Genomic DNA, 57671 nt, shown 5'->3' with positions numbered 1-57671 from the left:
ATAGCGGCACCTTAAACTTTAATGAGGCCTTTCCGGCGGGCGGCCCCGGCATTGGCACATCATTCAACGCTAAAGCGGGTAAGCTTGGGGTTTCTGTATTTGCCGGCGGATCGCTGGCTAAAGTACCGGTAACGCTCAATGCGTTACAAAGAAATACAACGGGTACAACCATGACCAGTTTAATTCAAAACGGAGACCGCAGGTCGAATTCAAATACCGGTTATTTTGGTTCAGACATCAGCTATGAATGGAGTGATCTGAGGCTCATTTCCGTACAATTTAATCTCAGCAGAAATAGCAACAGAGAAATCTTTAACCTACAGTCTGATCTTCACGCGCTCAATGCTTCGGTTTTGGAATCCTACCGTTTGAAGAATAAATTTAAAGGGAATGGCGCCGGACTGGATGCTTCACTAAATTATCAGATCGGCTTTAAATCAAGCAAGAGTAAGCTGCTTACGTTCTCTTACCGGTATAGCAGTTATGCAAACGAAAACAATAACCAGCTAGAGATAGGCGAACAGGTAAATTATCCGTTAAGCGGTTACGCTCAGGAAAATGAAGCCGGTTCGGATGAACATACAATGCAGGGCGATTATGTAACGGCATTTAAAAAATGGGTTTTTGAGTCAGGTGCAAAGGTCATCTTAAGGGGCAACAAGAGTGATTATGCCTACCGCATCATGAACGCATCAAGCGGACAGCTTGAAACAGACCCCCTCAACGGGAACAACTTTAGTCTTGCACAGGATGTTCTGGCTGGCTATACCTCTATTGGCTATACCGGTAAGCAGGTAAGTGTTAAAGGCGGAGTCCGTTTGGAAGAGACCCTGGTAAGCGGAGACATTAAACAAGATTATCTGCATGTGGTGCCATCACTATCCGTTGGGTTACAGCTTACAGGAAGCAACAGCCTGAATGCCGGGTTTTCACAGCGGTTAAAAAGACCCGGTATTAACCGCTTAAACCCATTTACCGACCGCAGTAATCCGAGTTTCGAATCCAGTGGGAATCCGGGTCTGCGCCCATCCTTAATCAATAATTTGATGTTGGTCTATAATAAAAATGGAAAATTATCAGTGAACCTGGGCCTCGGTTATTCGATGTTCAATAACCTCGATTTTAGAATATTTATATACGATGCCAACACTCGCATCACATCCAGTACCTACGCAAATGTTGGAAAGGGAACTGCATTAAGCACTGACCTTTACCTCGCATTTAACGCCACAAAGACGGTTTCATTTAACTTTAACGGCAATTTAACACATTTGGATCTGGTCCGGCACGGAACAGAACTTCCGGAAACAAAAGGGTTATATCACAACTTTACCGTCAGCAGCAGCATCCGGCCTGCATCCCTATGGAGATTAAATGCAAACCTGAATGTAATTGGCAAAAGCCCGGTCTCAAAATCCGTCCAGTCGATCAATAAGGCACAGGTCAATACCTCGTTCAGCAGCAGCCACGGACTTATTAAAGACAAGCTGAGCCTAACAGCAACATTAAACAACCCATTTAAAAAATTCAGGGATAATAAGGTGCAGACCACAGGACTGGGTTTTCTGGAAAACAGTACCGGTCAGCAGTATTTCAGGAATTATAAGTTCAGCCTCAACTATAATTTTGGCAGGTTAAAAGATACACCGAAAAAGACCAGGCGCGGGATAAAGAACGATGATGTTTCAAATTAGAGAATGCAGCCGGATCAACTAACGCAATTATTTGATAAAAATTTAAAAATAGTATGAAATCATATAGGACCTTTTAGATTTTCTGTTGTCATGTAAGCAGAAATCGGGAAGTAATCCATGTTAAAAACAATATTTTCAAAGCGTAAAAGAGAGCAGTATGGCTGGTTTGGCGATTATCCGTCCTGGTCTAAGGTAACTTCTGCTGCCGGGGGTTATGACTCGGATATCATTCTGCAAAAAACCAAAGATTCATTATTGAAGGTAAAAGCAGGAGAGGCAGTATACGAGCGGGATTCTGTAATCTTTAATGAGAAAGAATATCCGTATTCGCTACTGGCTTATTTAATGCTTAGCGTCACTATAAAAAAACGCCCATTACACATTCTTGATTTTGGGGGTTCTCTGGGCAGCACCTATTACCAGATCAAAGATTTCCTTACTTCAGATAAATGTGCCAGTTGGAATGTAGTTGAGCAGGAACATTACGTAGCCTGCGGTAAAGCAAATTTTGAAGATGATACATTAAAGTTCTACAACTCAATTGATGAATGCTATGCAGACAAAGACATTGATTTTGTACTGCTGTCAAGCTCGGTTCAGTATTTACCGGAGCCGCATGTGTTTCTTAAAAAACTGGCTACCTATAACTTTGATTTCCTGCTGTTTGACAGAACTGCATTTAGCTATACATCAGATGATCGTTTAACCTTGCAAATTGTTCCGCCAGAAATTTATCCGGCATCCTATCCTGCATGGTTTTTCCATGAGGAGTTTTTTTTAAGTCACTTTTCTGATCAGTATAAAGTTGTAGCAGAGTTTCCGTCCTATGTAAACGGAGAAGCTGTGATGTACATAGACGCAAAACCTGCGGGAGCTAACAAAGGATTTTATTTAATTAATATTTCGCAACATGCTTAAATTCTGTACCCTGTTTAATACGGCCTACCTGTCAAGAGGTTTGGCAATGTACAATTCATTAGAAGAGCAGTGTGCGGATTTTCACCTGTATATCTTCGCTTTTGATCATCATTGTTATGATCTGCTTAGCGGCCTTAATCTTCCGCATGCCACTATTGTAAGCTTAAGGCAATTTGAGAATGACAGGTTGCTGGCCGTAAAAAAAGAAAGAAGTGCCGGCGAATATTGCTGGACTTGCGCTTCGTCTACCATAAAATATTGTATTGATACATTCAATTTAGACCACTGTACCTATGTTGATGCAGACCTGTTGTTTTTCAATGATCCGGCCGTTCTGCTGGCAGAGATGGGAACAAAGTCTGTTATGATTACCGAACACAGGTACACTAAACGCTATGATCAATCCATAACAAGTGGCATCTATTGCGTGCAGTTTATGACATTTAAAAATACGGGAGAAGGCATGGAGGTACTTAACTGGTGGGTTGAAGCCTGTTTAGAATGGTGTTTTAACCGATTTGAAGATGGTAAATTTGGAGATCAAAAGTACCTCGATGATTGGATCAGCAGATTTAGTACAGTTCACGTGTTGCAACATCTGGGGGGTGGCGTTGCCCCCTGGAATGTTCAACAATATACCTTCAAAGAAAAACATGGAAAAATTACAGGCCATGAGGGTATAACCCATAAATCCTTTGATCTCGTATTTTACCACTATCATGATTTCCAGTATACACTTAATGATAGTTACAGCCTTTCAAATGAAGTCTATAATTTATCAAGAAACCCAATAAAACACATTTACAGGCCATATAGTCTGGCCCTTTCAAAAGCAGAATCGTTAATTAGCGATTACAGCCAGGATATTGTATCTCATGAAGTTACCAATGATATTCAATATGTACGTAAGGTTACCGGCAGGTCTATTCTGTTCTTTCTAAGGGGCTATTACAAGAATTTCTACAAAAAAAATGCACTGAACTATGGCTTCCTTAATTAATTTAAAAACGTTTACCGATAGCCGGGGTAATCTTACGGTTATAGAAAAAGTAGTCCCATTTGATATCAAACGGATTTTTTATATCTATGGAGTCGACAATTCTGAGCGCGGCGGCCACAGGCATCATGAAACCATTCAGGCTGCAATCTGTATTCGCGGTCATTGCATCATTTATAATAACAATGGGAAAGATGAATCTTCATTTATATTAGATTCTCCGGATAAATGCCTGCTGATCCAGCCTGAAGACTGGCATTCAATGCACAGCTTTAGTGATGATGCCATACTAATGGTGCTGGCATCCGAGTATTTTGAATCTAACGATTATATCTATACCCCATATCCACAATATGAATACCATCGAGTATGAGAACCTGTTCTTATTGAATGAGCCTTTTATGGAACGCTATCAGGAAAGTTTTACCGATAGTTTAAATAAAGGATGGTTCGTTCTTGGAAACAAGGTAACTACTTTTGAACAGGAGTTTGCAGCCTATTGCGGAAACAGTTATTGTGCAGGACTGGCCTCAGGTTTAGATGCGTTAGTGCTGGCATTAAGATACTTTGAATTTCCAGAAGGATCTGAAGTGATCGTTCCGTCAAATACATATATTGCAACCATCCTTGCAATTTACCACAATGGACTGGTGCCTGTGCTGGTAGAGCCAGACCTGAATACCTATAACATCGATCCGTTAAAGATTGAAGAAAAGATCAGCTCTTTAACCCGGGCAATCATGGTCGTTCACCTTTATGGTAAATCTTGTGATATGGATCCGATCCTGGGTATTGCAGAGAAAAATAACCTTAAGGTGATAGAAGATTGTGCACAATCTCATGGGGCAACCTATAAAGGAAAAAAGACAGGAACCTTTGGCAATTTTGGTGCATTTAGCTTTTATCCAACAAAGAACCTTGGCGCATTGGGCGATGGAGGGGCGCTGTTGTCAGCAGATGCCGAAGCCATAGTTCAAATAAAAGCGCTTCGTAATTATGGCTGTCATGAAAAATATTACAATAAGTATATTGGAATAAACTCCAGGCTGGATGAAATACAAGCAGGCTTCCTGTCTGTTAAACTTACATCTCTTGATGCCATCAACAGCCATAAGAAAAAACTTGCCCAAATTTATCAGGAAGGTTTAAAGTCTGATTTTATACTTCCGGTGCAGCATCCGGATTACGATGATGTGTATCACATCTATTCAATCAGACATCCTGAAAGAGATAAATTAAGAACACACTTATTAAAAAATAACATTAAAACAGAAATACATTACCCGGTTCCTCCCCATCGTCAGGAAGCATTAAAGAACAGGCTAAAAGGGGCCTATCCAATTTCAGAAGCCATTCATCAGACAACATTAAGTCTGCCAGTCTCCTATTTCCACACTGCAGAGCAGGTTAAACAGGTTGTTGCTGTGATGAATGCATTTTAAAAGGTTGCAATATTATATAAGATTTTAGTATTTTGGTCCTTAGTTAAAATACGAGTGATGTGGGATTATACAACTAAGGGATTTATATCAAAAACGATTGCTGTTTTAATGTTTGTTACACTGGCGTCTTGTAAAAAGGAAGAGTCTGCAGAACAGGTACGGATCAAGGCTCCGGTAAGAACATACCAGGTAACAGCAAGGATTGACAAAAAAGGAACAAACAGCAGTTCTACTGGAACAGCGGTGCTTAAAGGCGTATACGATGAGGAGACCAAAATATTCAGCTATGCGCTTGAATATAAGGATATATCTCCGGTGTTAATTACGCTCAGGAGCGGTGCAAAGGGTACTACAGGAACGGTAGTGAAAGAACTATTTAGTACCAGCAAATCCGGAGATGTCCCTTTAGATGGCAAACTTACCCTGAGTCCTTTGCAGGAACGTACCTTGCTAAAAGGACAATGGTTTGTGGTACTATACAATACATTAATGGCTCCTGAAATTTCAGGTTACCTCACGTTAAAGCAACAATAAGGTGATATGAAAGATATTCAGGTGCTTTTTGAAGAAGATAAACAATTATTAGAGGCCATTAAACAGCACGATAAAAAGCAGTTTGAGGTACTCTATAAAAAATATTATAAGCAGTTATTTGCTGTAGCCTACAGGTATGTCGGACAGCAGGAAGTTGCAGAAGAAATTGTTCACGATGTGTTTATTATCATCTGGAGTAAGATAGACAGCCTGGTCATTAAACAATCTGTGAAAAGTTATTTGTTTAGGTCGGTCATTAATTCGGCATTAAACGTCATTAAAAAAGAAAAAATGGATGCACAAAAACAACTGGCATATATGACTATTCAGGATAATGAAGCCTCAGATGAGGTTATACATGAAACTGAAGAAGCATTACTGAGCAGCCTTGAACAGGCTCTTGAGCTATTGCCGGCAAAGTGCAAACAGGTCATGTATCTGAGCCGTTTTGGAAAATTGAAACAGCATGAGATAGCAGCACAGCTGGATATATCTATCAAAACAGTGAAAAATCACCTAACCTATGGTTTTCAAAAGCTTAGGGAACATCTGGAAAAGCATAAACAAGTTGTCGTTTCCTTATTGATACTATTAACAATACTAACGCCTTAAACATCTCCCTCATGAAAGAATTTGAAACTAACCAAGAACCAATGTACGATCTGATCCTTGAAGATCTGGACCTTACCATATCTCCGGAAGATAAGCTGCTCCTGCAAAAATGGAGAGATGAAGATCCGGGAAATGAAAAGATATATCAGGACTTTTTGACCGTTCAGCTAAACGTAGATAAGCTGTATGCAAAACAAGGATATGACCCGCAGCTATCCTGGGAATCCCTTGACCGTAAACTGGAACAGTTTGATGGTACTGAAAAAGCAGTAGTTATGACTCCGCATTTTTCTGGCGTTGTTAACGATACTGACGCCAGGGGTAAGTCTGGTGATAAAACCTTTAAGCCAGCATGGAACTTAAATATGATCTCCAGAATTGCCGCAGTTTTATTGGTTTTTGTTGGGGTTGGCTATTATCTTACATCGGTTTATGGATACGAAGTAATCAGCACCAGCAGTAATGCCGCCATGACACAGGTTGTTCTTCCGGATGGTACCCAGGTTAATTTAAATGCAGCTACCACCATTAAATATGATAAAACCAACTTCCTCACCAATAGAAAGCTGGAACTGATCAGGGGAGAGATATTTGTTCAGGTAGTAAAACACGATGCCCATCAGTTCAGTGTAGTTGCTGCAGAAGTGGAGGCTAAAGATATTGGCACCAGTTTCAATGTAATGAACAACAATGATCTGATCACTGTTATAGTGGAAGAGGGTAAAGTGGCATTAAATCATGCTTCTTCAAATAGCAATGTACTGTTGGTTCCAGGTAAATTAGGAATCTTTGACCGTAAGAGTAAAAAGCTGAGTGCAACAGATAATCTAGACCTGAATTACAAAGCCTGGATGGATAAAAAGTTTATTTTCCAGGAAATGCCTTTAAAAGAAGTTGTGGTGCAGTTAGCGGATGTTTATAAAATGCCGATCGTAATCCAGAGTGAGGCGTTAAAAAGCAGGAAATTTACAGACAGAACGATGCAATATCAAACATTAGATAGTGCACTTGCTGTAATTTCTGCATCTTTGCAATGCAAGATCACAAAAGAAAAGGGTACTTATGTTTTTAAGGATAATTAGGCGGCTCTCGTTTTTAATTGTTCCATTTTTATTTTTAATAACAACTGGTAATCTTATTGCCCAAACCCGCAATTCTTTTAAGTTACCGGTTACCATCAATCTGCCTGCAGATTCCCTCATCAAAAACATCCTCAGACTGGAATTGAAGATCGGAGAAAATTTTGCCTTTGATCCTGACCAGCTTCGGCCTTACCGCACCATTGAACACCGCTTTGTTCAAACTCCGCTTGAAAACATCCTTGAAAAATTACTGGAGGGTACAAATCTTGAATTTAACCGGGTTGGGAACTCCATTGTAATTGCCCCCCGAAAACTAAATACCTATACCATACACGGCCACATCCGTGATAACTCCAATGGAGAAGAAATGATCGGTGCAACCGTGCAGATCCCGTCTTTACAGGTCGGTGTAACTACCAACCAGTATGGTTTTTATTCCATTTCCGTTCCTGAGGGCAATTACCAGCTCTTGGTTTCATACCCGGGTTATCAGCCGTATAAAAAGAATATCCATCTGTATCAAAATGTGCAGGAAGAAATCGAACTGTCCCTTTTGGTTCATCAACTGGAAGAAGTGACGATTAAACAATCCAATGTTACCCCCAATCCAATATTACTGAATGAGCAGAACCTTGCTGTAAAGCAATTAAACAATGCGTCATATTATGCCGGAGAAACGGATGTAATGAAACGGCTGCAAATGCTAAACGGGATAAAGTCGATCACAGAAGGCAGTTCAGGTTTGTTTGTAAGGGGAGGTAATGCCGATCAGAATCTGATCCTGCTGGATGAGGCTGTAGTATATAACCCTTCCCATTTATATGGATTGGTTTCCGTATTTAATCCGGATGCAGTTAACAATATCCAGGTTTACCGGGATTATATGCCTGCCAATTTTGGCGGCAGGCTTTCTTCTGTTATCGTAAACCGGATGGCAGAGGGAAACAGTAAAGAATTTCATATCAATGGCGGTCTGAATTTATTATCCGCGCGGATTGCTGCCGAAGGACCATTGGTTAAAGACAAAGGGTCTTTCATTGTTGCCTATAGAAGAAGCTTGCTGGATGTGTTCCACAATGAGTTTAAGCTGTTTAATCCGAGATCGGTCTATTATGATGTGAATGCGAAGGTGAATTATAAGGTAGATAAGGATAACAGTGTATTTCTTTCCGCCTACCTGGGTAAAGACCATTTGGTATCTGAAGATGGTTATGCCAACGATTGGGGCAACTTAACCGCTACACTCCGCTGGAACCATATTTTTAATTCCAGATTATTCTTAAATGCGTCAGCAATTTATAGCAATTACAGCAATTTGCTCGACCTGAATTCAGATACCCTTTCCGAAAAAAGCCAATGGAGCACCGGAGTAAGGGATCTCACCTTAAAAGCCGATTATACGTATTACCGCAGCCCCACCAACCAGATTAAGTTTGGCATAGCAAGTACTTACCACGTATTTATGCCCGGAGAAATGTACCGGCAGGCGTTTGAATTTAATATCGCAAGGGACAGATCTGTTGAGTCGGCAGTTTATTACGCGCAGCAGATCAACCTGAATAAATCTTTCGAACTCAATTACGGTCTGCGGGTCGGCTTCTTCTACAATTCACAAGAGAAGCCAAATATTTTTGATGAACAGGGAAACCTGGTTAAGGAAAATGAGATCTCTACCTTCTTAAACCCGGAACCCCGCATCAACCTCAGCTATTTGCCGTCGCCCAATAAACGGATCTTCATTACCTATAACCTCAACTATCAATATCTGCAGCTTGTACAAAACAGTATCCTGGCGTTCTCATCCCTGGAACCATGGCTTCCGGCCTCAGCCACAATTAAGCCTCAGCGGGCCAACCAACTCTCTTTAGGTTACCGGTATGCCCCCCGGCACTTTGTGTTTTCTGCAGGTACCTATTACAAGAAACTGGATCATCAGCCAGAACTGATTGGCCATGCGCAAATTATCAGGAATCCGGATGTCAGAAATCAGATCCGTTCCGGAAGGTCTAATGCGTATGGGGTAGAAATGGAAGTCACCAGATCAGAAGGCCGCTTGTCCGGAACTTTATCGTATAGTTATTCCCGGGTATTCCGGAAAATTCCGGACATCAACGATGGTGAAGAATTTATCGCCAATTATGATATTCCTCATGAATTAAAGCTGAATGCCAGGTTTGGCATCACAGAACAGCTTTCCGTACAAACGTTCTTTACCTATTCAACAGGCAGGCCGCTCACGCTTCCCGTTGGTTATTACCAGCACGATGGTCTCAATATACCGATCTTTGAAGGGCGGAATAAATCCAGGTTTCCTGATTTTAGCAGGCTGGATCTTTCCGCAGAATACCAGTTTAAATCGAGATTATCCAGAAACCGCACCTTCTTTAGTACCGTATCTATTGGGGCATATAATTTATATAACCAGAAAAATCCATTATATTACCGTCTAAATTCGTCTGCTATTGAACGGCAGACACCAACAGTGGAGTATGGCTTCGGTTTTTATCCGTGGATTGCCTATAGCTTTAAACTTTAACATGAAAAGGTTTTCAATATATTGTTTCACTCTGGTGTTACTGCTTGCCGGCTGTAGCAAAAACCCGCTTGAAGAAGATCTTTTTGTAAAACCGGTGCGCACTTACGATATGGCTGTTGAGGGTGGATTTAATACCTATTCCCTGTTTCAATACATTCGCCTTACCAAACCTGCCTTATTTCCGGATTCTGCACCAACACCAATCAGAAAGGCTACAGTAACCATCAGCGATGGAAAAACAGCGATCGTTTTAAGAGAAGGCCAGCCTGGTATCTATATTGGAATAAATGGAAGAACAGATCCAAGTTATAACAGTCCTTATACACTGACCATTAAGTACAATGATAAAACCTACACGGCAGTAGATACCTTAAGGCAGGTTGTAAATATTATTGACGATTTTTTGCCTTTATCCACACGGACCGTAAACAATCAGGTGATCGGAACCATTCCAAAGCATACCTTTGGGTACCTCAATGCCAACAAGTGGTATTTTTCCTATTCAAATATCCCAGCCTGGACTCCGGGCAGGTTTGACATTACCGAGAATTACAGCTATACGCATTTGCTCGGCTCACCCAACTCCCTCTATCCGCTCAGCAACCTGAAGCGGACATTTACACTCGCACCGAATGACTTCATTTCTATCTATAAGATCTCGTTGTCAGAAGGATATTCCAGGTACCTGTATTCTGTATTCATGGAGACCGACTGGAGTGGGCTTTTTTCCGGAGTTCCGGTTAATGTTCAGGGGAATTTCTCCGGAGGAAATGTTCAGGGATACTTCTCTGCTGTAGATGTCGATAACCGAACCTACAGCGCAAAAGAGCTTTAGCTAAATGTTGGCCTTGATATTGCATAGGTTTTCCTATAACAATTGAGGGATGGCGGTAACTAAACAAAAAAAATACAAAATATTAAAGTGGGTAGGTGGAATTTTAGGGTTCCTGATCTTAATTGTGGCAGGAGTATCCATTTATTTCAGTGCAAAATGGAAACCCTTGCTAACCGAAAAGATAAAGACCGGGGTCTATGAAGGTTCAAACGGATTATACCGGATTGACTTTAAAGATATACACCTGAACCTGGTTACGGGCAGTGCTTCCCTTAATGAGGTATCGTTGATACCTGATACGGCCGCCTTTAACCGGCTTAAGGCGGTTAAGCTAGCCCCGGCGCATTTATTTGAAATCAAACTGGCCGCCCTAAAATTAAACCGCATCGGCATCCTTACCGCCTATTTTAAAAAGCGGGTAGAGATGAATTCCATCATTCTTGACCATCCGTCTATCCGGATCATTCATCACCAGGTGGCTAAAAGACCAGATACCGTTAAAGATGAACGAACCTTATATCAGCAAATCTCAAAAACCCTTAAGTTAATACATATAAAAGCGATCAAAATTGTTGATGCCGATTTGGATTACATCAATGGGGCAACAATGAAGCCGCTTAATTCGATTAAACACCTAACTGTAAATGTGCAGGATCTGCTGATCGATTCTGTTTCACAGTCAGACACTACACGTTTTTATTATACAAAGGATATCAATTTCCAGTTAACAGGATACCGGTCTACCGGCAAAGATAAAATGTATACCATGAAGGTAGATACCATCAGTGGCTCAACTGCAGGAAAATATATCCGGGTAGTTGGATTTCAGATGATCCCCCTTCATCCCGACCTGGCTTTTACACGGATGTATAAATATGGGAAGGACCGCTATGATCTTAATTTTGATCACATTAGTTTTGCCGGTGTAGATTTTATCCGGTTAAATACAGAAGGCAGCCTGCATGCTACGGCCTTAAAGATCGGGCCCGCAAAAGCAGGGATCTTTGTAAACCGTGAACTGCCACCTCCGCCAAATTTGAATAAAGTACAGAATTTTCCGCATGTAGCGCTTAAAAGGCTGCCTATGCCAACACATATTGATACCATAAAACTGACCAATATTGATGTAGCCTATACCGAGTATAATCCGATCAGCCAGAAAAGGGGCACCGTATATTTTCAGAATTTTGGAGGTAACATTCTTAACGTAACCAATGATTCCAGTCAGCTGGCAAAGAACAATCATGCCATTGCTGATTTTCATGCCATGGTTATGAAAACCAGTCGCATTGACATCCATATCGACTTTAACCTTACCGCAGAAAATGCTGCATTTACCTATAAAGGAGAGGTTGCACCCATGGACATGCTGGTTTTAAACCCGGTTGGAAAGAATATGGGCCTTGTTGAAATTGAAAGCGGAAAAATGCGCAAAACGACATTTGATATTAAAGCCAACCGTTCAGGTTCTTCGGGTACAGTAATGTTTCTTTATAACGACCTTAAAATAAAACTGCTCAAAGAAGGAGAAGATGGAGAACCCGCTAAAAAGAAAGGCTTCCTTTCATTCCTTGCCAACAACCTGCTCATCAAAGACAACAATCCCGATAAGGGAAAAGCACCAAGAATTGCCAATATTACTTTTCAGCGTACACCAGCAGCGTCATTTTTTAACCTGCTTTGGAAAAGTGTTTTTATAGGTATGCGTGAAAATATCGGACTTGGAATTGTTCCGGTAAAAACACCCGAACAAGGCCTGGAAAAAATAAAAGATAAGAAAAAAGAACGCCAGGAAAAAAAGGCTGAAAGAAAACGTAAAAAAGAAGCGAAGGAATAGTGCATCTCAATCAATAATTGTATCTTGTAATATAAACAGGCCTATGTATAAAAAAGCCCGAAAGCGTTACTACATACTAAAATTGACAGCGGCAATCCTATTCTTGCTTTCTATAATCCTGTTCTTTACTTCACGCTATCTGAGCGCAAAGTTTAAACCTTTGATCAAAGTCCAGTTAAAAGAATTGGTATTAAATGCAACGGATAGCCTTTACCGCATTGAGTTTAGTGATGTCAGTACCAATTTCATTACCCGTGGTGCCGCGTTAAGCGATGTGAGGATCATTCCGGATACCATTATTTTTAAAAAGCTGATTGCGTTAAAAAAAGCGCCAAACAATATCTATTACATTACGTTAAAAAGGCTAACTATTAAAGACTTCCATCCACAAAGGCTTTTAAAGCATAAAAAGTTAAACATCGATGTCTTATTGTTTGATCATCCCGATGTAACCATGATTAACCGTCAATTTGAATTTAATGAGGTTAAAAATTCTTTCCCGGAAAAAACACCTTATGATTATATTTCAGATTATCTGAAAGAACTGCGGATCAGAACGGTCGATTTTAAAAATATGCGTTTTAAGTATGTCAATCAAAATCTGCCGGTTCCGAAAATAGATTCTGTAAACAATTTAAACATAACCTTAAAAGACTGGTTGATTGATCCCCATTCCGCGCAAGATCAAAGCCGGATCTACCTGTTAAAGGACATCTCCATCAACTTAAATAATTATACGTTTGCCAGCCCGGATAGTCTGTACCATATTAATTTAAACCAGCTTAACTTTAAAGCATCATCGGGCAAGCTGAATATCAATAGCTTTAGCGTGGTTCCAAGATACGATGAAATGGCTTTTGGACAAGTAAGCGGCTTTTCAAAAAAGAGGCTTAACATCCAGATGAGTGATATCAGCATGAGCGGCATTAACCTGCCGCTTTATATTTTAAAGCAGGAACTGGAAGCAAAGGAGATGAACATTGCCAATGGCTTTGTTTCTATTTTTAATAACAATGCGCTGCCCTTAAAAAAGGAAGACCGGTTCGAACTGTTTCCACACCAGCTCATGCAGACCATGACTTCCAAGTTCTCCGTTAAGCGGCTTAATGTAAAGGATGTTGATATCAGCTATGCAGAGTTTGACCGCGATAGCAGGCAACGGGGAGTGATCACCTTTAACCGTACTTCGGGTACCATATCTAACGTAACCAACAGAGAAAAAGACAAGACAAAGCATCCATATATGCTGGCTGATTTAACCAGCTATATGATGGGCAGGGGCAAGCTGGATGTTAATTTTAGGTTTGATCTTCAGGCAAAGGATGGAGCTTTCACCTATTCAGGGGTTCTTGGGCCAATGGAAGGGCGCGTGCTTAACCGGATTACCAAGCCATTAGGTATGGTAGAAGTACGAAGCGGAGCGGTTAAGAAACTGGAGTTTAAAATTGAAGCCAATAACCATATAGCCAATGGCGATCTTCGTTTTGCTTTCAATGATCTTTCATTGGGCCTGCTAAAAAAGCATGAAGAAGAAAACAGACTGGTTAAGCAAGGATGGATGTCATTTATAGCAAATGCAATGATCATCAATTCTGATAACCCCAATAATGCAGGCATTTTTATCCATGCCCCAATCCATTATGAACGGGAGCCTAAAGGTTCATTGTTTAGTTTCATTTGGAAAACCTTGTTTACAGGTATTAAAGCCAGTGTAGGGGTAACAACAGAAAAGGAAGAAAAGATCCGTGGTCAGATTGCAAAGTTTGAACAGATAAAAATAGACCGCGATAAGCGAAGGGCAGAACGGCAAAGACGCAAAGTGAGGCGTGAAAAAGAAAGAGGGGATTAATTAAATCCCCTCTTTGCATTATATATTATCTTAACAACGTGTTCTATTTTAACAATTCTGCCGGAACAGGTTTGTTTAATAAGTTCTGATAGTAAAAACGGAACCGTTCAGACCTGTCGTGTGCCGTTTTAGCGCCACCCCATCCATGTCTGCCGCCCGGATAAATCATCAGCTCAAAATGTTTGTTTGCATTTTGTAGTTTATCTACCAGCTGAATGGTATTTTGCATATGCACATTATCATCCATATCACCATGCATAATACGCAATAAACCTTTGTATCGGTCTACATAGGTAAGCACAGACGCATTCTTATAGCCTTCAGGGTTTTCCTGCGGGGTATCCATAAAGCGCTCCGCATAATTGGTGTCGTATAATTCCCAGCTGGTAACCGGCGCACCTGCATAGCCAAAGTCAAAATCATCAGCACCCATGGTCAAAGCCAGGCAAGACATGTAGCCGCCATAGCTATGGCCGGTAATCAGTAGTTTCTTATTGTCTACCCAGGTTTGTGCTTTTAGCCAGCGTGCTGCGGTTGTGTAATCTTTCATTTCCCATTTACCCAGATTGCGGTGCATTAAGGCAACGCCTTCTTTACCAAACTGTCCGGATGCACGGTGATCTACAGAGATCTGGATCACGCCTTCGTTTGCCCACCATTGGTTTCCAACACCTTTCCAGGTATCCGTTACATTGCCGGCATTAGGGCCGCCATAGATGCTCATTACAACCGGATATCTTTTGTTTTGATCAAAATCTGTTGGATACGTGATAAAAGCAGGAAGGTTATAACCATCATCAGTAGGAATGGTGATCATTTCCGTTCTTCCAAAATTATAAGAGGCAAAATCTTCCGCTTTACTGTCGCCAAGTTCTTTAATTATTTTTCCTGTGTTGGTTAACAAGGTTCTGCGGGCAGGCGTAGACACATTTGAATACGTGGTAATAAAATGAGTTCCATTGGTCGACATCTGGATCTGGTGGTTGTAATCACCAAAAGAAAGACGTTTTAAGTTTTTCCCATTGTAGCCAATGCGGTAAAAATCTGTACGGGTAGAAACCTCTTTGCGGGCGGTAAAATAAACCACTTTATTTTTCTCATCCACATGTACCAGGTTTGTAACCTGCCATTTGCCGCTGGTAATTGGATTGATCAGTTTTCCATCAAGGGTATACAGGTAAAAATGTGCCCAGCCGGTTTTATCACTTTTAAGGATATAATGTTTTTTGTCTTCGAGGTACTCAATGCGCCCGTCATAATCCAGGTCCACCCACGAAGCTTGTTTCTCGTCATAGATCTCTTTCTTAACGCCGGTTAGCGGATTCACAGAATAGAATTTCAGGTTATCCTGACCACGGTTCTGCCATTGCACCATTAAGTTACTGCCGTCAAAACTCCAGTATGGAGTTCCAAAATATTGGTCGTCCTTTTGGTTAAAGTCGGCCCATACTACGGTTCCGCCAGCGGCAGGAACAAAACCTACCTTTACTTCCGGGTTAGGATCGCCAGCTTTAGGGTAACGTGTTTTCTCTGTATAGCCGTGTTGTCCTGTAGAACCGTTGATTGGGAACATCGGGACTTTAGTGTCGTCAAAACGCATAAAAGCGAGGTTCTTACTATCCGGAGCCCACCAGAAAGCCTTGTAATTGGTTGCCCTGCCTAAAATCTCTTCGTAATATACCCATGAAGACCATCCATTATAGATCACATCAGTAGCGTCTGTAGTATAGCGGATCTCTTTTCCGGTTTCTACTTCAACCGCATAAAGATCGTTGTTGCGGGTAAAGGCAACATACTTTCCGTCTGGAGAGAGGGTAGGGTTCTTTTCTTCGTCGGTATTGGTGGTTAAGCGTTTGGCTTCATCTTTCCCGTATTTAATGTATACATCCTTATCCCTTACAAAAACAGTTACGTTGCTTTTTGGAGGAGGTGTATATTCAGTTCTTGAGCCTGATTTTACATCAACAGCATAAAGCTGGCGTGTTTTTGGATCTGCTTCAATGTAATGGCTGTCATCAGCCCATCCGGTAACCGCATTCATGGGTTTAGTCAATGAAGGCTGTCCGTCAAATATTTGCTGCTGGTTTAATCTTTTAAGTTGTGCCTGTACAGAAACAGCACTGGTTAATGACATAGCGAAGCAGATCAATACGGTTTTTCTCATTATAATTTAGGGGTTGTTTTTTTATAAGATCCAGTTCCAGCCAAATTCATCCGGTGCAAGTCCGTAACGGATATCATTCAATGTTTTAGCAATATCTCTGGAGATGGTGCGGGTTTCAGGATTCGTTAACGTGTACAATTTGCCCAAATAGCTGATTTCGCCAATAGGCGTAACCGTAGCGGCAGTACCAGCAGCAAAAGCATCGGTTAAGCGGCCGTTTTCAATACCTTCAATCACTTCTTTCACGCTTACCCGTCTTTCTTCCACCTCAATACCAGCTTTGGTAGCCAGCTGGATGATGGTGTCACGGGTTATACCGTCCAGTACCGTGCTTCTAACAGAAGGGGTAACCAGTTTTCCGTCAATGACAAAGATCAGGTTGGCAGTTCCGGCTTCTTCAATATATTCATGAGAAACCGCATCCGTCCAGATCAGCTGGTCAAAGCCTTCTTTTTGTGCTTCGGCAAAAGGGTGTAAGGAGCGTGCATAGTTACCGGCAGTTTTGGCAAAGCCAACGCCACCTTCATCAGCACGGGTAAATTCAGTTTCAATTTTAACTTTCAGCGCTTTGCTATAGTATGGGCCGGTTGGCGTAGTTAATAATGCAAAGGTATAGGTGTCAGAAGCACGAACACCCAGGTAAGGGTCTGTAGCGAACATAACCGGGCGGATGTATAATGAATAACCTTCCTGGGCAGGTACCCATTTTTCATCGATCTCGATCAATGCAGCAATACCCTGCATAAAAATCTCTGTGGTAATTGCAGGCATAGACATGCGGGCAGCCGATTTATTAAAGCGTTCCAGGTTTTTTTCAGGTCTGAACACACTGATCTTGCCATCTGCCTGGCGGTAAGCTTTCATGCCTTCAAAAATAGCCTGTCCATAATGTAAGGCCGAAATAGCCGGACTCATCGGGATTGGGCCAAAAGGCAGTATCTGTAAATTAGACCAGGTTTCATTGTCATATTCAGCAATGAACATGTGGTCAGAAAATACCTTTCCAAATGGTAACTGAGAGAAATCGGTTACCGTTAATTTGCTTTGTGCTGCTTTATTTATGGTGATGTCTAATGTATCGTTCATTTTAGTAGTGGTTTTGGAAGGACAAAGTTAAGAAAAATGCCTCTTTTTACGGTGTTTTATTTTGCAATAAACAAGGTTTATTGCTCAGTTTTAAGTGTTTTCAATACACTAAGCACCCATCCCTTACCCCATTCTTCCATTTGTTCTGCAGTCCATAGAAAAGGGTAGAAAATGCGTTTCTGAAAACGCGGGGGCAAATACTTTTGCCAGTTTGTACCTCCGGTAGCGGCAATGTCAACCGGGTCGCGTTCCAGGTATCTTACCGCAGATTTATAGTGCGATAAAGGCCATTCTACATTGACAAAGATGTCCAGTTTACAGAGCTCTTCGCCCAAAGCGGTCACATCCTGTCCTTCCTGCTCCAGTTTGTGGTACAGCGCCGCGAAGTTGGTGTGCTGCCTGTCTTTAACCAGCTGCAGAAACTGATCAGCATATTTATTAATGAATTGTTTTAAGGTTAGCGTTTGCTTTCCACTGGCCAGTTCAGTAGCACCAAACTTCCAGTAAATGTGCTCAAACTGTTCCTCTATAGGCGCGCTTGTCAATTCTTCTCTTTTGCTTTTATCAACCAGGCGGATAAAATTAGTGGCACAGATCTCAATCATGCGGTACTGACCGGATTGAAAGCCGCTGGCCGGCAAAAGGGACATGCGGAATTTCAGGAACTGATCTTTTTCCATTCCATTTACCATGACTTCAAAAGAAGAAACCAGGGCATTAAAATACGCATTGATGCGTTTTACACGATCTGTAAAAAAGACAGCAGTAAGAGACTGGTGTTCGGCAATCTGTTTACACTCATGCAGCGAGAGCTTGAAATAAAGCTCCGTAATCTGATGGTACATGATAAAGATCTCTTCATCAGGGAATGGGGTTTTAGGACTTTGCAGGCTTAGTAAAGTGTCCAGGTGGATGTAATCCCAATACGTTAGAAAATCTGCGTACAGCAGGCCGTCCAGGTATGCAGCCATATCCTGGCCCATTGCTGCATACTTTTCCTGCAGTTTATCCAGCTTTTCCTTGATCTGTGGTGTCAGTTCCATGGTACAAATCTAATACAGAACCCTGAACTTTATGGTATGCTCAATCTTTTTTAATGATTTAAACAATTGCTCGTCGTATTGCGCGTTGATATCGGTAATTACATAGCCGATGTTGGGGTTAGTCATCAGGAACTGACCGTTAATGTTGATGTTGTGTTCTGCAAAAACGGTATTTACCTGTGCCATGATCCCGGGTACATTCTTGTGGATGTGGATCAGGCGGTGCGATTTTTCAATCCTTGGCAGCTGCAGGTTCGGGAAATTCGAACTCATATAGGTGGTTCCGGTATTCATAAAGTCCCGCATCCTTTTGGGGATAAAGTCTAAATTTCTGGGGTTGTGTTTAATGTCGTCAAATACCACAATCCCCTGTTCTGTACAGGCGGCAATGTCTATCTTATTCTTTGCCGTACCGAGGTAGCCCAATGTTTTTAACTTTACAGCCTGTTTTAATTTCACCGGATCAACCTTTTCGCCATCGGCCAAAAGGAGCATGTGCACATCGGCAATGTATTTCTCTTCAAAATCTGCTTTATGGCGAATGGAGAACCCGTCTTTTTTAAGCAATTCAATGCTTTGCTCCGGTACATCACCAATAATGAGGCATAAGATCCTGTTCTTTGGATAAGATATTGCCCTTGGCAAATTGTTCACATAGAGAAATTCGTCAAAACTGGGTGTTACATGGTCGGCCTTCTCTACAATGCTCTCCCTGGATATATTTTCGGTAAAGGCATAGAACTTTTTGATCAGGCCGCTTTCACGAAGCTGAAAATCAGAATAGCCGTCGCCAATACCATAAAGGTCGCCCTCCAGGTTCATTTGCTGCATCAGTTTAACCTTGCCGCCTTCCTCGCTTAAGGGGTTGGCATGGTCATAATCTATAATTTTACCATCACCAGTGGTTACAAAGGTATTGGCATAAATGTTTTCTTTTTTAATGTGGTACTGGCTTACCACGGGGGTTATAAACTCTTTAAATCCACCCGATACGATCAGCACCTCATCGGCATGATTTTTAAAGAATTCGGCATTGCGCGAGAAAGAGGCAGAAACTTTTTTCTTTAACCGGGTAATGAGCTGTTTTAAATGATCTTCATTGGCCTCCAGTAACTTTACGCGTTGGGCGAGGCTTTCGCTAAATGAAAGCTTCCCTTCCATGGCCAGGTTGGTATAGTCTTCAATTTTCTTAAAGATGGCTTCTTTATCCGGATGTTTTTTTAATGAGATCCGGGCCAGTTCATCTAAAGCTTCTACTTGGGTAAAGGTACTGTCAAAGTCAATAATGTAGAAATTCTTCATCTTTAGTTCAATTTTTTAAGGCCATTGCAGGTATCTGCTATACTTTGTTTAAGAGGTTTAAACTCAAACCCAAGCGTATTTTTTATCTTTTCGTTGCTATATAAGCTTTCATTCAGGCTGCTTCTTGCCGCGTCACTGGTTAGGGCAGCGGGTTTGCCGGTAAAGAGCGATGCAATTTTTGCGGCTCTCCATGCCATACCCAGCATCCAGGGTTTGGCTTCTTTTGCGGGTGCTTTAACCCCAAACCCATTTGCAATTTCAGTAAAAAATTGCTTATAATTATAATTTTCAGCAGAAATGGTAAAACGCTCTGCGCTTTCTTTACTATTCATTAAAGCGATCATGCTTTTTGCCACGTCAGTAACATCAACAATACCGGTAGCCCCCCTGGTATAAAAGGACAATCCTTCTTTAACCAGCTTAAAGATAGCGCCGCTGCCTGTAAACCCGGCACCTGCACCAATAATTACAGAAGGGTTCACAATTACCGCATCCAGCCCTTCGGCAATACCGCGCCAAACTTCCATTTCACCCTCGTATTTAGAAATGGCGTAAGCATGTGCTTTAGAATCGTATTCCCAAAAATCCTTTTCCGTGATGAGTGCTCCTTTTTTTGCATTGCCCAATGCTGCAACAGAGCTTACATGGAGTAAGCGGATGTTGTGCTCAGCACAAAGGTTAACGATGTTGCTGGTACCTTCAATGTTTATTTTAAGCAGTTTCTGTTTGTCTTTAGAATCAAAAGAAATAACGGCGGCACAATGGTAAACCCGGGTAATCCCTTCAAAGGCATCTTCTAAAGAAGAGATGTCGTTAATATCGGCAACAACCCATTCAATTCCGGTTTTATCTTTAACCAGGGGGGATATGGCAGAGTTGTTCCTTTTTAAGGCCCTTACCGTTAATCCCTGTTCTGTTAGCTGATGTAATAACTCCGTTCCTAAAAATCCAGTGGCACCGGTAACTAATATCATTTCATTTTTTTTAGGATGATCCATTAATATATGCGCTCAAAAATAGATATTTGATGCCATACATTTATAGCACCCTATGTCATTATCCGATTTTTTTTCACCCTTAAGTCCTGAGAAATTTACACCCAAGACCGGATTTTATACCAGTCAGTTGGGTTTAAAGGTCAATTTCTTTACGGAGAAATTTCCGGACCTGGAAGAAAATGAATATGATATTGCCATTATCGGGGTTCAGGATGACCGTGCATCCGTTAATAATGCAGGTTGTTCTCTTGGGCCAGATTACTTTCGCGAGCAGTTCTATACATTAAATGAGGGTGCTTACACCAGCAGGATCGTTGATCTGGGTAACATCATAGCCGGGGCTTCCATATCAGATACCTATATTGCGGTAAAGATGGTTGTTACCGAGCTGGTTAAATTGAGTATTGTGCCGGTGATCATTGGCGGCGGACAAGACCTTACCTATGCGCAGTACCTGGCTTATGAACCCCTGGAGCAGAAGGTGGATCTTGTTGTGGTAGACAGTAAGTTTGACCTGGACGAAGATGATCAGGAAGGGCTTAGCGCCAAATCAGATACCTATTTAAACAAGATCCTTTTACATCAGCCCAACTACCTGTTTAATTACAGCAACATCGGTTATCAAACTTATTTTGTAAACCAGGATAGTTTAAAGGTGATGAGTAAGCTTTATTTTGATGTACACCGTCTGGGTGAGTTTTCAGATCAAATTGCGTTAACGGAACCGATCATCCGCAATGCAAATATGATCAGTTTTGATATCGGTGCCATCCGTTCATCAGATGCAGGGGCAAATGCCAATGCAAGCCCGAATGGTTTTTACGGAGAGCAGGCTTGCGCTATTTCCCGCTATGCCGGTATGAGCGATAAATTAACGTCTATTGGTTTTTATGAGTTTAATCCGGCCTTTGATCAAAACGGACAAACGGCCATGTTGCTTGCACAAATGGTTTGGTACTTTGTAGATGGTTTTTACAACCGTAAGAAAGATTTTCCGCTTACCCCAAAATCACACTATCTCATTTACCGGGCAAGCCTGAGTGATGGAACAGGCGAGATGCTGTTTGTAAAGAGTAAAAAATCAGACCGCTGGTGGATGCAGGTCCCTTATCCAACCGGAATGTCAAAAAACGAACGGTTTCATCTCGTCCCCTGTCGTTATGAAGACTATACTACCGCTGTAAACGGTGAAATGCCGGATCTTTGGTGGCGTACCTATCAAAAACTGCTATAATATAACGGATTAAGCCTTATAATGCTCAAGTCCGTGTGGGCATGTAAGGTATTGAAACATTTAAATTGGCCTTATTTTGTGTTGTGGATCGTTAGTTTGTAAAATTCCGGTGTTTAATTGATAGTAAAAACATTTTTAATTAAATTTGATCATTACAATCAACAGAAAACCTTAATTCCCAAAAAAAGTTATAATCATGAAAAAATTATTGATCGCTGCAGTTTGCTTATTGCCCGCTGCAACTATGGCCCAGGGCACGTTTACTTTACAAGGTAAAGTAGGCAAGCTTAATGCTCCGGCAAAAGCCTATTTATCGTATTCGGCAAATTCTGCACAAGTAACAGACTCGGCAGTAATTAGCGGTGGTAAATTTACGTTTACAGGTTCAATCACTGGAATTACGTCAGCATATATCCGCGTTAAGCATGCAGATGTAGTTGCTAACGTGAATGCAAAGCCAGGAACTCCTGTTCCTGCAACAGATGTCCTTTCCTTTTACCTGGAGCCTAAAACATTAAACCTGGTTTCGGCTACAGATTCAGTTAAGTATGCAGTTATTAAAGGATCAAAGGTAAATGAAGACAATGTAGCGTATAAAGCGCTGACTAAATCTGCAACAGATAAAAATATCGCATTAAATGCAGAATACCGTTCAAAAACCCCGGAGCAGCGTAAAGATACCACCTATATGAAAACGGTATACGCACGCGATGCCGCCATTTCAAAAGAAATTTCAGAGATCAACAAAAAGTTCTATGCTGAAAACCTAAATTCTTATATCGGTTTAGTAGCCTATAGAAGCACCATGGGTTATTCTATTAATCCGTCTGTTGTAGAGCCTGAGTTTAATAAATTCTCTGCTGAAGTTAAAGCAAGTGAGTTGGGTAAAAGTATTGCCAAATCTATTGAATCGGCTAAGAAAACAGCAGTAGGCGTAATGGCGATGGATTTCACTCAGAACGACGTAAATGATAAGCCAGTTAAGTTGTCAGATTTTAAGGGTAAATATGTATTGCTTGATTTCTGGGCATCATGGTGTGGCCCATGCCGTGCAGAGAACCCGAATGTGGTTGCTGCCTTTAACAAATACAAAGACAAAAACTTTACGGTATTGGGTGTATCCTTAGATCAGCCAGGTAAAAAAGACCTATGGTTACAGGCTATTGAGAAAGACGGATTGACATGGACACATGTTTCTGACTTAAAATACTGGAACAACGAAGTTTCTAAAATGTATGGTATTCAGGCAATCCCTGCAAACTTCCTGATCGATCCAACCGGAAAGATCGTTGCTAAAGACATCAGAGGAGAAGAGCTGCAAAAGAAACTTGCTGAAATATTAGGAGCAGGACAATCTAAATAAGCACAGAATAATCTTAAAAAAAAGGCTGGTGATCATTTGATCACCAGCCTTTTTTTGTTTAATAACTTGTATATAAATGGATCTAGTTCGTTTTGATCTCTACACGTCTGTTTAAAACCCTTCCTTCTTCGGTCGTGTTAGAAGTTACAGGTTCTTTCTCACCGAAACCTTTTACGGTAAAACGGCTCGCATTAAGACCGGCATTTACAAGGTAAGATTTAACGGAGTTGGCGCGGTCTACTGATAAAGACAGGTTGCGTTCAGGAGTTCCTTCAGCAGAAGAGTGCCCGTTAAGTATAAAGCTAGTAGAAACATCTTTTTTCATTTCTGTAACGGCTTTATCCAGGATGGAGAATGAAGAAGTTTTCAATACATCAGAGTTAAATTCAAACTGGATGTTCCTGAAATTAAAATCTGGTTTTTCAACCTCTGCAGGTTTCTCCACTACTTTTTCTACCTGAGCAGGCGGAGCTGGTTGTGTTGGGGCCGGCTCGGGAGCTGTGGTTACTGCTGGAGTTGCAGGCTTGGCTGCCAGTTTTTTTGTTTTACAAGAATACAGTGACGTGCATAAGATGGCAATCAGCGCAATAAGTAAAAGGTTCTTTGTTTGTTTCATTTGTTAAAGTGTTTAATGTTTAATTGTTTGTGTGTGTCCTGCATGCTTCCATGCATTTCGCAACAATACTAATTATAACGTTTTTTAAATCCAAAACTTGTACGCTTTTTATTGGATAATCTTATGAAGTTGGCTTTTGATGTCGGGTATTATACCGTTCAGTAAAATAGTTTTATGATTGCTTTTTAAAAATAATTAATGGATTTAGCTTGTTTTTTCAGTTGAGATCAATTTTTATGAAAAAAAATAATGAATCAAAATAGTGCCTTAACGTTATTTAAATGCAGTTTTTTAGGTTGATTCATCCTTTTAAAACGTATAGCTATAAAATATTTTAAAAATACTTAGTGTATTTTATACACTATTAGAAATAATTACTATATTTGTAGTGTGAAACAGCGGAGTTGTTTCCTTAATAAAGATACAAACAGGTAATTCGATTTACCTTAAAGACAAAAATCCCGTTCATACTGGGTTTATATTTGGTTAGAAAAAGGCAGTGCTTGGATGAGACTGCCTTTTTTATTGAACAATAATTCGCAAGTGGATACAGGGAAGCTGAAGGATGATTAATTTATTTTACAACGTGGCACTTTTTTGAACATGAACATTCCGGACTTTCATATAAGTAGTTCCGGTTGGTCCTGGAGATCCGGAAGATCCTTCCATCTGGTAGTTAAGAATAATGTTAAAACGTTTTCCAACAAAATTCGCTCCGGTATGCGTAGCCTTTAAGGTTCCGTCAATCCAATATTCAATGGTTACATCGGTTGCATTTAATTTAGTAAGGTAGGCGGTATATGTATGCCAGTTACCCGGACTTGAAATGACATGTCCCTGGCTTGACCATCCTCCGCTTGGGTTTTTATAGGTATTTGTCCAGGTAGTGGTACTTCCTTTAAACTCCATGATATCGCTTTCCGGAGGCCAGGAGTCGGCCCCTGTAATCCACCAGGCCGGCCAGGTTCCCACTTGTGATGCACTTTGTACTTCTGCTGAAAATCTCCATTTAGGATACGCATCATTAACTATCGGAATTGCTTTTGCATGAACGGCACCTGAATAGTAGTGTATGGGCAGATAAGGGTCTTTTACACTGTTCCCTACGCCGGATGTTGGGGCGCTGGTAAATGTCAATACCCCGGCAGAGACCGCGATATTCTGAGTTCTCATTCTGGCTGTTCCATTGTGGTCCGATCCCCATGGATATAAGTTGTTCCAATAGGTGCTGAATGAACTAAAGGAGCTTGTAGGAATGACAGTTTCCCATGAAACAAGGGCAATAGCACTTGTTTTCTTTACAATCTGCTCAGGGTTAATTTGTTTTTCCGTTTCTTTTTTACAGGAAGAGATCATGGTATGGCATAGCAGTCCAATGATGATTAGGGTTAATTTTTTCATAATTTATATTTGGTTTATGTTAGCTTCCCTTTCATCCGCGAATGCGATATTAAAGGTCTTACAAAAAACAGCATAAATAGATTATTCCTGCGGGGACAAATTCATATATTGTGAGGGACAATCTGGTAAGTAATAGCTAAAATAAACCGGTGAAAATTTAACTCTTTAAATAATGATGCTCAAAACTACCTTATCCATTGTATTAGCCTTATGGCTAAGCCTATACGCCCCGGTTACCATAGAAAGTGATAAAGCCAGGTGGAAACCTTATTACACCGCTATTGATCCTGCAGCTGTAGTTGACGGCTGGTCGCTTCCGTTTGATGTGGCCAATAGAAAAGACATCAAACAGATTCGCGTAGTAAGCATCTTCGGGGATCACCGGGACAGCTACTATAAAGGTCATATACATACCGCGATAGACATCAATCCGTCAAAGCCAAAAACAAAGCTGGTATCGGTTTACGCCATGGCAAAGGGTGTGGTTTGCTCTATCCATTTAGGCGAAAATCAGAAAACAGTAGTGGTAAAGCATAAGCAGTCCAACGGCACTATGCTATTCTCTTCGTACAAACATTTAAAGGAAGTGTATGTGGTTAATGGGCAACAGGTAAATGCAAGTACCAAACTGGCGCGCTTGTTTACACCTGAAGAGTCAAAGAAATACGGTGGCGACTACCATCACTTACACCTGGAGATCCGCAAAAGCTTTGACGATTATGGCTGCGCAAGCTGGCTAACCATGAACAAGCAGCAATTGGATCTTCGTTTCTATGATCCCCTCGCATTCTTAAAATCAAACCTAAAATAAAATCTATCCTAAGCCAGCTGCCATGCCGGGTATAAATCATTAAATACGGCTCAATTCTATTGGTAAGATGTTCACCTCTAATAAAAAGCCATACCCGTTTCCGGATATGGCTTGTAAATTAATGGGTTGATATATGATTACTGCTTCGCAGGTGCAATATCTATAATTACAGTCCTGTTATAGAACCGCTCTTCCGGACGGTTGTTCTCAAAAGGAGAACGATCCGTTGCTTCGCCGAAACCATTGGTCTCAAACTTCACATTGGTTTTTCCTGCTTTAGTCAATGCAGTTTCAATGATCTGCTGCGCTTCTTTAGCTCTTTTCAATGATAATTCATAATTGTAATCTTCCGGGCCAACTATATCAGTATGGCCGTGGATGATCACTGTAGATCCATCAGTAATCAGCGGTGTTACCACATTGATTAAGAACTGCTCATAAGTAGCAATGGTATTGGCCTTATTAAAGTTAAACAAGATGCTGTAACGCATACCGGTTTCTAACAATTCCTGCTGTGCATCTAAATGAACGTTACTTTCTTTTCTGATCGTTGCGCCGCCTTTAGTGGTACCCAGCATAACCACTTTATAATCTCCTGTTGCATTGCTTCCAAGAATCGTTTTGCCTGGGATACTTTCCTGACCTTTGGTAAAAGGACCAAAATGCTGAACTGTTCCGTTCTGATCAGTCAGGTCTATGGTATAAGATTTAAGCACTTCATTGGCCTTCTCTACCGTAAAGATCACATGGCTGTCTGTAGGGTCAGATTGGGTAGCACTAATCTGTATAGGTTTCATCATGTCGCCACCCACTTCCATCATCAGTTCCGGAGAGCTGCTTTGAATGTCAACCCTGCGGTCACCAGATCTAAGCAAGGTAAGCTCTTTGGTTCCTCCGGGTTGTTCAGAAGGGATCAGCGGTTTAGTACGGCCGTTAGTAGCAATTCTCGTATCCTGGATGCCAAAGGTCTCTACCAGGTATTTCTTGATGGAAACTGCAAACGATCTGCCTTCAGCAGGGCCTTTTAAAGATGCACCACTCAATGTGATAGAAGAAGATGGGTTAGCCCGCATCCTATCACCAATAATATTAATTACATTATAATAAACAGCTAACTGTCTTGCAGAACGGCCAGCGCTGTTCTCTGCACTTTCCTGCTGTAACTGTTCTTCTTTAAAGCCAGTGGCCTGGTCTTTTGACAACGTGATATATCGTGAAGGAACCTGAGCAGAACCTTCATCAAAAAATACATAATTAAGCAGGGGCAATGTTTCTGTAACCATACGTTTTACCAGGATGGCCTTAGGCGCACGAACAGCAAAATTAACATCAGCTACCGGAATTACTGCCGGCACGGTTTCTTCTTTTTCAATAGCTTTCTTGCCTTTACCAAGCTTAAGGGCAATACCTGCTCTAACGGTGGTCATAGACCAGCTTTCTATGTTTCTAACATCCTGTCCAAAATAAGGATGGTATGACACAAATGGCGAGATTACAAATTTAGTGGTACTCGTTTTCGACGACATCTGAATGTCGTAACCCATACCCACTTGTCCGGAGATCAGTGTTTTGCGCATTTCACTAAACTCAGCATCTGTATTCGCTTGTTTAAGCTGGGTATAGTTAAAATCTTTCTGCAGGTTTAAACCCACTCTTGGGCCGGCAAAAAGGTAAAAGTTGCCACCACCCGGACTAAACCGAAGACTAGGTTCTATGGTTAGGTAACTGGTATTTGTTTTTAAGGTAGCCGGGCAATTACATGGCGCAACTACATCTTTAAACTTTCCACCGCGACCATCGTAGCCCAGGTTAAGCGCTCCTCCCCAGATGCTTCCTGGACGGTATTCAACCAGGATGGAACCGAAGGGACGTACGCCGTCGCCTTTATGAAATGCAGTAGGTACAAGCAGCGAGTTATTTAGCTTTTGGGTAGTACCATCGAAGAAATTCCCGTTGGCAGCTCCGGATATACCGAACCACCAGGTAGGCTGACCAGTTTGCGCCTTTACATTGATTTGTACAAGCAGCAGCATCAGGCAGCAGATAATCGTTTTTTGCATGGTTTTATTTATGGGTAACATAGATTTTTAAATTAATTTGGTGATTAAGGTTGAACAACTGTAGCCGCATTTAAAGTAACTGCAGTCTGGGCCAATAATTTACCCGTAACTTTAGCACCCGTGTTTAAAGAGATCAGGGTTTTACTCATAATGATCCCGCTTACATCAGCATTCGTTCCGAGTGTAGCCTGTCCGGTAACTATCCAGAAGATGTTCTTGGCCTGTGCACCACCCAATAAGGTAATTTTAGCGCTGTTGTTAATGATAAGGTCTTGTGAAATCTGGAATACCCAGGTGTCATTTGGTCCGCCGGTTAAGGTAACGCCAGCATTGGAGACCAATACACTCGTAGCCCATTTGTACAGCCCCGGAGGCAAGATCCTTCCGCTAATATCGCCTGCATAGATGCCAACAATCGGAGCCGGTGTAACCAGACCATTTGCAGTAGTAAATGCAGTTTCCATATCACTTACGGCCCTCGTCATCTTAGCCGGAGTTGGTGCTGCGTAATCTGATGCATACACTTTACCGGTTACAATTGGTGTTTGTGAAGATTCTCCGTTGGTATCCATGATCAGTCCAAAGCCTGTAATGGCTGTAGCTGCTGCCGGGCTCACCCCAATATCACCTGCTAATGAAGTGATGCCAGTGGTAGAAATTCCTGTTTTAGTCAGGATCCCAAAATCACCTGCTGTACCAAGGTTAATTGGCAATGGGCCTACGGGTAAGAGGGTAAAGTTAGCAGTGATGGTCTTGTTTGAAGTCATCAGTACCGTTAATGGATTTATAATTCCAGAAGCATTGCCGCTCCATGAACTAAATACATAACCTGCGGCAGGTGTGGCTGTAAGAATCACGGCAGTACCGTAATTGTAGGTAGCCTGTGTTGAACTCCTCGTTACCGTACCGTTTTGCGCAATTACAGTTAACGTAAAGGTGCTGATGGTAAAGTTGGCAACAAACGTTCTGTTTGAGGCTAAGGCGAAGGTATAGTTCGGACTGGTAGAAACTACTAATCCTGTTCCTTTGTCCGTCCAGCTGGTAAAGGTATATCCGGTATTTACGGCTGCGGTAATGGTTACCGAAGTTCCGGAAGGGTAAGAACCTTCACCGTCTGTTGTTCCTCCGGCAGCAGGGCTTGATGATAAGATCACCGCAAACTGAGAAGCAGGGATCAACCGGTAATTGGCTACCAGGGTCCGGTTAGATGCAATTACAAACTGGAAGCTTGAGCTTGTAGAAGCTATAGCTCCATTCTCTGTCCAGTTAACAAATGTATAACCAGCATTTGCGGTAGCCGTAATGGTTACCGGTGTTCCAACTACATAAGAACCAGATCCGGTTGTTATTCCGCCAGCAGCAGGGCTTGATGAAAGGTTTACTGCAAAACTTCCGGGAGGAATAACGGTAAAGTTGGCTACAAGCGCTTTGTTACCGGCCATAGTAAACTGGAAACTCGGACTGGTAGATGCCACCGTTCCATTTTCTGTCCAGCTGGTAAAGGTGTAACCCGCACTTGGCGTAGCTACAACCGTAGCCGATGATCCTTGTGCAAAAGAGCCTGCACCAGTTACAGTACCGCCTATTGCAGGATCTACTGATAGGCTAACCGCAGGAATCGTGGTAAAGCTCCATACGTAATTATCAACCATGGCCGTATGAAGAATATCTTCAGCGCCTGTAGTTACCGTACCAGAGTAAACAACAAATGGAAGCAATGCTGTAGTGGGTAGAAACGTAAATGTTTTTGCATCTGTGGTTGCAGCTAATGTACCGGCAATTACTGTTGTACCTTGTTTAATGGTAACGGTATTGCTGTTAATGGTAGCCGGATCCATGTCTGTATTAAATGTAATAGAGATCAGTTTGTTTAGTGCAACATCAACTGCTTTATCCATTGGGTCGGTAGAAACCACAACCGGACAAACGCCTATGATCTCCCCTTCGAAATCGTCTTTTTTACAGCTTGTTACCAAGGCAGCAAACAGAACAAAAGCAGAAAACAGGATGGTAAATGTTTTAGAAAAATGCGGGGGCAGACGCAACGAATTAATACCCGTAGATAAAGTAATTTTTTTTCTCATTATAGATTTGGAGTTTTTCAATTGCAAGGCAGTTTGCAAAGCAGATGCCATCATAAAGCTCTAAAGTTTTCTATTTCAGAAAGTTATTGAAAGGCCGTGTAGTATTATTGAAATGCAGGAGGAATAGTGCAAATGATACAGGTAATACAATTAATTAAGCAATTAATTAATTTTTAGAGATATAAATTGAATAATTGATAATCATAATAAATTAAATATAAAATTTATTTATGATCTGTTTAAAGGAGGATGTGTCGTTTTTCAACTAAACATCAAATAAATAGGCCTTTATTTGATGTTTGCCTTGGATTACAGTAATTTTGCTGTTACAGTAACGGAGAAAGAAGCCTGGCCAATTTTTCTGGAAGTTGTTTGTATAAAGGTCGCTTTAGCCAGTGTTCAGGAAGGATTTGAGTCGCGTCTTTCAAGTCGGCATCAAACACCTGCTGCAGCTGCACAGCTATCTCGCTATCGTATAAAATAGTATTCACTTCAAAGTTCAGCTCAAAGCTGCGAAAGTCCATATTAGCGGTTCCAACAACGGCAAGCTGCTGGTCTACTACCATTGTCTTGGCATGGATAAATCCTTTCTGGTACAGGTAAATTTCAATACCGGCATCCAGCAGGTCTATGTAATAAGAACGGGCAGCCCAGTTTACAAACACAGAATCAGACTTTCCGGGAACCAGTAGCTTAACCTTAACCCCGCTTAATGCGGCAATGGTTAGTGCATCGAGCATGCTTTCGCCAGGGATAAAATAGGGCGATGTGATGCATATTTCTTTCTCGGCCAAATTGATGGCTTCTATGATAGATAGGAGGATGGTAGGTGTTTCAGAATCCGGCCCGCTTGCCGCTATTTGCAGAACGGCATCACTTTCCTGGTTTGAATTGAGGCAAAAAAGATCTTCATCCGGATCAATCTGCTGTTCAGAGCAGAAATTCCAGTCGCCAATAAACAGGTATTGCAGGTAATACGTTCCCGGGCCGTCAATGCGGATGTGCGTGTCCCGCCAATACAGCTGGTTTTCTGCATCATCTCCATAATTGATATAATTATCACTTACATTAATACCACCTGTAAAAGCGGTACAGCCATCAATGATGATTATTTTACGATGGTTGCGGTAATTCAGGCGGTTGGCAAAAGGGAGAAATAAGATCCTGTAAAAAGGAGATGCCTGTACGCCTGCTTTTTTTAATTCGGGAACGAGTTTGCTGCGAATGGAGCGACTGCCAAAGTCATCATATATAAAACGGACAGTAACGCCTGCCGTTGCTTTTTCAATCAGGATATCTTTGATCTCATTACCAATCTTATCATCTTCAAAAATATAGTACTCTATGTGAATGTGATGTTGTGCAGATCTTAACGCACTTAATACTTCTTCAAATTTATGTTCACCATTGATCAGCAATTTCACCTTGTTTCCGCCAGATAATGGGCTCCAGCTATCTTTTAGCAGAAAGCGGGCAAGTTTCTTAAAGCGGATCATTTCATTGGGGCCATGTTCCAATGCCTTTTCAGAAACAAGGGTAATCTGTTGCTGAACCCGGGTTAACAGATCTGCATCCTGTATAATCTTTTTGGAGTAGAGCTTATTCTTACGGTAATTGATGCCTACAGAAAAATAGATGATCATTCCCAGAATGGGTAAAAAGACAGTGAGCATCAGGTAGGCGAGTGTCTTTGTCGTGGAACGGGTTTCATAAACGATCCGCAGACAAACGGCCGCTACAATTAAGCCATAAAAAATTTCCAGGACAATTATCCAATTCATAGATCTCAATGAGATTGTTTAAATGCCGTAATATATGTAAAAAGTAACCGAATGATTAGTATATTCACCATAATTATTAATACAAGAGGTAATTCTGATACCTCTATTTCTGCTCAGGTTTAATTAACGTTATCGAGATGAAATTTATAAAAATTGTAGGCGCTACACTTTTAGTATTTATTCTAAAGTCAAATATAGCGGCTCAAGAAGCACTGCCTATTGAGAGGGTAATCAGTATCTTAACCAAAGGTTCGGAAAAAGTCTCAGAATCATATATAAAGGCCACTGGCCTTGCAGATAAACCTTATAATAAAATCAGATTCTAAATTTGGGGAGATTTATAAGATTGGAAATGCACTAGTGAAATAAATGCATTGTTAGCTGAAGTTGGCGAAACTCATTTGGAAGGTCATAAAAAAGCAAGTGATATAACAACAGCGGGGTCTGAGCCAGCTTTTTACAAAGCTGAGATTAAATATTTAAATACTTGTAAAGCTTGGATTGGACAATCTGAGTATGATGAATCTGACATAGGAAATATAACGGTATTAGCTGTTAATAAGCAAACAGTAAAGTAGTAAGCGTTGTAATATCATATCATAAGGGAGAAAGAGATGGTGCGTTAAAAATACTAGATTCTATACTGCAGAATATTAAAACTGTAATTTGATTAATTGAATTATTGTTGTGTCGGAAAATTACGGGCTTCATTAAACATCGCGAAAAGTAAATTCTGATTGTACTGTTTTTAAGTTAATTTTTTACTTTTTTAAATATGAAACTTATAAAAATAATAAACCTTCTCCTCGTAGCATTGATGCTAAATTATAAGGCGATAAGTCAAGAGATTAGCAATTTAAAAGATATAATTAGCTTTAGTTTACCAAAGGGCGCTAAGAAAATATCAATTTTGGGTAATGATTCGTCTGAATTAAAAGAATTTAAAGATTTAGATGTAAAGCTGAACGATAAAAAAATCGAGTATTATACTATTGATAAAGCATTATTAAGATTAAATGCATCAGGAGAAAAAGTGAAGTCCAATCTTTTGGAGGAACGTAAAGAATCACTTGATCAGTTGTTTATAGAATATTCAGGTTATTACAAGTCCGAATTAAAAGTTATAGTAAATACTAAATTTTTAGTACTACAATCTGAATCTAAAAGATCTGTCAATGGGAAATTGACTTTTTATGGAGTTAATAGAGCTAATGATAAACTTGTCTCTGGTGTACTCTGTTATAAAAAAACAGAAAGGGCAAGCATTTTAAAGACGTTAGCATCTATATTAGAAAATATAAACTTTAGGAAGTAAGTATTTTATTATGTCTTCTTATAGAAGGCGCTGGCTTGGTTTGTTAATTTGCTAAACATTTTATAATTATGAAAATTATACAAACAGTAGTAGTGATAATCATAGTGTTTATCATGAATTTCAACGGACTTGCCCAAGAGCAGATACCTATAAAAAGTGTAATCAGTAGTTTGCCTAAAGGTTCTGAAAGGATATTCGAATTGAAAACAATCAATATTGCCGTCGCCCGTAATCCAATAATTCACTCCAATTCTAAGGTCGGCGAAATTTACAAAATTGGAAATGTTCTTGTGAAAATAAATGCAGCGTCAGGCAAAATGAGCGAAGATCATTTGGAAGAAACTAAAAAATCAATGGATTATCAATATCGAGGATTAAATCCGGCTTTTTACAAATCTGATATTAACTTTATAAGTAATTATAAAGTTTGGATTAGGCAGTCAGAATTTAGTTCTGCTGATATAGGAGAGATAATGACGTCGGTTGTGAATAAAACAAGCAATAAGATAGTAGTTGTTGTAATGTCCTATGAAAAAAGAGAGAGGGAGATTGCCTTGAAAACATTAGATTCTATACTTCAGAACATTAAGATGTAATTATATTATTCTAACAAGGAAAAATTTCAAAAATGTCAATTCAAATCCTTGCTTACCTTAACTGATTGTGAACATGAAACTTATTAAAATATTAAACTTATTGATTATTGTTTTAATGCTAAATTTTAATGCTTTAGGACAAGAAGTAGAAGTGCCCTTAAAGAATGTATCCAGTTTTAACCTGCCAAAAGGTGCTAAAAAGCTGTCTCGCTCTGTTGTTGATTCATCGGATTTAATTAATTATAAGGAATCAAAAATACGTAGTAACGATAAAACCAGTATATATTATTCCGTCGACAAAACTGTGTTGCAATTAAATGGGTTTAAAGGTAAAGTCCCGTCTAATTATTTAGAACAACGAATGGAATATTTTGATCTTCTATTTTCCGAATATTCAGGATCTTATAGGTCTGAATACAGAGTTCTGAATGCACGTAAATTTTTAATTATTCATTATGATTCAAAGCACTCTAAAAATGGAAGGATCGATTTCTACGGTGTTAATAAGTTGAACGATAAAACTGTTTCCGGGGCAATTTATTATAGGAAGGCTGAGAAAGCAGATGTATTGAAAACATTAGAGTCCATTTTGGAAAATATTAAAATTTAGAAAGTAGGATACTATTGTGTATTCTATAGAAGAAGCTGACTGGTTTGTTAATTAGGTAACCATTTTATAATTATGAAACATATACAAACAGTAGCTACGATAATTATAATATTTATCATGAATCTAAATGGAGTTGCCCAAGAGCAGATACCTATAAAAAGTGTAATCAGTAGTTTGCCTAAAGGTTCTGAAAAAGCATCAGAATCAAATATGAAAAACATGGGACTTACTGATCCTCGCTATTCAGTAATTAGATCGGATTCTAAGGTTGGGGAGCTTTATAAAATTGGAAATACGTTAGTAAAAATAAATGCAGTGTCAGGTAAAGTGGGCGAAACCCATTTGGAGGATACTAAAAATTCAAGTGATGGCACAAGTATACGATCAAGACCGGCTTTTTATAAATCTGAAATTAAATATATAAATGATTATAAAATTTGGATTATGCAAGCTGAATATGATCGGACGGATATAGGGAGTATATTGACATTGGCGGTGAACAAAACAAACAATAAAGTTGTAAGTGTGGCAATATCCTATTACAAATGAGAAAGAGATAGTGCCTTGAAGATACTGGATTCTATGTTGCAGAATACTAAACTGTAATCCTTATAGATTCGGTTTAGTATTTTGCAATTGGCTTCAATATAACATTAGATTTGGTATGTGGCATTGAATGTTTGATGTCTCCAAACTAAAGTGATCCGTTATTGTTGTCTTATTCGATTATAAAATCTACGCTTTAATTAAGACCTTAATAAATTGAAACACAAAACACGCATTGCTATTCTTGGTGGCGGGCCTAGCGGCTTATTTATGTATAAAAGGTTTGTAGATTCTGGCAGAACGGATCTTATCCTGGATATTTTTGAAAGAAAGACACAACTTGGTTCTGGTATGCCGTATAGCGGAGAAGGTGCCAATGATGAGCACATTACCAATGTATCCGGCAATGAAATACCAGAACTGGTTACCTCCGTTGCCGAATGGGTCCACACGGTTCCGGTAGATATCCTTAACCGCTTTCGGATAGACCCCGACCATTTTAATGATTATAAGGTGATGCCGCGCCTGCTTTTTGGAATGTACCTGTCTGCACAGTTTAACTTACTACAGCAACAGGCTGAAAAAGTAGGGATTCAAACCAATATATATTTGAACAGCCCTGTGACTGATATTATCGATTACGCGGAACAAAACCGTGTATCGGTGGAGGTAAATGGTCAGAAGCCAGATGAAAGCGGAGATCATGAAGAACGCGCATATGATCATGTAGTCATTTGTACGGGTCACAACTGGCCGTTTAAACATGAGGGCATTATTCCTGGTTATTACGACTCTCCTTATCCACCAGCTAAATTGGCTCAAAAACTGAATCACCCGATAGCCATTAAAGGTTCATCGCTTACCGCAATAGATGCAATTCGCACACTTGCCCGCAGTAATGGAAACTTTAACACGGATAATGCTGGCAAAGTAACTTACAAACTGACAGATGACAGTGCAGATTTCAGGCTGGTTATGCATTCCAGGAACGGGATGTTGCCCGCAATCCGCTTTCACCTGGAAGATCCGCATTTGTTAAAGGATTCATTGCTGGGCCGTGAAGAGATCGAAGCCAACCGGGCAGAGCATGAAGGTTTCCTGTCGCTTGATTTTGTATTTGAACGGAACTTCAAGGATTTATTCCGCGATAAAGAACCGGGATTTTATGAGCAGATCAAAGACATGGACCTGGAGACGTTTGTAGATGCCATGATGGAATTACGTGAGCGGGTAGAACCTTTTCAATTGTTTAAGGCGGAATATGCAGAAGCAGAAAAATCCATCAAACGTAAAGAATCTGTTTACTGGAAAGAGATGCTTGCCGTACTCAGTTTTGCCATGAACTACCCGGCAAAATACTTGTGTGCAGAAGATATGCAAAGGCTTCAAAAAGTGTTGATGCCACTAATCTCTATCGTTATTGCCTTTATTCCTCAAAGTTCGGTACAGGAGATGCTGGCATTGTACGATGCGGGTATACTGGATATTGTTCCTGTAGGTGATGATAGTGATGCCGAGCCTAAAACAGAAGGCGGGGTAGTTTATCACTATATTGATGAAAGCGGAAAAAAGCAATCTCCATATTTTAAAACCTTTGTGGATTGTGTAGGCCAGCCGCATCTGTCCTTTGAAGAGTTGCCCTATAAAAGTTTATTGTCGCGCAAAACCGTTAGTCCGGCGCGGTTAAAGTTCAAAATCGCCAAAGCTGGTATAGAAGCTAAGGAGAACGGAAATAAAAATGTAGAAAGCGATGATAAAGGAAATTATTATCTTAGGGTTCCGGGAATCACAATTAATGATAACTTTCAGGCCGTTGATGAATACAATGCATTAAATGAACGCGTTTATATTATGGCTGTGCCCTATATAGGCGGATACAACCCGGATTATTCCGGACTGGATTTTTGCGAAGCAGCCTCGGCCGCAATTGTTAAAAGTATACTAAACTATGAGCACATTACCACAATCCCCAACTAACCTTAAGCTGTACCTTTTATTGCTGGGCTCAAAAGCGCCTAAGAGAAATGTTGAACAACATGACTACTTTTTTGGGATCGGCAGCTCATTAAAAGAGCTTATTCCGGAAATTAAGGCATTTTGGCCTGAGGCTGGCAACAGCATCCATTTAGACGGCTGGCGCGAAATAAATACTGTAGATGGTTATGAGATCAAAGTTATATTAAAGGAACAAGCTCCGGTTTTATCTGATAAGAAGCTGTTCTTTATTAACCTCGGCGGTTACCAAACCAATAAGCTGGAGGAACAGCATTATACCATTTTAACCGTGCAGGAAAATCGCGCATTGGCCATTCAGGATGCAAAGAAAACCCTGTTTTTTAAATCCAATACCATTAAAGGTGCCAACTCGCACATTGATGAAAAGTATGGGGTCGATGTAGACGATATCTATAAAATAGAAGAGATATTAAATCCGGCGCACAAAGAAAAGTACCACATTCAGATTACCCCATCTGCTGGTTTGCCTGAAGATGAGATCCACCTTGGGTATTTTAAACTCGATAAACTGTGAGGATGTTATGATTATTATAAGCTAATATACTTTTTTTCAAATTAAAATTCAGGCTAAAATTTCCTATTGGTTAATTGTATTTGACCAGCTTGTTTCCAGTCTATAACCAGTATATGTTCAGAGGTTGTTCAGTCGGGACTGGTAAACAATTGCTGGTGATCTGGTTAAATAATCCCAGGCATTTTCTTTAAAGTAGACATGTGTGGCGGTGACGTGTAAAACAAATTGATAATCAGTATGTTGTTGTTTTAAATAATAATTAAAATTTAAAATTATGGCACGGATTAAAAATGGAATACTCGGTGGAGTACAAGGATGCATAGGTGATGTAGAAGGTTTTATTAGAAACGGTGAAGCCTTTATCAGGAAGAGAAAGAAAAAATCTACCGTACCGCGTTCAGTAAAGCAATTGGCGAATATGCAGAAGATGAGCGTAATTGGTGAGATGATCCACAGCATGACCTCATTTGTGGCCTTAGGGTTTGAACTTATCTCAAAAAATCAGTCCTTTTCTGCTAATAATGCGGCAAAATCATACCAGCTAAAGCATAGCTTACAGGGTCAATACCCCAATCTGAATATAGATTATGCACAGGTTAGACTGTCTGAAGGGCAACTTCCTGTTGCTGTGAATCCAATAGTGAATCTTATGGATAATGGCGTGCAGTTTAGCTGGGAGATAGATGCTGATCAATCTTATGACCGGGCTACACCCAGGGTTATGTTGTTGGTGTACGCCCCGGCATTAAAGAAATCTTATTATACCCTTAGTGGTGCCCGCAAGAATGCCGGAACTGACTTTATGGAGTTACCAGACTCTTTTAAAGGCCATGAGCTGCATGCTTACATTTCTTTTATCACGGATGATAAAAATGAGATTTCTAACAGTGCGTATGTTGGAAGTATTGGTCCTGCGTTTATTGAAGGGAGAAATGAAGCGGAAGATTCATTTAAAGCCCAAAATGATGATCATAAAGATGTTTTAACTACCAAGTCAATTGAACACAAAGATCTTTTGATACCAGCTATTATAACCATTGATGATATAAAACCAGAGAAAGTAGTTCATACAAAGCCAAATGATAGGTTTGATAAAAGAGCTAAAGCCGTTATGAAAAGAATTAAGAAATAAATACCTAATGCTGTAGCGATTTTGCAGGCAGATGCGTTATATAAATTATAAACGTTTAATTAACCATCTATATGAAAAGAATACTTTTACTGGCTTTTTCAACCGTGCTTTTATTTTCCTGCAAAAAAGATGAATCTTCATTTACCAAAACCATTACCAGGGGAGAAAAATGGGGTATTCGGATCGGAAGTTCGCCTGCTGAGGTTTTTGCCCAGCTTCAGCGTATAGGGCCGGAAAAAAGTTTTAATGAGGTGGGAATTGTGTACAGAAAGCCTTTTTCAAAACCTGAAGACGTAGCGAATTTGTTAGCGTATTATCATGCCATTACTGTAATTACCAATACCGGACGTGTAGACAGGGCAGTTATTGTATTTAGATCAGATAAAGTGACCTACATTAGTGCGGGTGGCGCTTTGCCTGCCGAAGTTGCAAAATGGCCACAAGATCTCCCTGATGAGATTGCGATTCATAAAGATGATCCTGTAAATGAGATCTACGATAAATTACTGGCCATTTACCAGATGCCGGCTTACAGCGGTTATGAACTCGTTTTGCCCGATAAAACCCTGTCTAAGGCTTATGATCCTGACATGGCTAATTATACAGAATGGGCTTTTTCCTTTTCAGAAGTTGTAGATAACGGGATGGGCGGATTGTCTTCTGTAAGGTTGTTTTTTAAAAATGGCAAGTTAAGTTCTATCAAGCATATGTATAATGAGGCGCCCCTGGTTTATGATTAACAGGACAATGGTTTTTACTGTTTTGCAGCATGCAAGATAAAGGAGGCATTTAAAAACCATATTAAGGATTAGCTCCAAATTAGGCGGTTTGTTAACATAATGATAATTTTATGTTATTTAAAAGTTACCATAACTTTACGGAATGCAATTTCCTACATACATTGTTTACGAACTGCTTATCCGTTTACAAGAACTCAATCCATTGGTAGGAGACTATCTTTCCTTTAAAAATTTACAAACTGGAATTTATCTACGCACTACTACAGGCAGCATAGAGATCCCTGAGGCTATACTTTCTATGCAGTTTCATGATCCTGGAAGCATCAAAAGATCTGAGATCATTTCTTTGCTAACTTCCTTTCAGTTAAACAATCCGCTAGACTGATAGGTAATTCTATGGGCTGCACCATTGTTTACAAAAGCTTAATATGTCTTTGTAAACCATTGCCTTACCAGCTTGTTATTGGTAACTAAGGCGTATGCCAGCTATAGTAGCTATGAAATTTAAACACGTTTATTTTATTATTAATCCAGCTTCCGGTAAGGAGGAGCCTATCTTGTCTTACATTAACCGTGTTTTGGATGGCAGCGGCATAGAATGGGATGTTGCCATTACTAAAAAGAACAAAAGTGCTGGCGATATTGCGCGTGAGCTGATTGGAAAAACGGATCTGATTGCAGTGTATGGCGGCGATGGTTGCGTAACGGAAGTGGCAGCGGCACTACATGGCACAAAGATGCCCATGGCCATTATTTCTGGCGGAACCGCAAATGTGATGGCTAAGGAGCTTGGAATTCCGTTAGATACCGAATCGGCCATAGAGGTATTAATTGGTGAAGGCGGAACATTGAGATCAATCGATATGGGGCTGCTGGACGATCAGCCCTTTGTGCTCCGTATAAACATGGGAATTATGGCCGACATGGTATTGCAGGCAGACCGCAGTCTGAAAGAAAATATGGGGCAGTTGGCTTATGGCATTACTGCAGTTAAAACCATCGGCAATGCAGAACCTCTCCTTTATAAAATGGAAATTGATGGACAGCTTTTTGAGGAGACGGCTGTCTCGCTCACTGTAACCAATTCTGGCCATATAGGAATTGGTGATTTCTCCTTACAGCCGGGCATTAGTATTACCGATGGGCTGCTGGATGTGGTGCTTCTTAAAGATGCCGGTTTGGTCTCCTTACTTAAAGTTGCAGGCAGCACGCTGCTTCATACCGAAACCGAAGCGGTGATGCACTGGCAGTGTAAACGGATTGTGATCACCATGCCTGAAACGCAAAATTTTATCTGCGATGACCGCGAGGTGTCCGCCAAAAAGATAAGTATCGAAGTGGTTCCCTCTTCTATTCAAATTTTAGTACCTGTAAAGACCAGTTAAATATATGTTTACAAAAATTAGAAGTATCCTAACGCTGGTCGTTATTTTCTTTCATAAGGTATACGATAATTTATACCGTGTTATTGCTGGTCTGCCTACACTTAAACGAAGCCAGATCACTGCAGATCTTTTTCTTGGAAGCCAGTATAATTTAGTGGGTTTAAGAAAACTTAAGGCATTGGGTGTAACTGCTATTATTAATATGCGGATCCATTCAGTTTACAGTGAGGCACAGTATGAGGGGTTTAGCTATCTGCATTTGCCAACTGAAGACAATACGCCACCGGATCTGGAAGTGCTGATGCGTGGAGCTGATTTTGCAGATAAGCAAGTTAAAAAAGGCGGAAAGGTATATATCCATTGCAGGCAGGGGCTTGGCCGCGGGCCGACTATGGCCATTGCTTATCTGATTAAAACCGGATTAACTTTTGAGGATGCCTTTGCGCTGGTAAAAAAGGTAAGAACGTTTATTAATCCCCGTAAAGGGCAGCGCGAGCGGCTAAAGGAGTTTGAGCAATATCTTTTAAAAAGTAAAAAGCCCTGACATCCATCATGGCTTTTCTTATCAACTAACCTAAACTTTATAAATACTAACCAAATATTTATGCCACAAAACTAAGGTCGTGCTGTTAACGGTTTGTTAGTTTGCTGTTATGAAATAGGTCAGGTTATAGTTTAAAAGTTGTTACAAATTATACTGTACCTGTTCATCGGTATAATATGTTTTTCTGCCGCCAATTTTATCGATTTTGATCTCATGACCAGTAGGGCTATGCTTCAGATCCGGATTGTGAATTTTTAAGAAATCTTTAACCTCTGCATTAAAGCTGTCTGGAATGGCCCTGGTAAGCTGCATGATTTCTTTTCGGAGCACTTCTTCTATCCCCTGGTAAAGATCTTTAACCTTTTTTTCCGGAATGGCTTTGGCAATAGAAAAAGGAGAGATCCTGGTGTGCCACAGGATTTCGTCTGCATAGGTGTTTCCGATACCGCGGATCAAATGCTGATCCATGAGTAATGTTTTGATCTGGATCTTCTTTTTTGACAGCAGTTCTTTTAAATAGGTGATGGTAAAATCTTTTGATAATGCATCTGGTACTTCAGATGGTTCCGGATTAAGGGTTGGCGTGGCCATTTTCTGAAAATCTGTTAAGGCGAAGCTATTGTCGCCTTTAAAATGAAATTCGATGATCCTGAACTTAACCTGGTCATCTTTCTCAACCAGCCTGATCTCTCCGTGTAACATTAAATGTAGCCCGAGTACGTTGCCCCCGCCAAAATGCAATTGCATGGTTTTACCTTCCCGAAGCACAGCCTGCAGCTGGTGACCTTCAAGGGCTTCTTTCAACTCGGTTTCAGATACGTTTAGTCTTTTAGGAACAATAACTTCCAGCTTTTCGAGGGTCTTGTTCTTAAAACGTTTCTCCAGGTTTACAGCAAATATTTCCAGGTCGGGTAGTTCGGGCATGTTCAGTCGTGTTTTGAGATCAGGTATTAGATTTCACATAAATTAACAGCAGGCTGAGGTATATTGTTTAGGTCATTATTGCTAAGGTGTTTTTTAATTAATAGCTTTGGGTCAATATTATTTTTTGTGAATTAAGTTCATATTTGCATCTTGTTAAGATTTGTTCATAAATTATTTGATAATTGCTGTGGTCTGATTATATTTAATCATTAATAGATTGTATGTCAGTAAATTCCGTTAAGAATAATGTACTTTATCCAAATGCACACTGGTATTTTGCACTGGCAGTTTTAACTACATGGATAGGTTTTTCAACTTCTTATTTTGGCAGGCTGTTGCAAACCGGCATTTATCATCATATACATGGAGCCACTGCCGGTTTATGGATGCTGCTGCTTATTGTTCAGCCACTTTTATACAAGAAAGGTAAAATATCCCTCCATCGTAAATTAGGCAAAATAAGCGCTATTGTACTTGTGCCGCTTCTTGTTTTAGGAGGTATTAAGATGATGCACACGATGATGAGTGCCAAGGCCAATTACCCACCGGGTTCGGTCTATACGCTTTCATATATTGATATGTATTCTCTTGTCCTCTTTATCTTATTTTTTGGTTTAGGAATCTGGTATGGCAAAAAAATTCAACTGCATGCCAGGTACATGGCCTGTACCGTACTTACCGTATTGCCTCCGGCCATCACTCGCTTACTTTTCTTTATTCCATGGTTTGATAGTTTTAGCAAGACATTGAATGCAAGTTTTATCATTGTAGAGCTTGTCTTTTTACTACTCATTGCCGATGACCGTCGTTTAAGCCACATTCGTGTCCCCTATATAGTGGCTATATTGCTTTTCATTGTGCTGCATGTTACGATGAACCTGGCCGGCAATTGGAATTGGTGGAAATCAGCAATGGATCAATTTGCAACTATCAATTTGTAAAATTAACCTGGTACGTGATTGTCTTTTTTAATAGGATTACTATATCGTTTTCTGTACACAAGAGTTAATTAGACGATAAACTATGTTAAGAAGCTAATTAATTAATCTTGTTAACATTGTTTTTAAAAGTTTAATATCTTTTCAATTAGGCGTTTTGTTTTACAAAAATTGCTTTACCTTAGTCGAAGAAAAAACTAGTTTTAAACGTCTCAAATGCTCTCAAAATTCATAGAAGATCATTCTGTAATTTTTCCAGGCCATGCTTCTGCAAACGCGGCTTCAAAAATCTTATTAAACATTTTTCTTTTTTTCTCTACTATTCAATCATTGACTAATTCTATCAGATATAATGGGATATAAAATAATATTTCCGAAAATGGCTACCCAATTTAGAGTGATTCTGCTACTGCTGACGATTTTCTATTGCAATGATTCCTATGGCCAGTTAAAGCATTGGGATCACATTAAAAAACAAACAACCGCAACAGATCCAACTGTCGCCTCGCTTTTAAGCCACAATTTTGCTCCTGTTGGCCATTATTCGGGAAAACTTAATTATGGTTTCGACTTTTTTAAATATGGTCTGAATGATAAACTAAGTGTTCCAATAAGGTTAGAATATAATTCATTGGGAAATAAGGTTTCGGATATTTCCTCAAATACCGGTCTTGGCTGGAATTTAACAGGGGCATCCGGGACGGTAACCCGGCAAATATGCGACGTAAGTGATTTTGATAAAAAGATTAGCTCTTATGGTGAGCCTGATTTGTTTGAACCTGGCGCTGTAGATTATTATTCAAAACTAGGCTGGCTTCAACTGGCAGATATTACGGGTGTTCAAACTTGTGAGGTAGATGCAGCACCTGATGTTTTCTCTGTGAATGCTCCGGGACTATCGACCAAATTCTATATCACTAAAAATTTAGAGGCTGTCGAATTAAATGGACAGAAGAACAAAATTGAATTACTTGTTGAAAAACGGAACCTGAATATCAGTTTTACCATAGTAAGCGGTAGTCAGAGCACTGCGATCTATTATCCGGATGCTAAGAATCTTTATAAGCTTGTAGTAACGACACCACAAGGTGTTAAGTATACTTTTGATGCCTACGATGTCGTATTGAGTCATAATTTAGCAAGTGAGCAGTTTTACTCATTTCCCGAGGCAATGATCACTTTATTCCTAACGGGTATGGAAGATCTTAATTCCAGGAAGATCATTACCTATGAATATGACCAAAGTACGATTGGTGAATATAGTACTACACACCAGGAGTATTTTTTACCTCCCGGGTATTATAACAATGGCGCTGTTTCCCCTTTTCCTCTTCAGAGTAATGATGTAAGGAACCGGTATAAGAAATATTTACGCATTAAAAACATTCATGCTTCGGAAAGTGAGATCTCATTTTTATACAATCATAACCGGGAAGACATTGTAGATGACAAAGCGCTTACCGGCATAGTCCTGAAGGACATCAATCAGAATGTAATTAAAAACTATCGGTTAGACTATGGCTATTTTACTGCCCCTAATTGTAGTAGTGCCCCTGAATGTAAAAAGCTTAAACTGAATGCTATTAACAACGTTGCATTATCTGGAAATAAGGAAATTGTAGAAGCCAGATATGAGTATTTTGAAGATCTGCGGATGCCGGTAAAATCATCTAAAGAAAAGGATTATTTTGGCTATTTTAATGGCAATGGCGCCACAACAGGAAAGCCAGCAATAAATTTTTATCCTTCGTTAGGTACGAATGCATTATTGCCATTTACCCTCCAGAACTTAACACCGACTGTCACACTCACGGGAGAAAATGCAGCGCCAAATGACGCTTATACCAAGCAGGGATTGTTAAAAACAGTTCATTTCGATACAGGTGGTGGGATAGATATAGAATATGAGGCGAATGTTTTTCGTTTTAACAATGAAAATGTTAAAGGTGGCGGATCGAGGGTCAAATACCAGATTCAAAGAGATAATGTGGGTGTTCCTACGAAGATCAGTTATTATTACGAAACAGAAATTGGAAGTAACATATCCACTGGAAATGTAGGGTATGTTCCTGTACATGCTTACCCCATTTATAACTATAGTGATTTTTCGTATAATTCGATCTACAACAATACCATCGTTTCAGAGCACAATCTGTTTCCAACAGATAACTTTGTAGGTTATAAAAAAGTACACGAGGTAGTTAATACTTTAAGTACGGGTGGTAAAACAACTTATCAGTTTACTTCATCTGATGAATATCCCGACTTGATATTAAACAGGAGCCAGCAGTATCAATATTTAAGTACCACCATTTTTAATGCTGCCCTAACAACGTACTCCAACTATCCTTTTATGATCAGCGATGAGAAGGCGGAGTTGCGCGGCAGACTGTTAAAAAAGGAAACCAGGGATAACAATAACCAACTTAAAACACAGGAAATTAGCCAATATACTTTGGTTGAATCTGTTTTAAATAGTATACCGGTTAAAATGGGTTATTATTCAGATTCAGGCTCAGGGGGAAGTTGCATGCCGGCTAATGAGACGTTCTATATGGTTGATCAAAAATATGCCAGCAGGAGATTTGAATTGACCGCGGATTCTACTAAATCTTATTTCAACTCAAATGTAGTAGTTGCACGAAATGCCTATCAATACCGTACCAATGATGAACTATTAAAACAGAAAATAACATACAACAGCAAATCACTGCCAATTACGTATACCTATTATTATCCGGACGAACTTAGCTATTCCAATACAGAAGCAGAATCGGCACGGCAATCATTGGTTGCTAATTATATTTGGGGTGTTCCTTTAAAATATCAACGTAGCTATCTGGGCAGTACAGAAAGCAACGAAACCCTGTTTAAAAACTGGTCTGGTGGCAGGATCTTGCCATCAGTTATTTTGAATCAGATAGGGGGATATGAAAAGGTTGAACTTTTAAATTACTCTGATCATTCCAACGTGCTTTGGACAAGAGTAAATGATGTTAAAAATGATGTTTTTCTATGGAGTTATAATGGTAATTCACTGATTGGTAAAATAGAAAATGCAGATTTCAATACGGTCTCATCTATATTAGGTGGCAGCGCAACCATTCAGAATTTCGAGAATGTTTCAAATCCGGCAGAAAGTTCGATAGTGTCTTTTATTGATCCTTTACGTTCCAGTTCTGCGTTGAGATCATTAATTACTACTTATGTATATAAGCCTCTTGTGGGTATAACCAGAGGGATTGATGCAAGGGGACAGAGTAAATTTTATGAATATGATTTATTTAACCGGCTAGACAACATAAAAGACAATAATCAAAGCATAATGAATCAGTTCGCTTATCATGTGGTTTCGACCAATCCATTTGCGGGAGTTATTTATGCAAGGTTAGAGCTCGATGGAGGTGCATATTTTGGAGATAGCTATAATAACTATTTTAATCAGGATCTATATATCCGCTTTTATATGGATGCTTCCTGTACCATTCCTTATGTTCTTCAGAGTCCAATACAGCTGATCTTACATGAAACGGTAACCAATACTGGAAATTACGATATTCAGGACCCGGTAAATCCAAATACGACCATTACCATAAATGCCGGTGTCTCATCCTATTTCTGCGGTGTTAAAAAAGTGATGGAGTACAACTGGATAGATTACGATTACTATTTTGGTTTGCAGTATCAGAATATTACCCGGACTTATTCTTTAAATCCAAATGGTACTGCAGTTCAAATTGTTCAATAATTAGAAATAGAAGATCATGAAATTATTATCTGTCAGTTTTATAATGATATTGCTAATTACCTCAGCTGCTTATGCCCAGAAAGTAGATAGCGTAAAGTTAAAACAGCTCAATTTACAAAAGAAGTTAAACAGCGATCCCGAAAAAGCTTCTCAAATCAATACGATTCAGGAAGCCTATAAATTGGAGGTCGAACTAGTTCTGGCAAACAAGTTACTAAGTAGCAAAGAAAAGCTGGAAAAAATTCAGGTATTGGTAGAAGAGAAGAATAAGAAATTTCGCGCTGTCCTTACGGGTGTTCAGAAAGATACCTATAAGCCGGTTGTAAAGCCTGTAACATCAGCCTCAGGCAATTTAATCCACTAAATTATTAACGTACAGCTCATGAAAAAGATTCTCTATTTAACAATACTCTACGTTACCGGTATAACTGGTGTACAGGCGCAAACTCCCAATACAAACCAAAACTACATAATTGTAAGCAAAGTGAAAGCTGCAAACCGGAATACCGCTGCTTCACTTGCCGGACTTCCTGTAGATTCGGTGAACAAGACGATCCAGTACATCGACGGCCTTGGACGTTTGTTGCAAACTGTGCAGTGGCAGGCCAGTCCAAACAAAAAAGATATTGTATTGCCTGTTGAATATGATGTACTTGGCAGGGAAGTGAAAAAATATCTCCCGTATGCAGATGCTTCTGGTAATGATGGGACCTATAGGGTCGGGGCGACGGCTACTCAGGGAAACTTCTACGGTACTTCCAGCTGGGATGCAAATGTGGTAAGAACCCAGCATCCATATAGCGTTAGTGTGTTTGAAAGTTCACCGTTAAACCGGGTGTTGGAACAAGGCGCGCCGGGACTGTCCTGGCAGCCGGCTGCCAGTCGTACAGCAACTACAGGTAGAACTGTGGTTATAGATCAAACATCGAACATTACTGATGAGGTGATGATTTGGGAGGTCAATGCAAATGGTGCGTCTGCAACTAATACTTACCCTGCAAATACACTTTATAAGACAATCATAAAGGATGAGAACTGGGTATCTGGAAGAGCAGGTACGACTGAAGAATTTAAAGATCTGGAGGGACAAGTTCTCGTAAAGCGGATTTGGAAAGACGAAGGTACTGTGCTGTCTACCTATTACGTCTATGATGTGTTGGGTAATTTGCGTTACGTATTGCCTCCTGGTGTAGGGGTATCAAGCTTTACAGAAGCAGATCCGGTTTTTACCAATTTCATTTATGGTTACCGGTACGATAGCAGAAGAAGAGTAATTGAAAAGAAGATTCCCGGTAAAGGTGGCTGGGATCAATTTGTATACAACAATCTTGGCCAGGTAGTGCTGACCCGTGATCCGGTGCAGGCACAAGTCCTCGGTGCACCATACCCATACTTTGGCTTTACCAAATATGATGGCCTTGGCCGGGTAATCATGACTGGTGTGGAACGGCAATATGATCAACCCAGTTCTGCGATCCAGGCACATTTTGATAATAACCCTAACTTAACAACATGGGAAGACCGGTCTTATGGCAGCTGGTTTGGCTATACCTTGAATGCACTTCCTACCGGCGCGGCTACGATGGATGTACAGGTGGTGAATTATTACGATGATTACAACATCGAATGGATGCCTGAAAACCTGAGTGCGAACTATAGTAACAAAACCAAAGGCCTATTGACGGCGACAAGGGTCAAAGTACTTGGATCTGCCGGTGATTATCTATGGACAATCAACTACTATGACGATAAAGGCCGAGTGGTGCGTATATACAAACAGCATTATCTTCCCGGATCGATTAATGAGAAGAACTACGATGAGATCGTCAATACCTACAACTTTGCAGGTGAGCTGATTAAAAGTACCCGCAGGCATTATGTGTTAAATCAAGAAAAGCTGTATGTGTATAACGAATATACCTATGATCACCAAGGTAGGGTTAAACTCGTTAGACAAAAAACGGGTGATAACCCAAGTACCACAAATCCTCTGGTAACGTTGTCTAACCAGGTTTACAATGAGATTGGACAATTGAAAGAGAAGCAGCTGCATAACGGTTTACAAAGTACCAAATATGCCTACAACGAGCGTGGCTGGTTAAAACAAGGGGTCTCAGGACAATTTAGTATGAAGCTGGGCTACGATACGCTTTCTAATGCTAACCCACAGTACAATGGCAATATTGCCAGTCAGAACTGGGGAACAGGGCTAACAAATAAATTCACTTATACCTATGATAAGCTAAACCGGCTGACTAAAGGTATAAGTACGGGCATCGTGATGAAAGAAGAAATAACCTACGATAACATGGGGAACATTGCCAGCATGAACCGGAATGACCAGGGTATTTCCCAATATTACTATCAGAACGCGAATGGAAATACAGGTAATAGACTGAGCAGTATTTCTGCCGGTTCAATTCCAATGGCGGGTACTTATGCTTACGATCTGAACGGCAATGCCACCACGGACGGCAGGACTGGAGCTGTGCTTACTTACAACAACCTGAATTTACCAGTAACGGCTACAAGAGCAGGCTCATTTAATATCACATATACGTATGATGGCACTGGCAGAAAGATAAAAAAGGCAAGCAGTTTGGAAGGTTCATCTGATTATATCGATGGGATCCACTACAACGCCGGGGTTCTTAAATTTATCCAGACCAGCGAAGGGCTTGCAAGAAAGAGCGGTACCAGCTATAGTTATGAATATGACTTGAAAGATCATCTGGGCAATGTGAGGTATAGTTTCCGCAGCGATCCAAACAACCCTGGGCAGATCCAGAAGCTCCAGGAAGATAACTATCATCCATTTGGACAAAAAAATAGTGTAATGGGAGGTACAAATAATTATCTTTACAATGGCAAGGAGTTGCAAAATGAGCTGGAGCAGTATGACTATGGGGCTAGGTTCTATGACCCGGTTATAGCGAGGTGGAATGTGATAGATCCGATGGCGGAGAAATATTATTCAGAATCAACCTATAATTATGTAGGAAATAATCCAATAGGAAGAGTTGATCTAGATGGTATGGAATGGGAAAATGATGTAGAAAGAAAGAAAGGTGAAACTATACAAAATGGGATAGTTAAAACCAATGAAAAGTTGGTTAAAAAAAATCAACATTTGGCAGCAAAGGTTCGAGAAGCATCTTCAAAAGGCAAGGAATCAAAAGTCGGAAGGCTTGTTAATAAAATTGCAGATAATGTTGAGAGAATAAATACAAATGTCGAAACTGTTAATGCTATAGACCAAATAGGGGCTGTAGAAGGAATAAAGTTTGCACTCGGTGATGGAGTTAAAATCACTGAAAGTGGAGATAATCAAATACAAACCACTACTGTTGAAAGAAGAGAGGATGGAACATACGTGATAAACAATTCTGGAAGCTTGGGTAATCAAGCCCATGAACTTACTCATGGTGGTCAGATAGCTAGAGGAGAGGTTTCATTATCTCCTGGCACAAAGCGTATTGAATTCCAAAATCGGTCCAAACTTAATTTAGAGGCGGATGGATATAGAGCAAACTATGGAGTTTCCGGAAGACTACCTTTTAATGGAAAGCCAACTGATACAGATTATGTAAATAAATTAAGAATTTACCTTAACAGATAACTATCATGAAAAGATATCTTTTTTACCTTTGTTTAATTTTTATAGTTAATTTATCCTGTCATACAGCAAAGTTGGATAATTTTTCAAAATCTGTAGAATGTATAGACTTTCAGGTTTCTGATAATAATCAGTTTAGGCTAATGTATTATAATTCTAATCTTGACAGTTTACAGTATAACTATCTCCAAGGCTCTTATACTAAACAAGGCGACGATTTTCTTCTTTCTTCAGATACTATAAGTAACAAAAATTTTGATGCTATTTTGGAAGAGGAAAAAGGTAACTTTGAAGGAACGAGAATCAAAGTTGCGACTAATATATATGGAGATTTTATATCTGAATATACTACGATTCTGCATATTGGAGATATGAAGTACTCATTTAAAGGTGTAAATATAGACACCTTATTAAATCGAGTAGCAGACAACAAATTATGGGTAGAGATATTTTTTCCTAACAGATATTTGAACAATACTGTAATGTCGCCTTCATATAAAAGTTTTATAACTAAAAAACTCCCCATAGAAAATCAAACTTCTAATTTTTTGTCTATTAAAATACCAATAAACTATGAACTTTTCTTTTATAAAAGTAATTTCGCTGCCAAGGTTAAAGACTTAGGGGATTCAATAATTATAGTTGATAGTGGCAAGAAGTTTTTAAAATGTAATCTTATCAAAATTAAGTAAGTATGGTCATGTGTAAGATTCTATGATCCTGCAATTGGAAGGTGAATGTTATACGGTCAATAACTTAAAAATATTAAGGATATACCCCCTTGTCGCTTATTGAGAAAGTAAGAACAGTTAACCCAGAGATAGCGATCCTTTAATTAAATTAAAAAATGATTCATTCAGATGTAAAGTGTTTTAAGTCTTTTACTCAGTTGAAATATATTAATTATAATTCAAAAAGGTTTTAATGAGAATCATTAATCTTTTACTTATCGCACTTTTTGTCTTTGGATGTACTTCTAATCAGAAGGATTATTCCGTGTCATATGCTGTTATTCCTAACCCGGAATTGAAATTACATATTGATAGGTTTATGGAAAAAACTATATCAAGAAAATCGAAGAATAGTAATGTCACAATTGCTATCGATACTGACGGAGATACTACGGCTATTACAATAATAAATTCCTTACCTAATATGGACATCTCTAAAATCAATGGGGCTTCCATTCTTAAAGGATTTCATATTTATTTGATTGGGACAAAACTAGAAACTTACTATAGGTTGAACCTGGAAAAACTCACGAAATAGACAAAGCGTTCCTAAATTGGCAAAACAAAGAAATTGCCGATATTCAGTATTATGAACCCCTAGTTTGGAGATTATATTTTGCTAACGATTCCCTTGTTAAGTCCATTTTTTTCGACGAGGTTTTAAAATAGATTTTCCAAACCTCTAAAAAGCCGCTTGTTTAAAGGCGTAAATATTGATACTTTGTTAAGCCACATAGGAGATAGTAAAATTATTTAATGAAAAAGATCCAAGTCATCCAGGAATGCCACATTTGGAAGCTGGGTGACTAAAGAATTCGAGTAGTCCTGATAGAGTTAATAGATCTGGAGGAAAAACAAATAAACTACAAATGCAGAATGGTGGTAAGGGTAAATCTTACTACAAACCATACAATTCATTGGATATAGGTCATTTTAATAGAACTACATTAGTCAGAAAAATAATGAAAAGCGGAATATTTAAATCTGGTGTGTTTTTAACTGCATTTTTCTTTTCTTGTTCAACGAGTGACTTTACCGAAGATTTAGGAAATGGATATACGTTTGTAAGTGAAAGTAACGTACATCAGATTATAAGTGGCCCGAATGGTTCATGGACAGGAATTGTACCTTGCACTGTAGAAGCCTACGATTTTGATCATGCATATATTGTTGTTAAGCAAAGAAGTAATCCAGAATGTTTAAGAGATGGTATCTCTACATTATCTATTGCTTATTGGATTATAAACAAACAAAGAAGATCAACTTATGGCCCATTGGATTCTTTGTCTTTTGTAATGAAAAGAAGGGAGTTAAAAGTGCCAGCGTCTTTAAATTTGAAATAATAGAAAGGGGGGGGTAAACTCCAAAATTATGATAGGTAATTTTTATGGATGATTTTAAAATTTCATTGTTTGAGAATGAATACAAGATACCCTTTCCGGTATATAGCGTGCTGGATGAACTTAGTTGTCATAAGCTAAAGGATCAAATATCAGGTAAGTATAATCTTAATGTTCTTAATATTGAGCATGATTTAACGCTAAAACAATCGTTTTATAAAGACTCCAATGCAGGTGAGGGTTTTCAGTTGATCAGCGTTCTCTTGGCCATTGGAATAAGCCCTTTATCAGAGGTTTTCATTAACTGGTATCAATTTAAGAGATTAGATGAATTTGAATTAAAGGATTTAGATAAATACTTTGGTGATATATGGTTTCCTGTTGCTGATGACATTGATTTATTTGATAAAACACTGGAATGGATTTTATCAATAAGACATGATGGTTGCATCACTTTTTGTAAATGTAATACGTGATTATGCGTAGTAATTTTTTTTTCTTTAAATTTATGAATCACCTATACCAAATATTTATGGCATGATTTCTAAACTCACTACAATTGATGAATACATTGCAGACTTTCCAGAAGATATTCAGGAAATGCTGCAGCAGGTTCGTGAATCCATTAAAAAGGCAGCACCTTATGCTGAAGAGAAGATCAGCTATGCAATGCCCACATTTACGCTGAATGGTAACCTGGTGCATTTTGCAGGATACAAAAATCACATTGGGTTTTATCCTGCTCCGAGCGGGATCGAAAAATTTAAAGAAGAGTTATCTGTTTATAAGGGAGCAAAAGGTTCTGTACAGTTTCCTTTAAACAAGCCGATGCCTTTAGCGCTGATCAGTAAGATAGTTGCGTTTAGGGTAAAAGAAAATCTGAATAAATTAGCTAAACAATAGGTTTATTAAATTCCTTTTTACTTAGGCTGCGCGTAAAAGTCTTTTAACGAGTGGGTATATACGCAGTAATCTACCGTTGAATTCCAGAAGCTAATTTTAGTGAGGTTTGGTGCGCCTTCTGGTACCAGCATGATTGATCGCTTTCCGTTAACTGTAAAGCGCTTATCGGCCGGTAAAAGGCGGTTGTCTAACGTAGTATCAAAGTAGTACAGATAATCATATACAAAATCGGTATAGCCTCTTTTAGATACTTCATCTTTGCTTGCAAATACCACATCCTCATAGTTTTTACTTAACGCCTGCTGAAACTCTACTGCATTTAAGGGCTTGCCATGTAAGGTGGGCATGATGTTAAACTGGCCATCAATAAAAGCCCATTTTTTGAGGTCGTTCATATAAACTTCGGTTGCTACATGGCCGGGAGATCCCTTCCTGTTTTCTGCGTCTTTTGTTTTTAGGTAAAGTACCCTTGCCTTATAGCCGTAAGCTACCAGCTGATCTCTCAATACGATGGCATAAGCAAAGCATGGAAACTGGCCGCCGGCATGTGCCTCGTTTAATATGGCAATACCTGTGCTGCCTTTTGGCGAATTGCCACCGTTATGTTTCCACTGGTGGTGGGTCCAGTTTAAGATAGACATCACTTTTTCCTGATCGGTACGGGCGTTTTTAATCACCTCATTTAATGGGTATAGCTGGCGTAAGGAATCGGAATAGGATGTGGCAGGCTTATCAAAGAACAATTGGATGTCTTTACGCTTGTCTTTTTTATTGTATGATACCTGGTCCCATTTATAAGCTTTGGCTACAATGATGGTATGTGCAGGTTCGGCATCGCCAAGTTTTACATAAAATGATTTGGTTTCACCGGGCTTAATTTTAAATATGATGCTGTCTTGATCCGTTCTGAATCCTACTTGTTCCTGATCAGAATACAAGCTGACATTTAAGGTGTCGTGTGCAATTTGAGGCGAAATACGCCATTGGCTGATCCCCCATTCTTTACCTAGGCTAATATCAGCGTTCTGTTTTTGAGCGGTAATGAGTGGTTCATTTTTGTATTGTTTTTGAGCGATGGTATGCTCAGATAATAAAATTAGGCTGCAAAATGCCAACAGGATAGGGAGTTTCATGGTCATTTAATTAAAGCCTAAATATATAAAATATTGATTATTTATTTAAAATGGTTGCTCAGGATTATTTATCTTAGTTAGCTCGCATCTGATATTAATGATTGATCCAATTAAAAATTTTTATAGCTCTGCTGTAGTTCGGTTCAGACCGGAAGAACTTTTTTTCGGCTTGTCTGCCATCTCTTCTGTAATCATTGATTATGGTTCTGTGGCCCCGCCTGTAGTTGTAATTTGTTTGCTCGCATTTTACTATCTATTTTTTGGGTGGTTTATGTTTTCAACTTCGAACGAAAACCACATCGGTTTTTCGATAATTTCAGGCGCAGTTTATTTTGTATGTCTTCTGAGTATGACAGTAATTATTGCGGGAGGAGATTCTTCCAATGGCTTTTTTTATGCATTGCCAATTGCGCTTTTAATTTTTTTATATTGGTATCTAATATTAAGGGATGGCTGGAGGATTTATCGTAGTAATCATTACGTTAGAATTTTAATAATCTTGTTTCTGAACTTATATGTTTTTGTTTTTAAATAGTCGATTCCTCATCTACAACAGCATCAAAATTCGATTAAGAAAGCGTAGTAATTGAGTTCTTTAATCTGTAGGTGGAGACTACTATGGATGATCAATTGGGCATGTTGCTGTTATAGATGTATTTTATGTAATCATTAATTTGCCAAGCGGGAAAAGATTTAAAGAAGATAGTAGGACGTATAAGTAACTAACATAATATGACAGAGTTTTATAATCAATTTTTTTGTGAGGATAATCCGCAATATTCAGTCACCATTGAAGACGACGGTAAGGTTGCTTATGCCTATTTATTTAAAGATTCTGGTATAATTGGGGATATATGGCTTTACAATCAAGACCCAACACCTGAAATTACAAGTTGGAATAAACATGATATGCCTTTCTTAAATCCAAAGGAATATATTAAGTATAATATTGAGCCGATAATAAGTGTTAATGAAATAAATTTGAGTTGGTCAATTTTAGAGAATAACGATATTGACGAAGTTTTAATTTATATAAACAATAAATTAATTGCCAAATTAACGCCAGGATCTACTCCAGGTTGGTCAACATGCGTTTTAAAAAATGGCCCTTTAGCTATGGTGCTATGATTGAAAACCTATTTGGTTGAATTAGCGATTTGAGTAATAATTTAAGTGGACGACGAATCACGGTTGAAGTTACTTGTAAAATGAAAGCACATGAATTCTAGCATTGAAAATTATAAAAATGATGTTATAAGTCATTATTCAGATAACTGGGGAACTGATTTTATGGAGAAAATGGAATTTTATGGACCTATTGGTCAATTGGTGCCGAAGTTTTCCGTTTTAGAATATGCACCCAATTCTTCCAGAGATATGTGGATCTATGCAACATCTGGTATATCTACCTATACACACTTATCACCCGTAGAGATACATTTGTTTTCGGCAATTCAAGACCATTCCATTTTTGAGATACTTAGTGCGTTGTGCTACTATCATAATATAGAAGCAAATCTTAATCTTGGCCATACTGTAAATTTTGGCCGCTCATGGCAAGGAGAATCAAAATCATTCTATGGATTAATTTCATTACCATATCTGGATGGCCCTGATCTGGAGATTATGAATAAGACTGGTAGGGAGGTGCATTTTTATTGGCTTATACCTATAACAAAAGAGGAGGTTGATTATAAAATGTCACACGGATTGGAAGCTTTAGAATTGAAATTTGATGAGAATCATTTTAACTATTTAGATCCCAATAGAGTGAGCATTGTATAGATAAGCTAAATTTATTTCATTTTTATTCATGCATTTAAAGCCCTTTTAAGCCTGTTTTTAAATTTATTTTTATTTTTTTAAACCTTGGTTACTCTAATTAATAATAGATAAGGTTGCTGTAAATAAACTATATGATTTAGAGCCCGTTTTGTCATTTGAAAAGGACTATTGGTCTGGCGAAATTCGTCAGCGTATTCGGGATCGTGGTGAAGAGGATGGGAACGTTGCCTGGTCGAACAGGTTGTTCCATAAGGTTGGTAATATTTATTTCAGTGCCACTGAGCGGGATTTTTAATTCCTGTTCGTCGAAATATTACGGGCGTTGGTCGTGATTGTGCTGTTGCTGGTATAATACAGCAGATTCTTGTGCAACGTTTTCCTGTTGATGGCGTCTTAATAACAAAACAACAAGAAAATTTAAAAACAAGATATTATGAAAACTCTAACTAAATCCGTAATCGCTTCTCTATTTACAGCTGTCCTTTTAAGTACTTCTGCCATGGCAACCTTTGCTGCAACGCCCATCCAAAAAACTACAGCTTACGCTGGTTTTAACAAGATCTGGGTAAGTGGAAATGTGAAGATCGTATTGACCCAGGGTGACAAAGAAGAAGTGCAGGTAGGAGATAACTTCAATTCAGAAAATACAACGATCCAAAGCCAGGGACAAACGCTATACATCAACTCGATGGAATCTGCCCAGGTTACGATCAATGTTTCGGTAAAAGACTTGCAACGGATTGAAGCTGCCGGAAGTTCAGTAGTGGTAACCAGCAATAACTTTGATGTAAAATACCTTCAGGTATTCTTAAGCCAAAGTGCAACGGCAAAGATTAAAACTACAGCCGGAAGTTTATACACGGTAGTGAATGACAA

At 39.5% G+C, this 57671-nt stretch carries 53 protein-coding genes (1 of these 53 running past the window's edge); 41 read left to right on the top strand and 12 right to left on the bottom strand.

Features of this window, described 5'->3' with window-relative positions; genetic code table 11:
• The 12 genes from ATK78_RS06825 to ATK78_RS06770 all read left to right on the top strand — a co-directional run.
• Positions 1–1694, top strand: partial view of an outer membrane beta-barrel family protein gene (locus ATK78_RS06825; protein WP_166664845.1) — the 3' portion only. Its footprint begins 790 nt before the window's first position; 1694 of the gene's 2484 nt are visible here — the last part of the coding sequence; the start codon falls outside the window, past its left edge; the stop codon is at positions 1692–1694.
• 117 nt (positions 1695–1811) lie between these two features.
• Positions 1812–2612, top strand: a complete 801-nt coding sequence (locus ATK78_RS06820; RefSeq protein ID WP_133575353.1) for a TIGR04325 family methyltransferase — start codon at positions 1812–1814, stop codon at positions 2610–2612.
• Positions 2605–3612 (top strand): glycosyl transferase, encoded by a 1008-nt coding sequence (locus ATK78_RS06815; RefSeq protein WP_133575352.1) that lies wholly within the window; start codon positions 2605–2607, stop codon positions 3610–3612. Before ATK78_RS06820 ends, ATK78_RS06815 begins: the two co-directional genes overlap by 8 nt.
• The gene (locus ATK78_RS06810) at positions 3596–3982 is read left to right on the top strand and encodes a sugar 3,4-ketoisomerase (RefSeq protein WP_133575351.1); all 387 of its coding nucleotides are present in this window, start codon (positions 3596–3598) and stop codon (positions 3980–3982) included. Before ATK78_RS06815 ends, ATK78_RS06810 begins: the two co-directional genes overlap by 17 nt.
• Positions 3963–5051, top strand: a complete 1089-nt coding sequence (locus ATK78_RS06805) for a DegT/DnrJ/EryC1/StrS family aminotransferase (protein ID WP_133575350.1) — start codon at positions 3963–3965, stop codon at positions 5049–5051. The genes ATK78_RS06810 and ATK78_RS06805 overlap by 20 nt, the downstream gene beginning before the upstream one ends.
• 57 nt (positions 5052–5108) lie before the next feature.
• Positions 5109–5585 carry a CHRD domain-containing protein gene (locus ATK78_RS06800; protein ID WP_133575349.1) on the top strand — a complete coding sequence of 159 codons (477 nt, stop codon included), beginning with the start codon at positions 5109–5111 and terminating at the stop codon, positions 5583–5585.
• 6 nt (positions 5586–5591) lie between these two features.
• Complete coding sequence (locus tag ATK78_RS06795; protein WP_133575348.1) at positions 5592–6197, top strand: RNA polymerase sigma factor; 606 nt, start codon at positions 5592–5594, stop codon at positions 6195–6197.
• Positions 6198–6208: 11 nt separating this feature from the next.
• Positions 6209–7279 carry a FecR family protein gene (locus tag ATK78_RS06790; protein ID WP_133575347.1) on the top strand — a complete coding sequence of 357 codons (1071 nt, stop codon included), beginning with the start codon at positions 6209–6211 and terminating at the stop codon, positions 7277–7279.
• The gene (locus ATK78_RS06785; protein ID WP_133575346.1) at positions 7260–9815 is read left to right on the top strand and encodes a TonB-dependent receptor; all 2556 of its coding nucleotides are present in this window, start codon (positions 7260–7262) and stop codon (positions 9813–9815) included. Before ATK78_RS06790 ends, ATK78_RS06785 begins: the two co-directional genes overlap by 20 nt.
• 1 nt (position 9816) lies before the next feature.
• Positions 9817–10650: a DUF4249 family protein gene (locus ATK78_RS06780; RefSeq protein WP_133575345.1), complete on the top strand. Its 834-nt coding sequence runs from the start codon at positions 9817–9819 to the stop codon at positions 10648–10650.
• A gap of 49 nt (positions 10651–10699) precedes the next feature.
• Positions 10700–12487, top strand: coding sequence for an AsmA family protein (locus ATK78_RS06775; RefSeq protein WP_133575344.1), 1788 nt, complete (start codon positions 10700–10702; stop codon positions 12485–12487).
• A 43-nt stretch (positions 12488–12530) separates the two neighbouring features.
• Complete coding sequence (locus ATK78_RS06770) at positions 12531–14336, top strand: hypothetical protein (protein WP_133575343.1); 1806 nt, start codon at positions 12531–12533, stop codon at positions 14334–14336.
• A 43-nt stretch (positions 14337–14379) separates the two neighbouring features.
• On the opposite strand, the gene ATK78_RS06765 is transcribed toward ATK78_RS06770, so the two are convergent.
• The 5 genes from ATK78_RS06765 to ATK78_RS06745 form a co-directional block, all read right to left on the bottom strand.
• Entirely contained in the window at positions 14380–16500 is a 2121-nt protein-coding gene (locus ATK78_RS06765) for a S9 family peptidase (RefSeq protein WP_133575342.1), read from the bottom strand.
• Positions 16501–16521: 21 nt separating this feature from the next.
• A complete protein-coding gene (locus tag ATK78_RS06760; RefSeq protein WP_133575341.1) occupies positions 16522–17586 on the bottom strand; it encodes a branched-chain amino acid aminotransferase in 1065 nt (354 codons plus the stop codon).
• 77 nt (positions 17587–17663) lie between these two features.
• The gene (locus ATK78_RS06755) at positions 17664–18629 is read right to left on the bottom strand and encodes a tryptophan 2,3-dioxygenase family protein (RefSeq protein WP_133575340.1); all 966 of its coding nucleotides are present in this window, start codon (positions 18627–18629) and stop codon (positions 17664–17666) included.
• 9 nt (positions 18630–18638) lie between these two features.
• Positions 18639–19931 carry an HAD-IB family phosphatase gene (locus ATK78_RS06750; RefSeq protein WP_133575339.1) on the bottom strand — a complete coding sequence of 431 codons (1293 nt, stop codon included), beginning with the start codon at positions 19929–19931 and terminating at the stop codon, positions 18639–18641.
• Positions 19932–19933: 2 nt separating this feature from the next.
• Positions 19934–20905 carry an NAD-dependent epimerase/dehydratase family protein gene (locus ATK78_RS06745; RefSeq protein ID WP_133575338.1) on the bottom strand — a complete coding sequence of 324 codons (972 nt, stop codon included), beginning with the start codon at positions 20903–20905 and terminating at the stop codon, positions 19934–19936.
• A gap of 76 nt (positions 20906–20981) precedes the next feature.
• On the opposite strand from ATK78_RS06745, the gene ATK78_RS06740 reads away from it, so the two are divergent.
• Positions 20982–22163: a formimidoylglutamase gene (locus ATK78_RS06740; protein WP_133575337.1), complete on the top strand. Its 1182-nt coding sequence runs from the start codon at positions 20982–20984 to the stop codon at positions 22161–22163.
• A 196-nt stretch (positions 22164–22359) separates the two neighbouring features.
• Positions 22360–23526 carry a TlpA disulfide reductase family protein gene (locus ATK78_RS06735; protein ID WP_133575336.1) on the top strand — a complete coding sequence of 389 codons (1167 nt, stop codon included), beginning with the start codon at positions 22360–22362 and terminating at the stop codon, positions 23524–23526.
• 82 nt (positions 23527–23608) lie between these two features.
• Here the strand turns inward: ATK78_RS06735 and ATK78_RS06730 are convergent, their stop codons facing one another.
• Together ATK78_RS06730 and ATK78_RS06725 are read right to left on the bottom strand one after the other, a co-directional pair.
• Positions 23609–24142 (bottom strand): OmpA family protein, encoded by a 534-nt coding sequence (locus tag ATK78_RS06730; RefSeq protein WP_133575335.1) that lies wholly within the window; start codon positions 24140–24142, stop codon positions 23609–23611.
• 579 nt (positions 24143–24721) lie between these two features.
• The gene (locus ATK78_RS06725) at positions 24722–25543 is read right to left on the bottom strand and encodes a glycoside hydrolase family 16 protein (protein WP_133575334.1); all 822 of its coding nucleotides are present in this window, start codon (positions 25541–25543) and stop codon (positions 24722–24724) included.
• Between the two features lie 172 nt (positions 25544–25715).
• Between ATK78_RS06725 and ATK78_RS06720 the strand changes: the two genes are divergently transcribed.
• Positions 25716–26354, top strand: coding sequence for a M23 family metallopeptidase (locus ATK78_RS06720; protein WP_243732465.1), 639 nt, complete (start codon positions 25716–25718; stop codon positions 26352–26354).
• A 137-nt stretch (positions 26355–26491) separates the two neighbouring features.
• Here ATK78_RS06720 and ATK78_RS06715 read toward each other — a convergent pair whose 3' ends face one another.
• From ATK78_RS06715 to cls, 3 genes are all read right to left on the bottom strand, one after another.
• Positions 26492–28414: an OmpA family protein gene (locus tag ATK78_RS06715; RefSeq protein WP_243732464.1), complete on the bottom strand. Its 1923-nt coding sequence runs from the start codon at positions 28412–28414 to the stop codon at positions 26492–26494.
• Between the two features lie 44 nt (positions 28415–28458).
• On the bottom strand, positions 28459–30498 hold the full coding sequence (locus tag ATK78_RS06710) for an ice-binding family protein (protein ID WP_166664844.1): 2040 nt from the start codon (positions 30496–30498) through the stop codon (positions 28459–28461).
• A 326-nt stretch (positions 30499–30824) separates the two neighbouring features.
• Positions 30825–32279: a cardiolipin synthase gene (gene cls / locus ATK78_RS06705; RefSeq protein WP_133575331.1), complete on the bottom strand. Its 1455-nt coding sequence runs from the start codon at positions 32277–32279 to the stop codon at positions 30825–30827.
• Positions 32280–32416: 137 nt separating this feature from the next.
• On the opposite strand from cls, the gene ATK78_RS06700 reads away from it, so the two are divergent.
• The 13 genes from ATK78_RS06700 (at position 32417) to ATK78_RS06640 (ending at position 41677) form a co-directional block, all read left to right on the top strand.
• Entirely contained in the window at positions 32417–32605 is a 189-nt protein-coding gene (locus tag ATK78_RS06700; protein WP_133575330.1) for a hypothetical protein, read from the top strand.
• Positions 32606–32653: 48 nt separating this feature from the next.
• On the top strand, positions 32654–32857 hold the full coding sequence (locus ATK78_RS06695; protein ID WP_133575329.1) for a hypothetical protein: 204 nt from the start codon (positions 32654–32656) through the stop codon (positions 32855–32857).
• A gap of 197 nt (positions 32858–33054) precedes the next feature.
• A complete protein-coding gene (locus ATK78_RS06690; protein ID WP_133575328.1) occupies positions 33055–33594 on the top strand; it encodes a hypothetical protein in 540 nt (179 codons plus the stop codon).
• A 68-nt stretch (positions 33595–33662) separates the two neighbouring features.
• On the top strand, positions 33663–34190 hold the full coding sequence (locus ATK78_RS06685; RefSeq protein WP_133575327.1) for a hypothetical protein: 528 nt from the start codon (positions 33663–33665) through the stop codon (positions 34188–34190).
• 73 nt (positions 34191–34263) lie between these two features.
• Entirely contained in the window at positions 34264–34800 is a 537-nt protein-coding gene (locus ATK78_RS06680; protein ID WP_133575326.1) for a hypothetical protein, read from the top strand.
• Between the two features lie 72 nt (positions 34801–34872).
• A complete protein-coding gene (locus ATK78_RS06675; RefSeq protein WP_133575325.1) occupies positions 34873–35349 on the top strand; it encodes a hypothetical protein in 477 nt (158 codons plus the stop codon).
• A gap of 213 nt (positions 35350–35562) precedes the next feature.
• Positions 35563–37323 carry an FAD/NAD(P)-binding protein gene (locus ATK78_RS06670; RefSeq protein ID WP_133575324.1) on the top strand — a complete coding sequence of 587 codons (1761 nt, stop codon included), beginning with the start codon at positions 35563–35565 and terminating at the stop codon, positions 37321–37323.
• Positions 37295–37876 carry a DUF1543 domain-containing protein gene (locus ATK78_RS06665; protein WP_133575323.1) on the top strand — a complete coding sequence of 194 codons (582 nt, stop codon included), beginning with the start codon at positions 37295–37297 and terminating at the stop codon, positions 37874–37876. The genes ATK78_RS06670 and ATK78_RS06665 overlap by 29 nt, the downstream gene beginning before the upstream one ends.
• Positions 37877–38150: 274 nt before the next feature.
• Positions 38151–39008: a DUF6266 family protein gene (locus ATK78_RS06660; RefSeq protein ID WP_133575322.1), complete on the top strand. Its 858-nt coding sequence runs from the start codon at positions 38151–38153 to the stop codon at positions 39006–39008.
• Positions 39009–39079: 71 nt separating this feature from the next.
• On the top strand, positions 39080–39748 hold the full coding sequence (locus ATK78_RS06655) for a hypothetical protein (RefSeq protein ID WP_133575321.1): 669 nt from the start codon (positions 39080–39082) through the stop codon (positions 39746–39748).
• A gap of 142 nt (positions 39749–39890) precedes the next feature.
• Positions 39891–40133: a hypothetical protein gene (locus ATK78_RS06650; RefSeq protein WP_133575320.1), complete on the top strand. Its 243-nt coding sequence runs from the start codon at positions 39891–39893 to the stop codon at positions 40131–40133.
• Positions 40134–40227: 94 nt separating this feature from the next.
• Positions 40228–41133: a diacylglycerol/lipid kinase family protein gene (locus ATK78_RS06645; protein ID WP_133575319.1), complete on the top strand. Its 906-nt coding sequence runs from the start codon at positions 40228–40230 to the stop codon at positions 41131–41133.
• Positions 41134–41137: 4 nt separating this feature from the next.
• Positions 41138–41677 (top strand): protein-tyrosine phosphatase family protein, encoded by a 540-nt coding sequence (locus ATK78_RS06640; protein ID WP_133575318.1) that lies wholly within the window; start codon positions 41138–41140, stop codon positions 41675–41677.
• Positions 41678–41818: 141 nt separating this feature from the next.
• Here the strand turns inward: ATK78_RS06640 and ATK78_RS06635 are convergent, their stop codons facing one another.
• Positions 41819–42601: an Fpg/Nei family DNA glycosylase gene (locus ATK78_RS06635; protein ID WP_133575317.1), complete on the bottom strand. Its 783-nt coding sequence runs from the start codon at positions 42599–42601 to the stop codon at positions 41819–41821.
• Positions 42602–42822: 221 nt separating this feature from the next.
• On the opposite strand from ATK78_RS06635, the gene ATK78_RS06630 reads away from it, so the two are divergent.
• The 9 genes from ATK78_RS06630 (at position 42823) to ATK78_RS06590 (ending at position 53877) form a co-directional block, all read left to right on the top strand.
• The gene (locus ATK78_RS06630; protein WP_133575316.1) at positions 42823–43542 is read left to right on the top strand and encodes a hypothetical protein; all 720 of its coding nucleotides are present in this window, start codon (positions 42823–42825) and stop codon (positions 43540–43542) included.
• A gap of 376 nt (positions 43543–43918) precedes the next feature.
• Positions 43919–47287 carry a hypothetical protein gene (locus ATK78_RS06625; protein WP_208112320.1) on the top strand — a complete coding sequence of 1123 codons (3369 nt, stop codon included), beginning with the start codon at positions 43919–43921 and terminating at the stop codon, positions 47285–47287.
• A gap of 16 nt (positions 47288–47303) precedes the next feature.
• On the top strand, positions 47304–47651 hold the full coding sequence (locus ATK78_RS06620) for a hypothetical protein (protein ID WP_133575314.1): 348 nt from the start codon (positions 47304–47306) through the stop codon (positions 47649–47651).
• A gap of 18 nt (positions 47652–47669) precedes the next feature.
• Positions 47670–50906, top strand: coding sequence for a DUF6443 domain-containing protein (locus tag ATK78_RS06615; protein ID WP_133575313.1), 3237 nt, complete (start codon positions 47670–47672; stop codon positions 50904–50906).
• A gap of 5 nt (positions 50907–50911) precedes the next feature.
• A complete protein-coding gene (locus ATK78_RS06610; RefSeq protein WP_133575312.1) occupies positions 50912–51595 on the top strand; it encodes a hypothetical protein in 684 nt (227 codons plus the stop codon).
• A gap of 232 nt (positions 51596–51827) precedes the next feature.
• Positions 51828–52172: a hypothetical protein gene (locus tag ATK78_RS06605; protein WP_133575311.1), complete on the top strand. Its 345-nt coding sequence runs from the start codon at positions 51828–51830 to the stop codon at positions 52170–52172.
• A gap of 331 nt (positions 52173–52503) precedes the next feature.
• Positions 52504–52977, top strand: coding sequence for a DUF3997 domain-containing protein (locus ATK78_RS06600; protein ID WP_133575310.1), 474 nt, complete (start codon positions 52504–52506; stop codon positions 52975–52977).
• Positions 52978–53021: 44 nt separating this feature from the next.
• Positions 53022–53450, top strand: a complete 429-nt coding sequence (locus ATK78_RS06595) for a hypothetical protein (protein ID WP_133575309.1) — start codon at positions 53022–53024, stop codon at positions 53448–53450.
• Positions 53451–53511: 61 nt separating this feature from the next.
• Complete coding sequence (locus ATK78_RS06590) at positions 53512–53877, top strand: iron chaperone (protein ID WP_133575308.1); 366 nt, start codon at positions 53512–53514, stop codon at positions 53875–53877.
• A 17-nt stretch (positions 53878–53894) separates the two neighbouring features.
• Here the strand turns inward: ATK78_RS06590 and ATK78_RS06585 are convergent, their stop codons facing one another.
• Positions 53895–55010, bottom strand: a complete 1116-nt coding sequence (locus tag ATK78_RS06585; protein ID WP_133575307.1) for a transglutaminase domain-containing protein — start codon at positions 55008–55010, stop codon at positions 53895–53897.
• A 732-nt stretch (positions 55011–55742) separates the two neighbouring features.
• On the opposite strand from ATK78_RS06585, the gene ATK78_RS06580 reads away from it, so the two are divergent.
• From ATK78_RS06580 to ATK78_RS06570, 4 genes are all read left to right on the top strand, one after another.
• On the top strand, positions 55743–56138 hold the full coding sequence (locus tag ATK78_RS06580) for a hypothetical protein (protein WP_133575306.1): 396 nt from the start codon (positions 55743–55745) through the stop codon (positions 56136–56138).
• Between the two features lie 90 nt (positions 56139–56228).
• The gene (locus ATK78_RS06575; RefSeq protein WP_133575305.1) at positions 56229–56795 is read left to right on the top strand and encodes a suppressor of fused domain protein; all 567 of its coding nucleotides are present in this window, start codon (positions 56229–56231) and stop codon (positions 56793–56795) included.
• A gap of 148 nt (positions 56796–56943) precedes the next feature.
• The gene (locus tag ATK78_RS22720) at positions 56944–57090 is read left to right on the top strand and encodes a hypothetical protein (RefSeq protein ID WP_166664843.1); all 147 of its coding nucleotides are present in this window, start codon (positions 56944–56946) and stop codon (positions 57088–57090) included.
• 138 nt (positions 57091–57228) lie between these two features.
• Positions 57229–57671 (top strand): GIN domain-containing protein (locus tag ATK78_RS06570; RefSeq protein ID WP_166664842.1); only part of this gene is annotated, 443 nt, incomplete at its 3' end.

Source organism: Pedobacter metabolipauper, assembly GCF_004362715.1.
Taxonomy (GTDB): domain Bacteria; phylum Bacteroidota; class Bacteroidia; order Sphingobacteriales; family Sphingobacteriaceae; genus Pedobacter; species Pedobacter metabolipauper.
The sequence above is the reverse complement of the archived record's forward strand: the minus strand, read 5'-3'. Positions and strand labels throughout refer to the sequence as shown.

Coding starts and splice junctions, on each gene's coding strand:
- ATK78_RS06820 (WP_133575353.1), top strand. CDS start 1,812: ATGTTAAAAACAATATTTTCAAAGCGTAAAAGAGAGCAGTATGGCTGG.
- ATK78_RS06815 (WP_133575352.1), top strand. CDS start 2,605: ATGCTTAAATTCTGTACCCTGTTTAATACGGCCTACCTGTCAAGAGGT.
- ATK78_RS06810 (WP_133575351.1), top strand. CDS start 3,596: ATGGCTTCCTTAATTAATTTAAAAACGTTTACCGATAGCCGGGGTAAT.
- ATK78_RS06805 (WP_133575350.1), top strand. CDS start 3,963: ATGAATACCATCGAGTATGAGAACCTGTTCTTATTGAATGAGCCTTTT.
- ATK78_RS06800 (WP_133575349.1), top strand. CDS start 5,109: ATGTGGGATTATACAACTAAGGGATTTATATCAAAAACGATTGCTGTT.
- ATK78_RS06795 (WP_133575348.1), top strand. CDS start 5,592: ATGAAAGATATTCAGGTGCTTTTTGAAGAAGATAAACAATTATTAGAG.
- ATK78_RS06790 (WP_133575347.1), top strand. CDS start 6,209: ATGAAAGAATTTGAAACTAACCAAGAACCAATGTACGATCTGATCCTT.
- ATK78_RS06785 (WP_133575346.1), top strand. CDS start 7,260: ATGTTTTTAAGGATAATTAGGCGGCTCTCGTTTTTAATTGTTCCATTT.
- ATK78_RS06780 (WP_133575345.1), top strand. CDS start 9,817: ATGAAAAGGTTTTCAATATATTGTTTCACTCTGGTGTTACTGCTTGCC.
- ATK78_RS06775 (WP_133575344.1), top strand. CDS start 10,700: ATGGCGGTAACTAAACAAAAAAAATACAAAATATTAAAGTGGGTAGGT.
- ATK78_RS06770 (WP_133575343.1), top strand. CDS start 12,531: ATGTATAAAAAAGCCCGAAAGCGTTACTACATACTAAAATTGACAGCG.
- ATK78_RS06765 (WP_133575342.1), bottom strand. CDS start 16,500: ATGAGAAAAACCGTATTGATCTGCTTCGCTATGTCATTAACCAGTGCT.
- ATK78_RS06760 (WP_133575341.1), bottom strand. CDS start 17,586: ATGAACGATACATTAGACATCACCATAAATAAAGCAGCACAAAGCAAA.
- ATK78_RS06755 (WP_133575340.1), bottom strand. CDS start 18,629: ATGGAACTGACACCACAGATCAAGGAAAAGCTGGATAAACTGCAGGAA.
- ATK78_RS06750 (WP_133575339.1), bottom strand. CDS start 19,931: ATGAAGAATTTCTACATTATTGACTTTGACAGTACCTTTACCCAAGTA.
- ATK78_RS06745 (WP_133575338.1), bottom strand. CDS start 20,905: ATGATATTAGTTACCGGTGCCACTGGATTTTTAGGAACGGAGTTATTA.
- ATK78_RS06740 (WP_133575337.1), top strand. CDS start 20,982: ATGTCATTATCCGATTTTTTTTCACCCTTAAGTCCTGAGAAATTTACA.
- ATK78_RS06735 (WP_133575336.1), top strand. CDS start 22,360: ATGAAAAAATTATTGATCGCTGCAGTTTGCTTATTGCCCGCTGCAACT.
- ATK78_RS06730 (WP_133575335.1), bottom strand. CDS start 24,142: ATGAAACAAACAAAGAACCTTTTACTTATTGCGCTGATTGCCATCTTA.
- ATK78_RS06725 (WP_133575334.1), bottom strand. CDS start 25,543: ATGAAAAAATTAACCCTAATCATCATTGGACTGCTATGCCATACCATG.
- ATK78_RS06720 (WP_243732465.1), top strand. CDS start 25,716: ATGATGCTCAAAACTACCTTATCCATTGTATTAGCCTTATGGCTAAGC.
- ATK78_RS06715 (WP_243732464.1), bottom strand. CDS start 28,414: ATGCAAAAAACGATTATCTGCTGCCTGATGCTGCTGCTTGTACAAATC.
- ATK78_RS06710 (WP_166664844.1), bottom strand. CDS start 30,498: ATGAGAAAAAAAATTACTTTATCTACGGGTATTAATTCGTTGCGTCTG.
- cls (WP_133575331.1), bottom strand. CDS start 32,279: ATGAATTGGATAATTGTCCTGGAAATTTTTTATGGCTTAATTGTAGCG.
- ATK78_RS06700 (WP_133575330.1), top strand. CDS start 32,417: ATGAAATTTATAAAAATTGTAGGCGCTACACTTTTAGTATTTATTCTA.
- ATK78_RS06690 (WP_133575328.1), top strand. CDS start 33,055: ATGAAACTTATAAAAATAATAAACCTTCTCCTCGTAGCATTGATGCTA.
- ATK78_RS06685 (WP_133575327.1), top strand. CDS start 33,663: ATGAAAATTATACAAACAGTAGTAGTGATAATCATAGTGTTTATCATG.
- ATK78_RS06680 (WP_133575326.1), top strand. CDS start 34,264: ATGAAACTTATTAAAATATTAAACTTATTGATTATTGTTTTAATGCTA.
- ATK78_RS06675 (WP_133575325.1), top strand. CDS start 34,873: ATGAAACATATACAAACAGTAGCTACGATAATTATAATATTTATCATG.
- ATK78_RS06665 (WP_133575323.1), top strand. CDS start 37,295: ATGAGCACATTACCACAATCCCCAACTAACCTTAAGCTGTACCTTTTA.
- ATK78_RS06660 (WP_133575322.1), top strand. CDS start 38,151: ATGGCACGGATTAAAAATGGAATACTCGGTGGAGTACAAGGATGCATA.
- ATK78_RS06655 (WP_133575321.1), top strand. CDS start 39,080: ATGAAAAGAATACTTTTACTGGCTTTTTCAACCGTGCTTTTATTTTCC.
- ATK78_RS06650 (WP_133575320.1), top strand. CDS start 39,891: ATGCAATTTCCTACATACATTGTTTACGAACTGCTTATCCGTTTACAA.
- ATK78_RS06645 (WP_133575319.1), top strand. CDS start 40,228: ATGCCAGCTATAGTAGCTATGAAATTTAAACACGTTTATTTTATTATT.
- ATK78_RS06640 (WP_133575318.1), top strand. CDS start 41,138: ATGTTTACAAAAATTAGAAGTATCCTAACGCTGGTCGTTATTTTCTTT.
- ATK78_RS06635 (WP_133575317.1), bottom strand. CDS start 42,601: ATGCCCGAACTACCCGACCTGGAAATATTTGCTGTAAACCTGGAGAAA.
- ATK78_RS06630 (WP_133575316.1), top strand. CDS start 42,823: ATGTCAGTAAATTCCGTTAAGAATAATGTACTTTATCCAAATGCACAC.
- ATK78_RS06625 (WP_208112320.1), top strand. CDS start 43,919: ATGGCTACCCAATTTAGAGTGATTCTGCTACTGCTGACGATTTTCTAT.
- ATK78_RS06620 (WP_133575314.1), top strand. CDS start 47,304: ATGAAATTATTATCTGTCAGTTTTATAATGATATTGCTAATTACCTCA.
- ATK78_RS06615 (WP_133575313.1), top strand. CDS start 47,670: ATGAAAAAGATTCTCTATTTAACAATACTCTACGTTACCGGTATAACT.
- ATK78_RS06610 (WP_133575312.1), top strand. CDS start 50,912: ATGAAAAGATATCTTTTTTACCTTTGTTTAATTTTTATAGTTAATTTA.
- ATK78_RS06605 (WP_133575311.1), top strand. CDS start 51,828: ATGAGAATCATTAATCTTTTACTTATCGCACTTTTTGTCTTTGGATGT.
- ATK78_RS06600 (WP_133575310.1), top strand. CDS start 52,504: ATGCAGAATGGTGGTAAGGGTAAATCTTACTACAAACCATACAATTCA.
- ATK78_RS06595 (WP_133575309.1), top strand. CDS start 53,022: ATGGATGATTTTAAAATTTCATTGTTTGAGAATGAATACAAGATACCC.
- ATK78_RS06590 (WP_133575308.1), top strand. CDS start 53,512: ATGATTTCTAAACTCACTACAATTGATGAATACATTGCAGACTTTCCA.
- ATK78_RS06585 (WP_133575307.1), bottom strand. CDS start 55,010: ATGAAACTCCCTATCCTGTTGGCATTTTGCAGCCTAATTTTATTATCT.
- ATK78_RS06580 (WP_133575306.1), top strand. CDS start 55,743: ATGACAGAGTTTTATAATCAATTTTTTTGTGAGGATAATCCGCAATAT.
- ATK78_RS06575 (WP_133575305.1), top strand. CDS start 56,229: ATGAATTCTAGCATTGAAAATTATAAAAATGATGTTATAAGTCATTAT.